This window comes from Tenacibaculum sp. SSH1-16, from assembly GCF_040104435.1.
GTDB lineage: Bacteria > Bacteroidota > Bacteroidia > Flavobacteriales > Flavobacteriaceae > Polaribacter > Polaribacter mesophilus.
Genome location: NZ_JBECOV010000007.1, coordinates 57,672 through 115,342, shown reverse-complemented (window position 1 = coordinate 115,342; position 57,671 = coordinate 57,672). Strand labels below are relative to the sequence as shown.

Sequence of the window (57,671 nt, the reverse complement as noted above, 5' to 3'; positions counted from 1 at the left end):
ATTAGCTATTGGTTTTTGTGTAAGCTTTGTAATATCTCTAAAAGTAATTAATCCTACTAGCTTATCATCGTCATTAACAACAGGTAACTTCTCTATTTTGTTTTCTTGTAAGATAACTTCAGCATCTTTTAAAGAAGTTCCTTCTGCAACAGTTACTAAGTTTTCAGAGGTCATAACTTCAACAATAGGACGCTCGTTATTTTTTTCGAAACGCAAATCACGATTCGTTACAATTCCTACTAATTTTCCTGCTTCATCAACAATTGGAATACCTCCAATTTTATGCTCACGCATTGCTTGTTTAGCATCTAAAACGATTGCACTTAACGACAAAGTAATCGGATCGATTATCATTCCGCTTTCTGCGCGTTTTACTTTACGAACTTCTTGAGCTTGTTGCTCAATTGTCATATTTTTATGTAACACTCCTATTCCTCCTTCTCTTGCAATAGCAATTGCCATAGCAGATTCGGTTACCGTATCCATAGCTGCTGATACTATTGGAACATTGATTGTTATGTTTCTTGTAAATTTTGTTTGGATTGAAACTTCTCTTGGAAGTACTTCTGAGTAGGCAGGAACTAATAAAACGTCGTCGTACGTTAATCCTTCTCCTAATATTTTAGCTTGATGAGCTTGCATATGCAATCAATTTAGTGTGTTGTTAATTAATTGCATGCAAATATACTACAAATAATGCAAAAACTACCTTTAATTTTAAGTTAAGTAAATCGCTTTATATTTTATCTTTTGTTTATTGCTTTACCCTTCTATCAATAACGCTAATAATCAACTTTTATACGCTCAAGGTTTCTCTGCTTATTCTTTTATATATCATTCTTAATTTTAGTATGTGTTTACCCTATTCCTATTCATAAACCTACAACTAATGGAGAACAGTACCCTCATAAAAGATACCAAGAAAATAGTTAACACTACCGATGTTTATCCTAAGGTATTTAAAGAATTAATTACTGAAATTAACAACATGCTATCGTATGCTATTTACAATGGTATTACTATTAATACAGAAGTCAATTCTCTCATTGAAAGTAAGGGTTTAAACGACTTGATAAATGCGCATAATATTCTTGTTAAAAACATTGCTCCTGCAACGCCAAAATCGATAGAATACACTAAAGCACTGCGTGAAGAAGGACAAAACAAATCAATTTTTAGCAAGCTTCCTGTGGTTAGGAACCTTATTTTTTTAGCTCTTTTCTTTTTGGTTTTGTTTATTGTTACTGCACTTTCTCCTGATGTAAATAATAACTCATTAGATAAAGGCTTAATGAATAACTCTGGATTACCACTTCTTTTAAACCTCTCCTACTTAGCCTCTGTTGCTGGTTTAGGTGTTATTTTTTATTTATTGAAAAGGGTTAGCGATTCTATTAGAGAATCAACCATGGTTTCAGAGGAGTCTATTTCTTATTTGGCTCAAATAGTACTTGGTATTATTGCTGGACTTATCATGTCGGAAATTATTTCATTTTACACCAAAAGCCCTGAAGATATCAACCTTTTCAATAAAGGAGTTTTGGCTCTGATTGGAGGGTTTTCTTCAGAAGCTATTTTTAGCATATTACAAGGCATTATAGATAGGGTTAAATCTATTTTTATTGTACCTAAACCCAATAAATAACTATTACTAAAAATAAAAGAGGTTGCACTGTTAAGTGATTATAATAGAGCTTACAACATACTAACCAAACTTAGCTCAATACTGTAGTAACCTCTTTTTTATTATAAACTAACTATACTTATGAAATACTTTTATGCATCTGTTTTTTCTTTTTTTCTTTTTTCCTGCTCCAGTATTCCAAGCTCTACTGTAACACTTACTAAAGAAGTTATTAAAGAAGCTGATAATATGCATCAACTAAATGTAGCTTTAGTCAATAAACTTTTTGATGAGCGAAAAGAAAAAATCAATTTATTTATTGAAAATAAGTACACCCCTACGCTATTAAAAAAGTTTGAAAGTTTATTACCAGATTCTTTAGATTATAAAAAAGAATTACCTAATATTCTAAATAGTATTGTTCCTATTATTAATCATAAAAAAGATTCGCTTCAAAGTGTATTAGATTTACAAAGACAAGATATTTTAAACCAACTAAACTCTAATTATAGCGATTATAGTAAAGCTACTACTTCGCTTCAAAACTTAATTAACTCTGCTGTAAACATAAAAACTACAGAAAGTGACGCTTTGTCGGCAATAGATCAACTTACAGGTGATAAAATTAATATAAAAAAGGTTGAAAACACCATTAATCAGAGTATTGATAAAACTGGAAGTGCCCTAAATAAATTGATAACCATTGAAAAAGTAATTACAGAAAAATAACGATTATGAATTCTATAGACTGGAACAATATAGCTAAAGAAGCTGCTTCACAAACTGATGCTGAGTTTAACAAACAATTGGCTAGTTTAACAAACCTAAAGCTTAGCGAAGTGGATGCTTTTATTAAGGAAAGTAAAATTACCAATGCAAACGCCATAAAAACACTTAAACTTATTGATGATGCTACTATTAGTAATAATGAAAAAGCCAAAGCTATTTCTAATATTGAAAATGGCTTTGGCTTTGTTATAAGTTTAGTTTCTAAAGTGGTATAACTACCTAAAAATTGTATTGTCTTTTATAAATGCTGTTTTGTAACGCTCACTAAAGAGTATTTTTTCATCATTATCTAAGACAATAAGATTATCTTCAAAGTAAATTTCTTTGATTTTCTTTACGTTAACTAAGTAATTTCTATGTACTTGTCTAAAATCTGGATTAGATAGCATGTCTTTTAGCTTGGTTAGCGATAACTTTATTAGATAATTTCCTGAGTCACAAATTAAGCTACAGTATTTTTCCTTTACTTCTACATAATTAATAGCAGCTACATCTACTTTAACCACGCTTCTTTTCTTCTTTATAAATAAAAAAGACGGACTTATTACACCATTGTCTGATGCTAAACTAATACTGTTGTTTTGTTGATAACACGACTCAATTGCCAATTCTAAAGAAAATAACAATTCTAATTTGTTATATGGCTTTAAAAGATATACTAACGGATTGGTTAGTTTTGCTTCATCAAAAATTTCTCTTCCTTGCATACTTGTTAGGAATAAAAAAGGCACATTAATTCCTTCTTTATTCAAACGGTGTGCTAACGAAATTCCGTCTGGTCTTCCGTTTATCATGATGTCTAAAATAATAACATCAAAAAAGCGGCTTCTAATTAACTTTTCTGCTTCTACCGCATTTTTTGCTAATGATACTTCGTAGTCATTATCTTCTAAAAAAGAAGAAAGTTCTAAAGCTTCTTCTTCTAAGTCTTCTAGCAATAGTAATTGTAGTTTTTTCATAATTTATGCGCTTGCGTTGGGTAACAAAATTCGTATAGTTGTCCCCACTTCCAACTCACTATCTATGAGTAATTTTCCATTATTCTTTTTAATAAGTGTTTGACATAGTAACATACCTAGCCCTACGCCCTCAGATCTGTTAATTTTGTCAATACTTAAGTCTTCTAATCTTTTTATTTTCGCTAATTTTTCTTCTGAAATTCCAAAACCTGTATCTTTAACCTCAATTGTACTAAATTCTTTAGAGTCGTTATAGGTTTTTACTTCAATCTTGCCGTTTTCTCCTGTGTATTTTAGTGCATTATCTAACAAATTTCTCAATACTATTTTCAAGGATTCCTTATCTGCCTTTACCAAAATAGTAGCCTCTAACATGGTAGTTAGTGCAATGTTTTTAGCTTCTGCAATTTCTTCAAAGTTATAAACAGCCTGTTCTACCAATGGTTTCAAAGGATATTCTTCTGCCTTAAACGATAACTGATTGTTTTGCTCTAACGACCAATGCAATACGTTGTTTAATAAGTGACTTGTACTTTCTGTTAATGCAATAGCATTGTTGGTCGTTTCACTTACCACATCGTATTCTTTGTTTTTTAATTGTCGTTTTAGCTTTTCGTGTTGTCGCTTAATTGTATTAATTGGCGAACGTAAATCATGAGACACTACAGAAAACAAATAGTCTTTGGTTTTATTAGCTACGTTTAACTCTTCCTTTTGTTGGGTAATAAACCTATTTTTACTTTTTAACTCTCTATAAAAATAACCTAAAAACCCGAGAAAAACTAATAAACCCGAAGCTCCAATTACTAAACTCTTTTGCACTACTGCTTGACGCTTTAATTCTTCTTCTTGTAATGCTATTTCCTGTTGCTTTTGGGCTACGGCTAATTGTTTGTCTTTTTCTGTAAGCTCCCAAATTTTATCACGGTTCCAAATAGAATCTTTCCAACGACCATATTCTATATAATACTCTACACTTTTTTGGTAGTTTTTTCTATTCTTCTCTATAACCGCCATGTTTTTAGCTGTGTGTTGTTTTAGTTCAACATCAGAAAATACCTTTGCCAAATCATATGCTTCTTTAAACAAAGGAATAGCATCGTCATCTAAATATTGATGATAATATACATTTGCCAAATCCATTTTAGTTCTAATTATAGCTACAGTATCTTGGTCTTTAATTAAATCTAATTCTTCATCAAAATATTTTTTAGCTTTTGCATACTCTTTTTTAAAGACATAACAAAGTCCTAAATTATGAAAGACAGCTTTTCTTATATTTTTTTTTGAAGTTGAATCGTTTTCTATCCATTTTTCAAAACTCCTAACTGATTCATCATACTTTTCACTTTTTAGATAAGCATTACCTAATAAGTATAGCTTAATTTGACTATAATCTTCATCATCTGATATTTCAGTTAAATTAAAAAGAGCTTTTGTATATAATTTATTTGTAAATGCACTATAGCCTTGAATACAATTAAAAAAATCTTTTTCTTCAGTTGTTTTTGCCATCATTAAAGCTCTATTACTAAAGACATAACAAGAATCATATTGCTTATTTTTATAAAACTTTATAGCCTTACAAAAGATTTCATTATTTGACTTTTTACAAATTGTACTTCCCTTTTCATATAAAAAATTAGACTTTTGAGAGTAAACATTTACTCCCAAAAGAAACATAAATATAAAAAATAAAAGATAGTTTTTTTTCAAAATTATTTTGTTGGCATTGTTGGAGGTGGAGGCGTTGCTGGTGCTGTAACAGTTCCTCTTTCTAACTCTGGATCGTTATTTACATCACCTAAAATTGGGGTTGTATTATTATCTCTAACATAAATCATATCTGCTAATTCAGTCCCAGCTTCTAACTGGTAAGTAAATTGTAAATAATATAAATCAAAGTGGCTAGCTTCTTTTTTACAATTAAAATCTACTCTAAAATCTCTACCACTTACTGTAGTATACCCACCATCTTTATTTAGTATTTTTATTGGTGAAATCCCGTAATAGTTTAAATAGATTTCGTTTCCTTGAAGTTGTAAACCAGTGGTATTTTCAATTGGCTTCAAAGGGTTATCTGGTAAGTATGCTAAAACCGTTACAGTAAAAAGGTTACTTGTACTACCTTCAAGACCTGACATATTAACTAAAGGACCTTTAGGTACATTTTCTGAATTAATATTGGTGTCAAATTTTCTAAAATCTTTTAATGTTAATGTAACTCCGTTAACGTTTACTGGGTTTCCCATGTTTTTATAATTTTAATTTGGTTATTGGCTAAATTTACAATTATAAAAAGAAAAGAAAAAATAGTTTGTTAATAATTTATAGAGGAGTATCTAGATAAATACTCCTCTATAAAACTCCTAGTTTTTCCGCAAGCAAAACAAATATTATTAATAGTTTTCGAAAGCCTTTATTAACACGATAAAGCCGTTATATTAATACCATGTAACTAAAAAAGGGAGAAACCGAAGCTTCTCCCTTTATTTTAAATCTTGAACTGTAATGTTACATACCAGTTTCTAGGAGATGATGGTATAATACCTGGTCCAGGATATCCTGTTGCCCTACGTGTAAAGTATTTTTCGTCTAACAGGTTGTTAACTCCTGTTTCTAGCTTCCATTTTTTATACGAATATGAAAAAGAAGCATCTACAATTGTATATGCTGGTATAGGACCTATTGTTCCGTAACTAGGATGTGTGCTATCTACTGTTGCATGTGTAGCATCTGTTTGTTGCTCAGACAAATGCGTTAACTGTAAGCTACTTAAAAAGTTTTTATATCCAAACTTCACTCCTGTTTTTAAGTTTAGGTTCGGTATAAACTCTACTTGATTTCCTATTACTGATTTTTCTAATGAATCTGTATATTCTGATTGTGTTAACGCTAGGTTTACATAGGTATTTAGCACGTAGTTTGGTGACAGTTTAAATGCATTTGCCAAACTAACATCTGTAAAACCTTCAAAACCATAAATAAAAGCGTCTCCTACATTAGTTCTTAACCTGTCTCCTGCATCGGGTCCGCTACTTACCCAGAAAATTCCGATTCTTTTATTGTAAAACAGTCCAAATCCGCTTAGATCGTAGGTTACTATGTTTTTAATTTTTCCTCTTATTCCAATATCTGCTGTGCCTCCTTCTTCATCATCTATGTTTTCATCTACTTTAAAAGTAGGACTTACCGTACGGATATCATTAAAGGTTACTGAACGGTAGTTTTGAGAAGCATTTGCATAAATTTCTAACTTTGTTGATGGTTTATAACTTGCTCCAATACCAAATAAAGCAAAGCTTCTTTCTTTTGTTCTATCGTCTCTAAACGTATTAATTCCGTTAGGTAACGGCACTCCGTTTTGTAGATCTTCATTATTCCACAATACTGTTTTATAATCACCATTACTTCCTGTTTTTATGTATTCTAATCTAAATCCAGGAGTTATTGAAAATTTATCTGATAGTTTAAAAATATGTTCTCCAAATAATGCTACGTTCGTATTTGGGAATTTAAAATTAGATGAGGCATAGGCATCTACATCTGCAAATGTAAAGTTTGCATCTACACCATTAGATCCTGCTCCTTGTTGTTCAGAATTATTTGCTTTGTAATATTTTACACCCAATAAGTAAGTATTCTTTTGCCCTCTAAAATCATAGTTTGATAAAAAGCGAATTTCTGTTCCCCAATTTTTATATTGTCCGTTAATTAAATCTCTCGTAGCGTAATTTCCATCTGCAAAAGGTTCATCTACATATGTTATAGGGCTTACATTACTTGATTTATAATTTCCTCTAAACCCTATGGCTTTTCTCGAAGCATTTAACCCAAATAAGTTAACACTTAGGCGCGTGTCTTCTGTAAAATTATGGTCTAGTTTTACCGTCCACAAATTCCAGTTTACACGAAACCAATTTCTTGATCTGTTACTTTGAAAAGGATCTTCATTAAACATTTTATCATTTAACCCTCCTGCTTGTTTAGCTAAATAATTTAAATATGTTGCCTCTACTGTTAAAGTTGTTTTTTCTGATAGTTTATGATCTACATGACCATAAATATTTATTGAATTAAATTCTGAATTTGGTCTAAAACCATCTCCTCGTTTATAATTTATGTAACCGTAATAACCTGTTCTATCAACTGTACCTCCAACACTATTAAAAGAATTGAAAAGACCGAAAGATCCTGTAGATTGTCTTGTTATGAACTCAAACTCTTTACTCTTATTAGGTTCATTAAATTTAAAATTTAATAAGCCTCCAAATTGTGTTCCGTATTGTAATGAAGCAGCTCCTCTAACAATTTGTATTTCTTGCAAGGCTTCTGCTGGAGGTGTATAATAGCTTTCTGGATATCCTAATACATCTGCACTAATGTCGTAACCGTTTTGTCGTGTATTAAAGTTTGATGTTCTGTTAGGATCCAAACCTCTACCTCCAATATTTAACTGTAATCCTGCATCGTCATTTTCGTAAATATTGAGTCCTACTACTTGACTATATATTTGGCGTGCGTTATTCGCTGCTTTGTTTCCTACTGTTTGGTCTAATAAAACTACCTCTGTTTTTTTTCCTTCGTAAATGGCAGTTCCTTCTACTGCTTTTAATCTTTTTAAACTAAACACTTTTCTTAGTCTTTGATTGATAATTACTTCTGATAATTCTTCATCTAACTTTAAAAGTGTTATGTTTTCTACAATATTTTTATTTGTAATAGTTAGTGCATGTTCTTTTATTTCGAAATTGTAAGAAAAGAATACCAATGAATAGTTTCCTGATTGCAATGGTTTGGTTTTATAATTTCCTTGAGCATCTGATATTGCTAACTTTCCGCCTGAAGCATCAAAAACTTCAACATTATTAATAGGGTTTCCTTTTTCATCAATTATTTTTCCTGAAATGGTATATTGTGCTACTACTGTTTGCACAGCTAAAAATAAGGTAAAAATAATGCTACAGGCCTTTAATTTTGATTTCATGATTAAATGGTATAATCCAATTTTTATGTTTAAAACTTTCTTTTTGTTGGTATAAATCTACTTTTGGATCTATAAATTGTGTGCTAAGTCGACCGTTTAATGTTACATAACTATCTACATATACTTTAGGGTTTTTCATTCCTTTTTTCTTGTAGGTGTCTCCTAAAAAATGAGCAAATTCAAGTATAAAATCTGATTGAAAACTCATTTGTTTTTCTTGTAATGTTGTTAAATAATCGCTATTATCAATATATACTTGCTTTTTTGTTTCTTCATCAATTATTTTAAACTCTGCATAGCCTGCTTTTTCTGTTAACATGACACGCCAAGAAAAACGGTATCCTTCTTCAGTCCAAAATAATTCTCCAGGGTACAACAAATACCTAAAAGGAATAATTATTTGCAGTACAAAAAATAGTATTAAAAATTTTCTTGTTAATGTTAGTTTTTGAGTAGTTACTAAGGTTTTTCCTTGATCGAAATAATCCTTAGAAATTCTAAATATGGCTGCTATGTTATTTAGTATTTTATGATGTAGCTTTGGATTGAAAAATATAATGGTTGAGACAATCATTATATAAGGAAACATTCCTATTGAAAATAATATTCTTGTAAATACATGAAATATAATTACTGCAATAAACGCTATTGTGCGTGTTCGTTTATTTAATAATAAGAAAGGTATTGTTAAATCGTATATGGCTCCTGCCCAACTCATAGCAAAGTGAAACCATGTTTTAACCATTAAAAAACCTACTAACGGTAAATTGTTTTGTACAGGTAACCATATATTTAATGGTGATGCTCTAAACAACCAATCAGAATTTAGTTTTGCTAATCCTGCATAAAAATATACAATACCTAATAGTAACTTTATAGCATCTATAGTCCAATTAGGTATTTTTTGATAGGCTATTTTCTCGTTTTGTTTTGCATCTACAGAAAAATAAGCATTTGCTGGTAAAAAAATTAGAATAAATGCTACTAAACTTACAAAGTAATAATGGTTTAAATAATAGCTTTTATCCATTAATTCTATGTAGGTAAAGCTTAAAAAAAAAGTAATTGCTGCTGCTCTATACTTATAACCTAACATTATAAATAGTGCAGCTATTGCACAAATTAAAAATAATAAATAAGTGTAGTTACCAAATGGTTTTATATACTCGAATCCGTAGTATGAAAAGAAAAATTTTGGTTTTATATACTGTTCTTCTATCCATCCGTTTAACCAAAAACGTAGTATGCTACAAAACATCATAAAACCAAAAAAAATACGAAATACTGCAAGTGGAGCAGCTTCCGTATTTTTTTTGAAATATTTTTGTAATGTATTAATCATTATCAGCGTCGCTCGAAGTATTTTTAATACTCATAGCACTCATCATATCTGGTTTAAAGTTTTTTAATACTGTTTGCATAGCCTCATAAGTATTTAAAAACACGTTTTTGTCATTTTGAATTTGATCTGTAAAATCATCTTTTAATAAACTTGCCTTATCTTCTAAATTTGTAAAGTTTGTGTTTATTAAATCTGCTAAATCTTTTCTTTTTAGAAATTCAAGATATTGCTGTAAACTTTTACCATTATTTCCATTATAACCTATTCCTTTATAAAAGTTTTTTGTTGCTGTTAATGCGGTTATAAATAATTCTTTAGAAATGTCTTTTTTATAAAATCCTTCAACCAAGGTTACATCTGGTATACCTGTTCTTGCTCCTGATGGATTGGCTATTTTAGGGTCTCTTAATTGTTTTTCAAAAAAAGCTACAACATAAAAGTTTACTAATTTATCTACACTACTTGATATTGAATATCCATCATTTTCAATAAAAGTTTGCTTGTAACCTCCGTTCCAATCATCCTTAACTTGTTTAGATAGATTATAAACTCTGTTGCTTACATCTTTTAAGTATTGTTTATACTTAGCTGCATTTTCTGCTGTTGTGTAAAAAGTTACAGTTTCCTCATCAGTCCCTTTCCCGTTAAGTAAATAGTCTAAAGCTGGAAAACCTTGTACACTTATTAAATTAGGTGACTCTAGGTTATAAGTCCCTGACTTAGCATAATCATCTAATTGAGTAGCGTTAGTTGGTATTGTGTTCATATAACCAACCATGTTTATCTCTTGAGCCTTACCTACTTGATATAAAGAAACTTTTTGCCAAGTTACGTAAGCATTTTTCCAAGCAGTTCTTGCTTCAACTAAATTAGCTGTGCTTGCTGTTGTTGTAAATTTATTTATTGCTTCGTTTAATAATTGTGTTTTCTCTACAAAATCATTGTATCCTGGAATAATCATTTGATCAGCCCAAAAAGTCAACATCTCTTTTCTATTAAAATCATCTGGGTTTGATGTACTAGGATTATCGCTACTACTTGAGCTACATGCAACGATTAAAGAAAGTACACATATGTATACGATTTTTTTCATTTTGTCTTAATTAATTTTTTATTAATCTAAATAAACACGCAAAAATAAAAAAAAATAGCCATGTAACTATACATGGCTATTTTAATTTATCTTAATTTAATGGTTTTAATCGTTTAAACTAACTACATCTTCTGTTGTGAATCCAAAATAGGTTCCTAATCTAGATGCAATTTGGTCCAATTGATCGTCTGTAATAGACCATAAACCATTATCAGCTTCTAACATTGCGATAGTTCCTGCTATTTGGTTTTTTTCAACTTGTTGTCCATTAATTTCAACAAATCTTAAAGATTGTAAAAAACCGTATGCTTCTGATAATGCATGTAAACTATTTGCATCTTTAGCTCCTTTTCCTTTTAATAGGTAATGTGCAGCCATAACCCCTATTACTTTAGATACTGATGCTCTAATAGTTTCAGCTTGCTTACTTGCTAATTCATAATCATTAGCATCTACTGCTGCTCTTCCTAATTTGAATGCATTATAAACATCATCAAAAATTCCTTTAAACTTACTATCATTATCAACACTTTTAATATATGAGTTTAGGAAGCCTTTTCTGTCATCTAAAGAATTAACTGGTTTTGCAGGATCTTCTTCTAAACCAAATAAATACCCATAAGCTTCATCCCAACCATGTTGTAAAGCTGTATAATTTTTGGTATCATCTCCTTTGTATGGTTTTCCTGCTTCATGATCTGCTTTATTATCATCAATAAATTTTTGAGAAATATACTTGTTTATCATTTGATCTGCAATCACAGAACCTATTAATGTTTTAGCTACTGCTTGATTATACTCAACTCCTTTAGCACTCACATAAACTGTTCTACTACCTGTAGTTAATTTTCCTGCTGTACCAGCAGCAGCATCTGTATTCCAATTAGCATATACCTCTGTTGCATGATCTTTAATCCATCCATCCATTTTTAGCCTTAACTCATCTGTTTCAACAGCATCCACATTAGAGTTTGTAGCTGAAGCCACTGTACCTCTAAGTTTTTTTCCTGAAGTGTTTAATGATGCATCTTCAAACCCTGTACCATCTTTAAACATTTCTTCTAACTGAGCCTGAGTTTTAACGTTATCTCCAAGTGCATCCTTTAACTCTTTAGCCATTTTTAAACGTGCTACTTGTCCTGAAAAACTAACGTTAGATTTATTATCTTTTCCATTAAAAGCGTAGGTAGCTGGAGCTTCCACTGGTGGTTTTACATCATTATCATTATCGTCTGAACAAGATGTAAATACTAGAGCTGATATAGCTAACATTGAAAGAAATACTCTTTTCATTTTATTTAGATTAAGTTTTAATTAAATTTACTGGCAAATTTATGTAAGAAATTTATTTTACCAAATCTTATTAAGACTTATTTTAAATAATTTTTAACATATTTTACTTAGTTACACATGAAGTAAAATTAATCTATTTATTTTTTTCAAAAAGGTTTACAACGGCTTTACGGATATCATAAGCCATTTCATCTTTTTTTGGTTTATAAATATGTATTATATCTTTACTTTTATTTGAAAGTATAGGTATATCAAGACCTCTTAATAAATAATCTGAAAAAGCAACTGTATAGGTTTTATCTTCTTGAAGTTTACCGTTTTTAAGCACCCATTCTCCTTTTTCTTTTTTAGCATTGAATCGTTGTAAATAGGCTCCTGTTCCTGAAGCAGCTTCTCCAAAGTCCAACACTTCTTTTAATAGACTTCCTTTGATTTCCACTTTTAAAACTTCACCTCCATAAGGCAAAACTCTGAAAATATCAACGGCATTTATATCTCCTGATAGTACATCATCTATCCTAACAGAACCTCCATTTACTAATGCACAGTCAACTTCGTTATTGTATGCTAAACTCATAGACTTAGCTATAATCTTACCCATATTTGTTTGAACACTTCTAATAGTACTTTCTCTTGCATCAAGAGGTTCTTTAGCTGTATATATAACTTCATAAGGATTAGAAACTACTTCTTGAATTTTACTTTGTAAAACAACCTGCCATTTATCAACTACAGCTTTTACTTTTTTATTTGAAGTTATCGAATCGTTAATCTCTTTTAACTCTGACTTAAATTGAGTTTTCTTAGTTGCTGGATCATATTCAAATCTATGAATATAGACCGTTTTAGCATTTGCATCTGCTTTGGTAATTACTACCTCTCCTACTTTATCGTAACTATTGGTATGCTCATGTCCACCCATTATTAAAGGCACATTAGGTAATATTTTTGCTATTTCTTTGTCTTGAGTTAGCGAAGCATGGGTTAACCCAATAACTATATCAACATTATCTTTAATCTTATTATATGCCCGCTTTATTTCTTCGTACATATCTCCATAATATACATAACTCTTAGGGTTGGAAGGTATACAAACACTTATAAAACCTACCTTTAATTTTGTACCATCTGGATTTACAAACTCTTTTATATAAGAATCTTTTAAACTATGTTTTTCTCCATCAATTATTTTATGAAAATACGAGTGTTTACCATCTATGTTATGCAAAACATTAGCAGAAATCCATTCAAATTTACTCTCGTTTAATCTCGCTTGTAAGTGTGTGTAACTTAAATCGAATTCATGATTACCAAAAGCAACTAAATCAAAATTCATAGCATTCATAACTTCTACCATTTGTTTTCCTCTTACTCGTTCTCCATTATACTTCATTGTTCCAAGCAAAGAAGGTGATAAAAAATCTCCTGCCAACACTAACATTGTTTGTTCATTTTCTTTAAGTAAGTCTTGGTGTACGGTTTCCACCCGTGCCATTCCGCCATATTTATCTCCTTGTATTGGCGCTATTTCATAAACATCATTTAACTGAAGTATTGTAAAGTACGTTTTATCGGCATCTTTTGTAAACTGATATTTGTTTGTAGAAGCATTAGCTGTTTTTTTATTTAAATTACAACTAACTATAAACAATAAGATTATGGGAAATACTAAAAGAATTCTAACTTGTTTCATTTGATTTTACTTTGATAAAGAAATCAAATTTACAAATTTAGTGAAGATATTGACGTGTGTTTTGCCTAATCATTTTTCTGTATTCTACCAATTCAGGGAATTGATAAAAGAAATTTATTTTTTTATGCGCTATAGTTCTAGGCTTCTTTATTTTAGGCCTTAACACAAAAGCTGTCCAGCTTTCTACGATGTCTTCTTCTGGACTTTCTGCTGCATAGTCTGTAAGAAACTCTGTTCTGTTATTTAAATATAAATCATATAGTTTTTCTACACAATTTGCCTCTGTATAACAGTATTTTCGTTGAATAACATCCCAACGGTTTAAAAGGGCTCCTTTCCAAAAAATATTAACAAACCTGTTAATATAACTATCTTTATAAGCCTCTCCCTCATGAGTTAAATATAACTCTCCTTCTTCTTGCTTTCTTTTATTCGTTGGCCTTATTTGAGTTCTATTAAGTGTTAACAAATGTCCAAACTCATGAACTAAGGTATAAACAGACTCGTGTAATCTTCTTTTATCTTTAGTTTCAAAGTTTACATCTCTAATATCAATTTCTAATTGCCATTTATCATTTTTTGAACTCAAAGCTACTAAAGCACCTGTTTTTTCATCAACCCCATCTGTCATTAAAACAATACGCTTTATATATTTTTGAGTGAGCTCTTTTGGAAAAATTCTATTAAACTCACTCCAATAATAAGAAGCTAATTCATCACTTACAGAATGATTTTTAATTATTTTATTGCCTTTCACGTCCCATACTCCTATTCTTTCACTATCAACAGATTGAGAAAAAGCTGAAATAAAGAAAAAAAGAAAAACAATATTTAATTTCATCATTTTTTTAAAAAACTTCTAGGGCTTTATTATATGCACTTTCAAAACTCATTGGTTTTATATTAGTTATTACTTTATTTGATGTAAAGTAAGATAACAATTTCTCCGTAGGCATATTACCTGTTAAATCATCTTTAGCCATTGGACACCCCCCATACCCTTTAATAGCTCCATCAAAACGTCGACAACCTGCCTTAAATGCACTATCAACTTTTTCGTGCCACTTAACTGGTGTAGTATGTAAATGAGCTCCAAATTCTATTTGAGGGTAACTTGGTATTAGATTTGAGAATAAATAATCTATATCTTCAGGTGTTGAGCTTCCAATTGTATCTGACAAAGATAATATTTTAACACCAAACGACGAAAGTTTTTCGGTCCATTCTCCAACTATCTCGACACTCCAAGGATCTCCATACGGATTTCCAAATCCCATTGACAAATAAGCTACGACCTCTTTATTTGTTCGATTAGCAATAGCTAATACCTCTTTTAGGGTATCTATAGATTGGTCAATTGTTTTGTGCGTGTTCCGCATTTGAAAGTTTTCTGATATTGAAAAAGGGTATCCTAAATAATCTATTTCTTCAAATTGTGAAGCATCATTTGCTCCTCGAACATTTGCTACAATTGCTAAAAGTTTACTTGTAGTAGTAGATAAATCTAACATCGATAAAACTTCAGCTGTATCTCTCATTTGCGGAATTGCCTTTGGTGATACAAAACTTCCAAAATCAATAGTGTCAAACCCTACTTTTAACAGTGAATTAATATACTTAGCCTTTGCCTCTGTAGGAATAAAATGACTTTTAATTCCTTGCATTGCGTCCCTTGGACATTCAATAATTTTAACACTATTCACCATTGTGTCAAATATACATATTTTGATTCATTTTTTCACTTGTCTTAATCTTCCGATCCCTAACAAAAAACAAAACACACAACACTTTAATTATCAACAAAATATCAATATAAAATTTAAAACTATAAAAAATATTTTACTTTTATTGATGTAAACTGTCACAATTTTAAAGTTAAATTGTCTCTAGTGTAGAATGATTTTATTGGAGTCTCAACATACACATATTAACCAACTAATCGAACGCTGTAAAAAGAACGATAATGCTGCTCAGATGCAGGTTTATCAAAACTATTACAAAGCTATGTATAATACGTCATATCGTATCTTAAAAGACGAGTTTGAGGCTGAAGATTTAATCCAAGAAGCATTTTTAACTGCTTTCATGAAGTTAGATAGCTTTAAAGGTGAGGTTACTTTTGGTGCATGGTTAAAAAGAATTGTGATTAATAAAAGTTTAACCCAATTAAAGAAAGTTACTCGATATGATGAAGTACGAATGGATGTGATTCCTAGCTACGAAGTAGAAGATATTGAGATAGACTATAGTTCTTTAGAAGTTAAAAGAGTTATAAGCTGTTTGCAAAGTTTAAAGGATAATTACAGAATTGTATTGACCTTGAACCTTGTTGAAGGTTATGATTATGATGAAATCGCTCAGATATTAAATTACACCAATGAAAATGTGCGAACAACAGTATCTAGAGCAAAAAAGAAATTAAAACAAGTATTAGCAGCTAATACTAATAAAACACAAGTATATGGAGGATAAACTACATCAGTTTTTTAAAGAAAATGATTTTGATGTTTTCGAGCCTCATCAAGGACATTTAAATCGATTTCAACGAAAACTAGAGTCGCCAAAACGAGCTAAAAGACCATCTTATTTTTGGATGAGCATAGCAGCTTCAATCGTATTATTTTTAGGATTTTATCTTGGTAGTTATCAACAAAAAAACACCTATGACTTAGCTGATATTTCGCCCAAAATGGCAGAGGCTCAAAACTTTTTTGTTACAACTATAAATCAAGAATTAAAGGAAGTTGAACAATATAGGAATTTAGAAACCGAAATAGTTATTGAAGATTCTTTAAATGAAATTGAAGAGCTAGAAGACCAATACAAAACGCTCGTAAAAGAACTATCTAAAAGAGATAACAAACATCAAATCATCAGAGAAATGATACAAAATTATCAACAACGATTAGATGTATTAGAAAAACTTCTTTTACGATTAGAATTACAACAAAACCCCGCAAAATTAGAAATATTAGAAGATGAAATTATATAAAATACTTTTCCTACTGTTATTCATTCCTACTCTTTTAGTAGCTAATGATAAAAATCACGAAAAAAGCAAAAACATACGTAAAACATTTTCGGTTAACAAAAACGCAACCTTATACATTAACAATAAATATGGTAATATAAATGTAGCTACTTGGAACGAAAACAGAATAGAAATTAATGTCAAAATAACCGTTAAGGGCAATGACTTATCTAACGTTGAACGTAAGTTAAAAGCAATTGATGTTCAATTTGAAGCTACACCTAGTTTAATAGAAGCCAGAACCATTATTGAAAAAACAAAATCAAGCTGGTCTTGGTGGGGTAATAATAACACCAACTACAAAATTAACTACTTTGTTAAAATGCCAATCACCAACAATGCTGATTTAAATAATAAATACGGAAACATTGAGCTAGATAAATTAGAAGGTAAGTCTAATATTAATTGTGATTATGGTAAAATACAAATTGATCAATTATTAAATGGAACTAATAACATTAATTTAGATTATTGTGGTACTTCTGAAATTAACTTTATGAAATCAGGAAACTTAAGTGTTGACTACTCTAAGTTAGCTATTATAAAATCAGAGAACTTAAAAGTAAGTGCCGATTATTCTACCATGAAAATAGGTACTGTAACCGATATTGATTTTAATAGTGATTATGGAAGTATTTCTATAGATGATGCCTCAAACGTTAATGGTAATTCTGATTATGCTAGCATAAAAATAGGTGCTATTAGAAAAAACTTAAAAATTAATACTGATTACGGTAGTGTTAGAGTTAGAAATATTAAAAAAGGCTTTGAAAGTATTGTTATTGATGGAAGTTATGCTGGAATTAAACTTGGCACGAATAGTAATAACAACTTTACTTTTACTGTTGATTTAGGTTATGCTGGATTTGGATATCCTGAAAACTATGTAAACATGTTTAAAAGCATTAATAAATCATCTAAAAAATACTACGAGGGAACTTTTGGTAAAGGAAATTCTAATTCTACCATTACCATAAAATCTAAATACGGAGGTGTTTCTTTAAAATTAAATGATTAACCAACTTACAAATTATATTACAATGAAGAAATTAGCAATCTTATTATTATCTCTTTTTTTTAGCTTTCAAACACAAGCACAAAGCTGGTGGAATTCAAAAAAAATTAAAGGAAACGGAAACGTTACTACAGAAATTAGAAAAATCGGTTCTTTTGACAAAGTAAACATTGGAGGCTCATTTGATGTTTATTTAATTAACGGAACCGAAGGTAAAGTAACCTTAGAAGGAGAAGAAAATATTTTAAAGTATATTGAAACTGAAGTTAAAAACGGAAAATTAAATGTACACTTTAAAGAAAACACCAATATTAAAGCTACAAAAAAGCTAACAGTAACTATTCCTTTTGAAAAAATTGAAGCCGTAGCTTTAGGAGGATCAGGAAATATAATTGCAAAAAAACGTATTAAGGCTGATGTAATTTCTTTTGGTTTAGGAGGTTCCGGAAATATTATAGCCAGTGTAGACGCTAATACTGTTAAAACTTCTATTGGCGGTTCCGGAAACATTAAACTAAAAGGAAAAAGTGACTACTTAAAATGTTCTATTGGTGGGTCAGGAAATATAAAAGCATACGATTTAAAAACAAGTTCTTTAAAAGCTAGTATTGCTGGCTCTGGTGATGTATCAGTAACCGTTAACAATAAGATTAAAGCTACAATAGTAGGGTCTGGAAGTATATATTATAAAGGAAACCCTTCAGACATAGATAAGACTTCTTTAGGCTCTGGAAATGTTATTGATAAAAATTAAAGTATCTTACTATATAAAAAGTCCGCTGTAAGTTTACAGCGGACTTTTTTATTTATTTAAAACAATTAACTTACTGTAGAGAAGCTAAACTAGCTTTAATTGTTTCAATTTTAGCTAAGGTGTCTGACTCTTTTTTACGTTCTAACGTAATCACTTGCTCTGGTGCATTACTTACAAAACGTTCATTAGACAACTTCTTTTGAATTCCTTTTAAGAAACCTTCAGCTCTTTTTAACTCTGCATTTAGCTTAGTTATTTCTGCTTCTACATCAATGGTATCTAACGAAATCGGAACAAAATATTCATTTGATTTTACACGGAAAGATGCTGCACCTTCTACCTTTTCGGTAACATAGTTAATTTCTGAAGCATTCGTTAACTTTTGAATTACTACATCAAACTCTTTTGTAAACTTTTCGTTATTTACAACAGACAATTCAACCGCGTCTTTAAACGAAATATTTTTATTTTTTCTAATTGTTCTAATTCCTGAAACGACCCCTGTAGCAAATTCAAAATTCGTTATCAATTCTTCATTTGTTTCTCCTACTGTTGGATATTTAGCTATAATCAATGCATCTTCAGGAGTTCTTTCTGTAATGTGTTGCCAAATTTCCTCCGTTAAGAAAGGCATAAATGGATGCAATACTTTTAAGTTATTCTCTAATACTTCTATTACAGCTTTATATGTTTTTGCATCGATTGGTTGTTGGTATCCTGGCTTTACAATTTCTAATAACCATGATGAAAAATCATCAGTAATTAACTTATAAATTGCCATTAAAGCATCTGATAAACGATACTTACTAAAGTGATCTTCTATTTCTAACAACACTTTATTAAACTTAGCCTCATACCAAGCTAATCCTATTTTAGCCGTTTCTGGTTGCGCTAAACTTTCATCTACTTCCCACCCTTTAATTAAACGGAAAGTGTTCCAAATTTTATTAGCAAATCCTTTTCCTTGCTGGCACAAATCTTCATCAAATAATAAATCGTTTCCAGCCGCTGCACTTAATAATAACCCTACACGAACTCCGTCAGCTCCAAAATCTTCAATCAACTTTAAAGCATCTGGTGAGTTCCCTAAGGATTTACTCATTTTTCTACGTTGCTTATCACGTACTAACCCTGTTAGGTATACGTTTTCAAACGGACGTTCATCTTTGTATTCATATCCAGCAATAATCATACGTGCCACCCAGAAAAATAAAATATCTGGTCCAGTTACTAAATCATTGGTTGGATAGTAGTACTTTATTTCTTCATTTTCTGGATTACGAATTCCATCGAAAACCGACATTGGCCATAACCAAGAAGAGAACCAAGTATCTAGCGCATCTGGATCTTGTTTTAAATCTGACGCAGACAACGAAGAATTACCTGTTTTTTCTTGAGCTAATTTTACTGCATCTTCAATATTTTCAGCTACTACAAAATCTTCCTTTCCATCTCCAAAATAGAAAGCAGGAATTTGTTGTCCCCACCATAATTGACGAGAAATATTCCAATCACGGATGTTTTCCATCCAGTGACGGTAAGTATTTTCAAACTTTTTAGGGAATAACTTTACTTCTCTATCTTCTCCTAATACAGCTTCAATAGCTGGCTTTACCAACTCTTCCATTTTTAAGAACCATTGATCCGATAATCTTGGTTCAATTACCGCTTTCGTTCTTTCTGAAGTCCCAACTTTATTAGTATGAACTTCTGTTTTAACTAAGTAACCTTTCTCCTCTAATTCTTTAGATATTTCCTTTCTAACAACAAAACGGTCTTTTCCTTCATAATGTAATCCAAAAGAATTTAAGGTAGCGTCTCCATTAAAAATATCGATTACTTCTAACTTATGCTTATCTCCTAAGGTTTTATCATTTTCATCGTGTGCAGGAGTTACTTTTAAACACCCTGTACCAAACTCAACATCTACATATTCGTCTTCAATAATTGGAATTTCTCTATTACATAAAGGAACAATTGCTTTTTTACCTTTTAAATGCGTAAAACGCTCATCGTTTGGGTTGATACAAATAGCTGTATCTCCTAGAATAGTTTCTGGACGTGTAGTTGCAATAGTTACTTTTTCTTCAGAACCTACTATATCGTACTGTAAGTAATATAAATTACCTTGACGTTCTTCGTAGATAACTTCTTCGTCAGAAAGTGTAGTTTTTGCTTCTGGATCCCAATTTACCATACGATATCCACGGTAAATTAACCCTTTATTATATAGGTCCACAAATACCTTAATTACTGATTCTGACAATGCAGGATCCATGGTAAATGCAGTACGTTCCCAATCACAAGAAGCTCCTAACTTTTTTAATTGATCTAAAATAATCCCTCCATACTCATTTTTCCATTCCCAAGCATGTGCTAAAAATTCTTCACGAGTTAAATCATTTTTATCAATACCTTGTTCTTTTAATTTCGCTACTACTTTTGCTTCAGTAGCAATTGAGGCGTGGTCAGTACCTGGAACCCAACACGCATTTTTTCCTTGTAAACGAGCACGACGAATTAACACATCTTGAATCGTGTTGTTTAACATATGTCCCATATGCAACACTCCTGTTACGTTTGGTGGAGGTATTACAATTGTGTATGGTTCTCGTTCATCTACTTCTGAATGAAAGTAATTGTGTTTCATCCAGTAATCGTACCATTTTCCTTCTACTTCTTTGGAATTATATTTTGATGGAATATTCATATGTTATGTGTATCTTTATGGTTAATAATTTAACATTTTTTAACCTTTGGCATTGTTTTTGAAATTCGATTAGCAAAAATACAACTATCTATGAGGTACAGAAAATTAGAGGTTGTTTTTTTAGAACTTAAAGAAATAATACTAAATTTGTAGCGGTTAATACCCTAAAAAATTAATTTTTAACATTATGAGAACAATTTTATCATTTATCGCTGTTTGCTTTATTACCTTAACAGTAAGCGCTCAAGAATTTAAATTTGAAACTGAAACTATTGACTATGGAAAAATAGCTTATGGGTCTGAAGGAAAACGCGTATTTGAATTTACAAACGTAGGTGAAGCTCCTATTATAATTAAGGATATCGTATCTCCTTGTGGATGTACAGTACCTACTAAGCCTGAAGAACCAATTATGCCAGGTAAAAAAGGACAAATTGAAGTTTCTTACGATACAAAAAGATTAGGTGGTTTCTCTAAGACTTTAACTGTTATTTCAAATGCTAAAAACAAAAGAAAAAGAGTTAAAATTAAAGGATTTATCGTTAAAGATGCTACTCCAGCTAAAGGGAAAAGTACAGTAAGTGACAGCTAAAAACTTATTCTATACATATAAAAAAAGCTCAACAAATGTTGAGCTTTTTTTATATCCTTTGTTCTAGCTTAAACATAAATTTAAGTTTAACCCCTCCCCTTTCTACTTCGATCCTTATTTTCTTACCTGGTTTTGTATGAAACATATCTATAATCTCATTTAAATGATATTCATGTGCTGCCTTTCCATTAATTCTCTTTATTACATCTCCAATTTGAAGACCTGCTTTAAAAGCTGGTGAATTTTCTACTACTTTATCTATTTTATACTTAGGCTTAAAACGATAAAAATATGTACTTACTAAAGAAATTACATTACTTTTTTGTGTTTGATTATTTGAACCATAAGCATCTTCAAACTTAGTCGCTCCTTTTTCTTTTATTAACTCTTGCCCATCATATATTATATGTAGACCACTCATATTATAATAAAAGCCTCTATTTAATGAAGCATTCTTTTTCAGTATTACTCTTTTATTCGGGTAATCAAGCCATACCTTAAAACGTTTTAAAATTCCTCCGCCAATACTACCATTCCTTTCTTTAAATTGTCTGGCATTAAAGGTTGATGAAGAATCTAAAAAAGATACTGTTGGTTCACTTATTTTAAACTTTCCTATAGAAATTTTCTGAAGCCTACTTCTATTTCCATAGATAGTACCACTAAACCCCTCTCCTATTATATCTTTAAAAAACTTCTTAGGTGTTTTCAACTCTTTTTTTGTTCCCTCAAACAACCAAACTGCATCACTACCTCCTGTATCAATTAATAATTTTACTGGTAACATTGTTGTTTTCAAAGTATCAACTTGCACATTTACATCTATGTAAGGTTTATTTCTATAAAATTGTAAAGGAAAACTTTCACATCTATTACATACATTCAGTTTATAAGTTTTAGGGTTGTAAAAATCAATCCTCTTGCTAGCATAATTAATTTTGACTATAACATCTTTTAATAAATCATACCCTATAATACCATGAATGGTTGTTCCCATTTTAGCAGAAATATCAAAAGCATCTTTCAAAATAACATATAACCCTTGATTAGAACTAGCTATGTTTTTAATTCTAAAATTATTACCTCTAGAAAATAATGCTTCTACTGGAGCTCCACTCCCTAACCCCCTTATAAACACTTTTTTTACATTATTTAAACCAATACTATCTTTAGAAGTTAGATTAAATAAAATTGTCTTATTTACCCCTGTATCCAAAATAAATGATAGTTTGTGTCCATTAATTTCCAATGGAATAACGACTAAATTGTTAATTAACTGAAACTTTATCGATTGTTTATCAATCTCTTTATCTAAAAACTGAAAGTTTTGTTGAGTAAAAGCTGAAGTACTTAAAAAAAGTATAAAAAAGTATAGTAATAATCTATTCAAAAGAACTTATTTTATAGTTATATACTTAAATATACAACCTTCATTTTAGAAATTCTGGTTTTTATGATTTTTTTAACCGATTTTTTCATCGTAAACATTCTAGTACTCTCAAATATATTTTGCAAATTTGCCTTTCAAACAACTAATTTAATTTAAAAATGCCATCAATTTCTAGTAAAGGAAACGCAATGCCTCAATCACCAATTCGTAAATTGGTTCCTTTTGCTGAGGCTGCTAAAAAAAATGGAACAAAAGTTTATCATTTAAATATTGGTCAACCTGATATTAAAACACCACAAGTTGCTTTAGACGCAGTAAAAAACAATAGTATTGAAGTATTATCATATGCTAGATCTGAAGGTTCAGAAGAATACAGGACTAAGCTTGCTAATTACTATGCTAAAAATGACATTCATGTAACGGCTAATAATATCATAGCTACTACAGGAGGTTCAGAGGCTTTATTATTTACTATTGGTAGTATTACCGATCCAGGAGATGAAATTATTATACCTGAACCTTTTTATGCTAACTATAATGGTTTCTCTACAGCTTCAGGTGTAAAAGTAGTTCCTGTTATTTCTAAAATTGAAAATAACTTTGCTTTACCTGCTATTGAAGATTTTGAGAAGTTAATTACTCCAAAAACTAAAGCAATTTTAATTTGTAACCCTGGGAATCCAACTGGATATTTATACAGCAAAGAAGAAATTGAAAAGCTAAAACAAATTGTGTTAAAACATGATTTATTTTTAATTGCTGATGAAGTATATCGTGAATTTACATACGATGGTGAAAAGCATAATTCTGTAATGGCTTTAGAAGGATTAGAACAAAATGCTATTATGATTGATTCTGTATCGAAACGTTACAGTATGTGTGGTGCAAGAATTGGTTGTATTGTTTCTAAAAACGAAGATTTTATTGGAACAGCTATTAAATTTGCTCAAGCACGTCTAAGCCCACCAACCTATGCCTTAATTGCCAGTGAAGCTGCTTTAGATACTCCTCAAAGTTATTTTGATGAAGTTATTGAAGAGTATGAGGATCGTAGAAATACCTTGATTTCTGAGTTGCAAAAAATTGAAGGAGTAAAAGTTGCCAATCCTAAAGGTGCTTTTTACTGTGTTGCTGAATTACCAGTTAAAGATACTGATGACTTTGCTCAATGGATTTTAGAAAAATTCAGCGATAATAATGAAACGGTAATGGTAGCTCCTGCAAGTGGATTCTATTCTACCGAAGGTGAAGGAAAAAATCAGGTGCGTATTGCCTATGTTTTAAACAAAGCCGATTTAAAACGTTCAGTTGAGATATTAAAAATCGCCTTAGAAAAATATAATAGTTAATTGAATATTCAAGAAAACATATCTTTAAAAGAGTACAACACGTTTGGTATTGATGTAAATGCCAAACGTTTTGTTTCTATTACTTCTGTATACCAACTACAACAGCTTTTAAAAGAGGAAAAAAATCTTTTTTTAATTTCTGGTGGTAGTAACATGTTACTTACCAAAGATATTGAAAACCTAGTTGTACATATTGATATTAAAGGAATTTCTATTGATAGAGAAAATAATAATGACATCTACATAACTGTAAATGCTGGTGAAAACTGGCATGAATTTGTGTTGTGGTGCGTTTCTCAAAACTATGGTGGATTGGAAAACTTATCTCTAATCCCTGGAAATGTAGGTACTTGTCCTATCCAAAATATTGGTGCTTACGGTGTTGAAGTAAAAGATACTATCACAAAAGTAGAAGCTGTTGAAATAAAAACAGGAAAATTAGTTTCTTTTTCTGCGGAAGAATGTCAGTTTGGATACCGTAATTCCATATTTAAAAACGAAGCCAAAGGGAAATATGTGTTAACTTCAGTAAGTTTTCAACTCACTAAAAACAATCACAAACTTAATACTTCCTACGGAGCTATTGAGTCTGAGTTAGCTTCAAAAGATATTACAAATCCAACTATAAAAGATATTTCTGATGCTGTAATCGCCATACGTCAATCAAAATTACCCGATCCAAAAGAAATAGGAAACAGTGGTAGTTTCTTTAAAAATCCAGTAATTTCAAGAGAACATTTTGAAAAACTTCAGAAAAAGTATCCTAATACTCCTAGTTATGTTATTTCTGATACTGAAATTAAAGTACCAGCTGGTTGGTTAATTGAACAAAGTGGATTTAAAGGAAAGCGTTTTGGCGACTATGGAGTCCACGAAAAGCAAGCCTTAGTCTTAGTAAATTACGGAAATGCAAAGGGAAATGAAATTTATGAATTGGCACAAAATATTCAACACACTATCAAAGAAAAGTTTAATATTAACCTAGAAATAGAGGTAAACATTATTTTATAAAATTACAATTAATTCTAACATTTTAGCCATACTTCAATTTCATTAGTATAAATTTATTTAATTTCATACAAAAAAATATGAAGTTCGTATCTTTGCAGTACAAAACAATACATCATGAAATTAATTTTTGTTACCATAGGATTATTAGCGTTAGCATTTGCTGGAATTGCCATTAAAATTTGGGCAAAAAAAGACGGAGAGTTTGCTGGTACTTGTGCTAGCCAAAACCCGATGTTAAATGAGAGTGGTGAAGCTTGTGGATTTTGTGGTAAAACTCCAGACCAGTTTGATACTTGTAGTGAACCTCAACATAATAATTAAACAAGTACCAATTAACTAATCTTTTTTAGAATTTATCACTTTACCCTTCTCTCTTACAGCAGCTACTATTTTACAAAAGGAAGTAAAAAAATCTATGTTTAGATGTTATATCGTTCAAGATATTACTCTTCCATAACTAGAGTTACTTAGTTTTTTATAGCTGGTATACTTGGTATTTACCGAATATCGCTATAAATTAGTATATTTATATCAAATCAAATTTTGAAACCCAAGCATTGGACATAAATCAGGAAAAAGTATTTCACCACATTCAACAAGCTAAAAAAGGAAATCAAATATCTTTTAATTATTTATTAGATACTTTCTGGGGGAGCGTGTATGCTTTTCAGCTGAAAAAAACCAAAAATGATAATGATGCTGAAGATATTACTATTCAGACTTTTTCTAAGGCCTTTGATAGAATTGAAACTTTTGATGAAAACTATCAATTCAAAACTTGGTTAATTACAATTTCAAAAAACGTATACATCGATTCTCTTCGAAAGAAAAAATCTACCATATATACACAAACAACTGAAGAACAAGAAAAAGAAGTGTATGCTGTTGTTGATGACGCTCCTTCTCCTGAAGACAAAATTATTACTGAACAAAACTTAGCGAAACTTCTAAAAGACATTAAAAAATTAAAACCAAAATATCAAGATGTCATCAACCTTCGGTATTTTCAAGAATTAAGTTATAAAGAAATTTCTGAGCAAATTGGGGAACCGATAAATAATGTAAAAGTAAAATTATTACGTGCAAAAAAATTATTAGCTGAAATAATAAAGAAATCATAAATTGCAAAACCATAAAAATCAAAACTTTATGATTTTACAGTTTAATGCAATAAGAAAATATCTACATAAAAAAGAATTTCAACCAAAAAGAGAAGAAAAAAAGCATCTGAAAACTTTGTTTGAAAAGTTAAAAGATGGTGACTATTTAAACTTTTAAGCTCTCTTTTTCATGAAAAAATCTCTCTTAAACCTATTAGGCCCTGGACTATTATTTGCTGGTGCTGCCATAGGTGTTTCCCATTTAGTACAATCAACTAGAGCTGGTGCCGATTTTGGCTTTGGTTTACTATGGGCTTTACTCCTAGTACACATTATCAAATATCCTTTTTTTCAATTTGGCCCTCGATATGCTACAGCAACAGGCGAAACGCTTTTAGATGGTTATAAAAGACTCGGTAAAGGAGTTTTAATCAGCTACTTTATCTTAAATCTTGCAACTATGTTTACCATTCAAGCTGCAGTAACTATTGTTACAGCCAGTTTAGCTTCTAATATTTTTGGTATTTCACTTGATTTAGTAGCATGGTCTGTATTAATTATGTTCATCAGTATTGTTTTACTAGGCATAGGGAAATACAAATTTTTAGATAACTTAATGAAGTATATTATTGCTATTTTAACCATTAGCACTATAATAGCCGTAAACATTGCCCTATTTAAAACTGACAAGGGTTTTAGCTTTCAACAAATAATACCTAGCGGAACAGCTCAAGTAACCTTTTTAATTGCTTTCTTAGGATGGATGCCCGCTCCGTTGGATATTTCTATTTGGCATTCTTTATGGTCGGTAGAAAAAGACAAAACTACTTTTGTAAAAATAAAGCCTAAACAAGCCATTTTTGATTTTAATGTTGGCTATATTGGAGCCTTATTTTTAGGAGTTTGTTTTGTTATGTTAGGTGCTTTAGTTATGCATCAATCAGGAGAATCATTCTCTAGTAAAGGAACTATTTTTGCTTCTCAACTAATCAATTTATACACAAAAAACTTAGGAGAATTTTCTTCTGTATTTATTGGTATTGCAGCTTTTACAACTATGTTTAGTACTACCATTACAACATTAGATGCTTCACCAAGAGCTATGGAAAAATCTTCTTTTTTACTTTTTCCGAGAACAACAAGAACAATAAAATTAGGCTACTGGTTTTGGTTACTACTGTTAACGCTTGGAACCTCTGTTATTTTATATTGTTTTTTAAGTGATATGGTATTTCTTGTACGAATAGCCACAGTTTTATCTTTTTTAACAGCTCCGTTTTATGCTATTCTCAACTATATCTTAATTACTGGTAAGCATACGCCAAAAAAGTACAGACCAAATATTGGTTTACGCATTTTGAGTCTTATAGGTATTGTTTTTTTGTTCGGATTTAGTATTTGGTTTTTACTTAGTTTATAAATCTTTTCTTCGTAAATTTGCAGTTCAATTTTTATGGAATGGCAAACGAAACTGTAGCAACACCAGAAAGAACGAAAAAACCAAAATGGTTACGTGTAAAATTACCTGTAGGAAAAAAATACACGGAACTAAGAGGACTTGTTGATAAATATAAATTAAACACTATTTGTACCAGTGGAAGCTGTCCAAACATGGGTGAATGTTGGGGAGAAGGTACTGCTACCTTTATGATTTTAGGTAACATCTGTACACGTTCATGTGGGTTTTGTGGTGTTAGAACTGGACGTCCAGACACCGTTGAATGGGATGAACCTGAAAAAGTAGCTCGTTCTATTAAATTAATGAATATTAAACATGCGGTAATTACCTCTGTTGACCGTGATGATTTAAAAGATGGAGGTTCTATTATTTGGTCTGAAACAGTACAGGCTATTCGTAGAGCTAATCCGAATACTACTTTAGAAACTCTTATTCCTGATTTTCAAGGAAACGAAAAATTAATAGACCGTATTATTGAAGTAGCTCCTGAAGTTGTTTCTCACAATATGGAAACGGTACGTCGCTTAACTCGTGAAGTTCGTATTCAAGCAAAATATGATCGTAGCTTGGGGGTTTTAAAATACCTAAAAGAAAACGGAATGCGTACTAAATCTGGAATTATGCTTGGTTTAGGCGAAACAGAAGATGAAGTAATACAAACCATGAAAGACTTACGTAATGTTGGATTGGATGTTATTACTATCGGTCAATATTTACAACCTAGTAAAAAACACTTACCTGTTAAGGAATTCATAACACCAGAACAATTCAAAAAATACGAAACATTAGGGTTAGAAATGGGCTTTATGTATGTAGAAAGCGGTGCCTTAGTACGTTCATCGTATAAAGCACACAAACACGCTAGCTAACCTTAAATTAAAATATCCTTAACTTTTTAACGGTTTAACGTTAAAAAAATGTCAAATAATTAAAAATTAAATAAAGTACCGCTTTTTATTTATAATTTTGGCACAGATATTGGAAACAACAATACCGTAAGCAAGTAACATTGTTTTCATTGTGTAAATTATTTGAATTAGTTGATTAACAAAGAAGCCCGCTCAAATTGAGCGGGCTTCCTGTTTTTATTCTCTTTAGAGATGCTAATTTTAAATAGCTCTAATTATATCATATTTTGTAATGATGTGGTGTTTTCCATTTTCTAAATCAACTAAAACTGCTTGATTTTCTTTGTTAATTAACTTAGATACCTCATCAATAGAAACTGATTTTTTAACTGTAGGATATGCTCTTCCCATTACATCTTTAATAGGCTTTTCTGCTATATTTTTATCTTCTAAATAACTATATAATAATGCTGATTCATCTACTGAACCTACAAACCCATTTACATCTCTTACAGGAATCTGTGATATTTTAAATGCACGCATTCTTTCGATAGCATGCGATACTAATTCTTCTGTTTGAACAGTTACTAATGGTTTATCTATATGATCTTTAATTAAATCTTCAGCTGTAGTAATTTCTTCATCTAAGAAACCTCTATCACGCATCCAATCGTCATTAAACATTTTTCCTACATAACGGCTTCCATGATCGTGAAACAACACTACCACTACATCATCAGGTTTAAACTCGTCTTTTAACTGTAATAATCCTTTAATAGCTGAACCTGCTGAATTCCCTACAAAAATTCCTTCTTCCTTAGCTATTTTGCGTGTGTAAATAGCAGCATCTTTGTCAGTTACTTTTGTAAATCCATCAATTAAAGAAAAATCAACATTTTTAGGTAAAATATCTTCCCCAATTCCTTCCGTAATATATGGATAGATTTCATTTTCATCAAAAATACCAGTTTCGTGATATTTTTTAAATACAGATCCGTACGTATCTACTCCCCAAATTTTAATATTTGGATTCTTTTCTTTTAAAAACTTAGCAGTCCCTGAAACCGTTCCTCCTGTTCCTACTCCAACAACAAAATGTGTGATTTTACCATCGGTCTGTTCCCAAATTTCTGGTCCTGTTTGTTCATAATGTGCTTGTGCATTTGAAGGATTGTCATATTGATTTACATACCAAGAGTTTGGAGTTTCCTCCCCTAAACGCTTAGATACTGAATAATATGAACGAGGATCATCTGGTTCTACATTCGTAGGGCAAACAACTACCTCTGCTCCTACAGCACGCAGAATATCCATTTTTTCTTTTGATTGCTTATCTGAAATTACAAAAATACATTTGTACCCTTTTACAATAGCTGCTAATGCTAATCCCATTCCTGTATTTCCTGAAGTACCTTCTATAATGGTACCTCCTGGCTTTAAACGACCATCTGCTTCAGCATCTTCTATCATTTTAAGTGCCATACGGTCTTTTACAGAGTTTCCTGGATTAAACGTTTCTACTTTAGCTAATACTAAAGCATCTACTTCTTTTGTTACTGAGTTTAATTGAACTAAAGGTGTGTTACCAATAGTTTCTAATATATTTTTTGCGTACTTCATATCTTATTAATGTTATGCAAAACTAAGCAAATCGAATGGATTTTGAAGGGCGAATTTTTGTAATGATATATGAAGGTACTATCAACATTAAAAAGCAAAGTATTAGCGTACCTATGTTTAACAATAAAATTGCCAAGAAATTAATATCTACAGGCATTGTTGATACATAATAAGTTTCAGGATCTAGACTTATTAACTTCGTATATTTTTGAATTAAAAGCATACTAAGTCCGATGAGATTTCCCCAGAACAATCCTTTTAAAATTAAGTAAGAAGCATTGTATAAAAATATTTTTCGGATACTCCAATTTACACTTCCCAATGCTTTTAAAATTCCAACCATTTGTACACGTTCTAGAATAAGAACCAACAATGCTGTTACCATGTTTATTCCAGCAACCAACACCATGATTCCAATAATAAACCATACGTTATTATCTAATAGTTTTAACCACTCAAAAATAGCAGGATAATTATTTACAATGGTAATACTATTTAAGGTTGCTCCAATACTTGTATACACTTCATCTCCTTTTTCTTTGAGCATATCATAATCATCAATCAACACTTCAAAGCCTCCTATTTCATTATCTTTCCAACGATTAATTTTTTGAACCTCTCTTAAGTCTCCCAACAACATAATCTTATCAAACTGTTCAAAACCTGTATTGTATATTCCCACAATAATTGGCTTTCTTGATTTAAATTTCAAACTACTGTTTTCTGCTCCAAACCATGTTTGAATGGTATCGTTTAGTTTAAAATGCAATCGGTTTGCAATAGATTGAGAAATTAGAATTTCTCGGTTTCTATCTTGGGTAAAATCTGGTAAACGACCCTCAACTAAACACTCATTAAAAAAAGTAAAATCGTAATCAGCCGAAACTCCTTTAAAAATAATTCCTTCAAAATCAGTAGGAGTTCTAATTATCCCTCCAACATTAGCAAAAGGTTGTACTTTTTTTATGCCGTCAATATTTTTAAACTCTGGATAAAACTCTTGGTTAATATCAATCGGAACTGTTGAAACATCTGAATTGTTATTATCGTAATTTACAATTTGAATATGCCCTTTAAAGCCTGTCATTTTATCGCGCACCTTATTCTGAAACCCAGAGGTAATCGACACTGCAATTAACATAATAGCTACACCAAGAGCAATGGCAATGGTTGCAATGGTAATAATTGGTGATGAAATACTGCTTTTATACTGTTTTCCAGCAATGATTCGTTTTGCTATAAATAATTCGAAGTTCAAATGTTTTCTTTTTTACAAACCAAAAGTAACTAATTCTTATGTAAAGAAAGAGAAGAATACCTAGGTTTTAATTCTTTAACTTTTATTATTCTTAAAAAACAGAAATCTGTACCTTTATGTTTTAATTTTTTATAGATGAAGCTTACTTTTAATTACGTTTTTTTACTTTTTTTAGTATTCAGTTTTCAATTTTCTTCTTGTGCACAACAACAAAAAAAATCAACTACTAAAGAAGTGCCAATACAAGAACAGCCAAAAACAATTAAAACGGGTGCTGATAGAACTACAGCTTACCTTCCTCTTTTAAAGAATAAAAATATTGCCATAGTTGCAAATCAAACTTCCGTATTGCAAGGGTTACAACGAGCTGAAGTTGCTCCAAATATCATGGGCTCTAAAATGGTACAACATCACTTAGTAGATTATTTACATAATTACGATAGAATTAACGTTCAAAAAGTATTTGCTCCTGAGCATGGTTTTAGAGGAAAAGCTGATGCTGGTGAAGCCATAGCTGATGGAAAAGATGTAAAAACAGGGATTCCAATTATTTCGTTGTACGGAAAAAACAAGAAACCTTCGCCTGAACAATTAAACGGAATTGATGTTGTTATTTTTGATATTCAAGATGTAGGCGCACGTTTTTACACCTATATCTCTACGTTACATTATGTGATGGAAGCTTGTGCCGAGGCAAATATTCCTGTAATTTTATTAGATAGACCAAACCCAAACGGACATTATATTGACGGACTTATTTTAGAACCTGAACACAAAAGTTTTGTAGGCATGCACCCTGTTCCTGTAGTTTACGGAATGACAATTGGTGAATACGGTAAAATGATTAATGGTGAAAAGTGGTTAGCAAATGGTATTCAGTGTAACTTAACCGTAATTCCGCTAGAAAATTACACACATCAATCAACATATAGTTTACCGATAAAACCATCGCCTAATTTACCGAACGATGTTTCAATAAACTTATACCCTAGTTTATGTTTTTTTGAAGGAACCAATGTATCTGCTGGAAGAGGAACAGATAAACAATTTCAAATTTATGGTTCACCACATTTAGAAAAAACTGATTTTAGTTTTACACCACAACCCAATGAAGGTGCAAAACATCCAAAACATAAAGAGAAAATGTGTTTTGGGGAAGATTTAAGCGCTTCTGAACGTTTGGTTAACCTAAACCTTAGTTGGTTGTTAAAAGCATACGAGCAGTCTCCTAAAAAAGAATTTTTCAACGCTTTTTTTACCAAACTAGCAGGAACTAAAAAACTACAAGGACAAATTGAACAAGGACTTTCTGAAGAAGAAATCAAAGCAAGTTGGCAAGAAGGTCTAAATGACTTTAAAAAGGTACGTGAACAGTATTTGTTGTATGAATAGTTCTTTTTTAATACTTTTGATTATTAAAAATTTTTGACTATGAAAAAGTATCTTATTTTACTTATACTGATTATCGTATTTCCATCTTTAGCTCAAACAAAAGAAGCTGTAACCTCTAGTGGTGAAATTTTTATACTACACTCAGACGGAACTTGGTCAAAAAAAATAACAGATGAAAAAAAATTAAATTTAAAAAACTTTAATGAACCCTATTATTTAAATCGAGATGATTTAGTAAGCTTAGAAAAAGTTAAAGCAAAATACGAAGCAAAAGTCAAGGCTCTAGGTTATGGAGGTGTTAAAACTCAATTAATAGCATTTAAAGCTAAATCTAATGTTAGATTTAATAATCAATCAATACCAAAAATTGTATTTAAATATGAAGGACTTTTAAATCCTGAAGATTTATTCACCGTTATAAAGGCTAATGAAAAAAGAAAAAAAAGACAATTTATTCAAAGTAGTATAGCATTGGGAGGAAATGCAAGAGATACTTCTGAAAATGAAGTAACTTTCAAGCTTAAAAAGATTGAAAAAAACACCTACGAAATAATTTTTGATGACATACTTAAAAAAGGAGAATATGCTATCATTCCTGCGCTAAACAGTGGACAAACTGCCATGGGGTATAGCTACACTATTAAAATTTATTGCTTTGGTATAGATTAACTAAAAAACATCACTCTTTCATCCAGTTATCAGAATAAATATTAAATCATTTCTCCTCACACATCGATTGTCTATAGTTAATTCCCCAGTTTGCTAAATTGTCAATTAAAGGAAACCCTTCCTAAGGACTACTAGAGTAAATAAGTGCCTTCTACAAAAACCCTTGTTCTTTCATCCACTTATTCGAATAAATTTTATTCATATAACGAGAACCGTGGTCAGGTAAAATTACTACTACTACGCTATCATTATTAAAATACTCTTTGTTTGCGTACTGTTGCGTAGCTTGCAATGCAGCTCCTGAAGTATATCCTGCAAAAATTCCTTCTGTTTTTACAAGCTCTCTTGCTTTTAAGGCTGCTTCTTTATCTGATACTTTTTCGTATACATCAACCACATCGAAATCGGTAGAAGTTGGAATTAAGTTTTTACCTAAACCTTCTATTTTATAGGGACTAATTTCATTTGAATCAAACTCACCTGTTTCATGATACTTTTTAATCACTGAGCCCATCGCATCGACTCCTAAAATTTGAATATCAGGATTTTGTTCTTTTAAATAACGTGCTGTTCCAGAAATCGTTCCTCCTGTCCCGCTTGCTGCAACTACGTGAGTTACTTTTCCGTCGGTTTGTTCCCAAATTTCTGGTCCCGTACTCTTATAATGTGCTTCAATATTTAGTTCATTAAAATACTGATTGATATAAATAGACCCTGGATTTTCTCTATGCAATCTTTTAGCTACTTCGTAATACGAACGAGGATCGTCAGGAGTAACATTTGCAGGACAAACATGTACTTCTGCTCCCATAGACTTTAACATGTCTATTTTGTCTTGAGAAGACTTATCACTCACTGCCAAAATACATCTATATCCTTTTACAATACTAATCATTGCCAATGAAAACCCTGTGTTACCAGATGTTGTTTCAACAATAATATCTCCTTCTTTTACGATTCCTTTTTGTTCTGCTGTTTCTATGATATGCAATGCAATTCTATCTTTAGCAGAGTGACCTGGATTAAAAGCTTCAACTTTTGCATAGTAAGTACCCGGTAAATCTTGGGTAATTCGATGCAGTTGAATCATGGGAGTTTGACCTACTAAATCTATTATTGAATTGGTAATACCTTGATGTCTCTTCATTATAGTTTGTAAATAAGAAAAAGTGTCATTACGAAAAACGGACACGAAAAATCTGTTGAGATTGTTCGTTGCTTTCGCAATGACACTTACACTCAATCGAGCGCAAAAATATAATTATTTTTTTAACTTACCTTCTAACATTAAAAAGAACGTATATTCTTCTGCTGTTTCTTTTAAAGCATCGAACCTTCCTGAGGCTCCTCCATGACCTGCTTCCATATTAGTATGTAAGAATAACATGTTGTTATCTGTTTTTAATTCACGTAGTTTCGCTACCCATTTTGCTGGCTCCCAATACTGTACTTGGCTATCATGTAAACCTGTGGTTACTAACATATTTGGATATGTTTTTGCTTCAACTTGATCGTATGGAGAATACGACTTAATATAATCGTAATATTCTTTATTATTCGGGTTCCCCCATTCGTCATATTCACCTGTAGTTAATGGAATACTATCATCTAGCATGGTAGAAATTACATCAACAAAAGGCACCGCAGCTATGATTCCGTTATATAGCTCAGGATTCATATTTACAATAGCCCCCATTAATAAACCTCCTGCAGAACCTCCCATAGCATATAAATGCTCTGGAGATGTATAACCGTTATCAATTAAATATTTAGAACAATCAATAAAATCGGTAAATGTATTTTTCTTGTTCAACATTTTACCATCTTCATACCACTCACGTCCTAAATACTGACTTCCTCTAATATGCGCTAAAGCATATACAAATCCACGATCTAATAAACTTAAACGTGTTGTTGAAAACCCATCATTAATTGTATATCCGTAAGAACCGTACGCATATTGTAAGATTGGTGTATTTTTATCAAGCTTGGTATCTTTATGATGTACAATTGATAACGCTACTTTTTTACCATCACGAGCAGGTACCCAAATACGCTTGCTTACATAATTATTTTTATCAAACTTTCCTCCTAAAACTTCTTGCTCTTTTTTAACTTCTTTTGATCTGTCTTTCATATTGAAATCAATCACAGAGCTTGGAGTTGTCATTGAATTATATGAGTAACGAATTACCTCTGTATCGAATTCAGGGTTACCATATACTCCTGCTGAATAGGTTTCTTCTTCAAAAGGTAAGTAGTAGTCTTCAGTTCCATCCCATCGTTTAATACGGATTTTATTCAATCCTTCGTTTCTTTCTTCTAAAACTAAATAGTCTTTAAAAATTGAAAAATCTTCAAATAAGGTATCTTCTCTATGTGGAATTACATCTACCCAGTTTTCTTTCCCAGGCTTATCTACAGGAGTTTTCATCAACTTAAAATTGGTTGCTCCGTCCTTATTGGTTTTAATATAAAAATGATCTCCGTAGTGTGCTACTTCATATTCTAAATCACGCTCACGTGGTTGAATTATTTGTAATTCTCCATCAGGATTATTAGCATCTAATACATGATATTCTGTTGAAACAGTACTATACGAACCTATTATGATATAATCTTTAGATTTTGATTTGGTAACAAAAGCTCCGAACGTATCGTCTTTTTCTTCATACACTAATTCATCTAAAGATGCATCAGAACCCAATGTGTGTTTGTAAATCTTTGAAGAACGTAACGTTACAGGATCTTTTTTAGCATAAAACAACGTTTTATTATCATTAGCCCATACAGAACCTCCAGTGGTATTTTCAATAATATCTTTATAGATTTTACCAGTTTCTAAGTTTTTAATTCTAATAAAATATTGACGACGACTAACTGTGTCTGTAGCAAAAGCTGTCATTTTATTATCTGGCGACACATTTAACCCTCCTAGCTGGAAATAATCATATCCTTTTGCTTCATTATTCACATTGAACATGATTTCCTCTTCTGCTTCTAAAGTTTCTTTTTTACGGCTATAAATAGGATATTGCTGTCCTTTTTCATAACGAGTTATGTAAAAGTATCCATCTTTTTTGTATGGTACTGACTCATCATCTTCTTTTATGCGCCCTTTCATTTCTTGAAATAACTCTTCTTGAAACTCTTTAGTTTCTTTTGTCATTTCTTCATAATAAGCGTTCTCTGCATTTAAGTAATCGTATACTTTTTGAGTTTGTTCGTCTTTAACTTCTGCATTTTTTTGAGCATCAGTTAAACGCATCCAAAAATAATCATCAGTACGTATATCTCCGTGTTTCTCTAACTTAGTTGGTTGCTTTTCAGCAACTGGGGCTTTGATATCTTTATTCATTTCTTGTTTTTTGCAAGAACCAAAAATAAGACTAAAAAACAAAGCCGGTAGCATTATTTTTTTCATTTTTTAAGTTGGTTTATATTTCTTGTGAAAATACTATTTTTGTTGGAAAATAAATCATAAAAACTGTACAATATGTTCGGAGATATTTCTGGAATGATGGGTAAACTAAAAGAAGCCCAACAAAAAGTAGAAGAAACAAAAAAACGATTAGATACCGTTTTAATTGATGAAGCAATTGCTGGAGGAAATGTAAAAGTTACCGTAACCGCTAATCGTGAAGTTAAAGCTATTACAGTAGATGAGTCTTTGTTAGATGACAAAGAAGAATTGGAAGACTATTTAATCTTAGCGCTAAACAAAGCATTAAAACGTGCTGGTGAAATTAACGAACAGGAATTAGCTGTTGCTGCTAAAAGCGGAATGCCTAATATTCCTGGAATGGATATGTTCAAATAATAAGTTATGCCTGTACAATTAGAAGATTATATGTTGCCTTGCTTAAACAAAAAATTCTTTGGAGTTGACTGTTTAGGTTGTGGTATACAGCGTGCTTTGAGCTTAATTTCACAAGGAGAGTTCGTTGCTGCTTTTAAAATGTACCCTGCTATATATACCTTACTACTTTTAGCTTTTGTTGTAGGCATTAACTTCTTCTATAAAGTAAAATATGCTCAAAAAATAATCAGTATATTGGCTATTATTAACATAATTATTATAGTGAGTAGTTATGTTATAAAAATGAATCAATTAATTTAAACTTTAGAAAACTATGGAAAAACAAAAACTACCAAATTCTACAGGTGTTTTAGTATTAGGAATCATTTCAATTTTAGGGTGCTGCTGTTATGGATTTATTGGGTTAATTCTTGGTGTTGTTGCTTTAGTTTTAGCTAAAAAGACTACAACTTTATATAATGAAAACCCAGATGAATATGATGGAATCAATAATGTTAAAATTGGTAAGATTTTGGCTATTATTGGTGTTATTTTAAGTTCATTATATATAATTACTATGGTAGGAATGATTTTATTCTTTGGTTGGGATGCTCTACAAGACCCTGAATTATTAAGAGAACGATTAGAAAGTATACAATAACTGTATAACTCGTATATTACATAAGAAAAGCGACCACTTGGTCGCTTTTTTATTAATCTCCTATACTTTTAATTTTATCCCACCAACTTAACACAGTTTCAACTCCTTGTCTAATATGGACCCCAACAGAATACCCCCAATCGTAATCCTCTTGTAAACCTCCATTAATTTCTAATTTCTCTTTGAAACTTAGTTCTTTTAATTCTTTCATTTTTAAATTTTTATATTGATTAATTTATCTGGTTCCTGCATTAAGCCCTGAGAAAAAAGACTTTGCACTCTCTATTACAATCACAAAAGGCAACATTTGTAATGCTTTTACACTATCTATAATACCTCCTCCTGTTGTTTCTTTTAACTCTTTTTCTGAAAGAGTTAATAATTTAGAGTTTTTCATTTTTGTTTTTTTAATGTTTATCTCCTCCTGTTATACCATCATAAATCCCATGTAAAGAATCTATATTTCTGCCTAAAAAATAACCTGCAAAAAATGCCGCTCCTTTTAACGAACTAATAAATCCACCACCGTTTATGTCCTTTAACCCTTCTTTTGATAGAGTTTTTACTCCAAAATCATTACTCATAATTTTATTATTTAATTAATTACTATATTTTTTGTTGCAACGATACAAACATAAGTTTGTTCACTGCAAAAACATTGCAGGATATAAAAAAAGCGACCAAATGGTCGCTTTTTTTATATCATTCCTTTTGCTTTAAACTCTAGGTATTTATTTATTACATTAACAGACAAATGTTGTGGTTTTGTTAAAATAGCATGCACAGCGTTTTTTTCTAGCTCTTTTATCATCAAACGTTTTTCGTATGCGTATTTCTCAGCAATTGTTTTATGATACACACTTTGTAAATCTTCTGCATTTTCAGTAATCAACGTATCTAACTCCGTATTTTCAAAAAAAACAGTCACTAGCAAGTGTTTTTTAGCTATTGCTTTTAAATATGGTAATTGCCTTTTTAACGCCGATATATGCTCAAAATTGGTATATAAAATTAACAAGCTACGTTGATTTATTTTTCTTTTAATATTCGCATACAATAACGCAAAATTAGCATCTGAAAAATCGGTTGTAATATTATACAACTCTTCGTTGATAACCGATAAGTTTGTTTTTTTGTTACTGGCAGCTACTATCTTTTCAACCTTTTTGGAAAAGGTAAGCATCCCTGCTTTATCGTTTTTTAATAAGGCTATGTTTGAAAAAGCTAAGGTTGAATTAATTGCATAGTCTAATAACTTCAACCCTTCAAAAGGCATTTTCATGACACGACCTAAATCGATAATAGAATATATGGGTTGCGATTTTTCATCTTGATATTGATTCACCATCAACTCTGCTCTTTTAGCAGTTGCTTTCCAGTTTATGGTACGTACATCATCACCAGGAATATAGTTTTTTATCTGCTCAAACTCCATGGTATGCCCTATTCGTCGGATTTTCTTCATACCAAACTCCGTTAAGTTATTGTGCATCGCCAGAAACTCGTACTTTTTCATTTGTATATATGACGGATATACTTTCACACTTTCTTCCGCAGCAAAGGAATAACGTTTGGAAAACATTTGTAAAAAAGAAGACACGAATATATTTACTTTCCCAAATTTGTATTCCCCCCTTTCAACTGGTCTAACACTATAGGTATAGGTTGATTTCTCACCAGGCTTCAAAGACATTGCATGTTCGAAATCTCTTTTTTGAAATTGTACTGGCAATTCATCAATCAATGAAATAAAAACTTGAAACGGATAATTATTTTCAAGCGTAATGGCTATTTCATTATCATCTGAATTTGATAGTTTTTCTGATGTAATTCTTTTCGCTAAAAATCCATTTTTAAATCGGTATAAGATAAACACATCAACACATATCGTTATTACAAATAACCACACAAGCATCCATGTTACTGAATAAAGCGCAGGAATCCAAAACGACACTAAAAATAATGCCGAAATAACGCTTATATAGATAAAAAAGCGATTGTGTACGTATAACGATTTAAAGAATTGAATCACTATCTTGGAACTTCTACAGATTGTACAATCATTTCAATCACCTTATCGGCTGTCATCCCTTCCATTTCACGTTCAGGAGTTAACATAATTCTATGGCGTAATACTGGATAAATACTCTTTTTTACATCTTCAGGAATCACAAAATCACGTCCATTGATTGCTGCAAATGCTTTAGAGGCCATTAATACTGCAATACTTGCTCTTGGTGAACCTCCTAAATACAAATGTGCATTGTTACGTGTATTGGAAATAAGTTGTGCTATGTATTTAATTATTTTTTCCTCTACCAATACTTCAAAAACCTTGCTTCTGTATTCTAATAACTCAGCTTCTGTTAACACAGCTTCCACTTTCGTTTGCGGTAACGCTCCTTTGCGATCGTTATGAGCAGTGATTATCTGTATTTCTTCCTCTAAATTCGGGTACCCAACATTTATTTTAAATAAGAAACGGTCTAATTGCGCTTCTGGTAAAGCATAGGTTCCCTCCTGTTCTATTGGGTTTTGAGTTGCTAATACCATAAAAGGTGGGGTCATTTCATAACGCTCACCATCCATTGTAATTTGCTTTTCCTCCATCACCTCAAACAATGCTGCTTGCGTTTTAGCTGGTGCTCTGTTAATTTCATCAATCAACACAATGTTAGAGAAAATCGGACCTTTTTTAAACTCGAAATCAGATGTTTTCATGTTTAAAACCGAAGTTCCTAATACATCCGAAGGCATTAAATCAGGCGTAAACTGAATTCGGCTAAAATCAGTAGCTATGGTTTTTGCTAACAATTTTGCTGTTACCGTTTTGGCTACTCCAGGAACACCTTCAATCAATACGTGTCCGTCAGCCAGTAAAGAAACCAACAGTAACTCCATAAACTCCTCTTGACCTACAATTACTTTCCCTAGTTGCTCTTTTATTTTTACAACCGCTTCTTTTAACTTTGACAAATCTATTCTGCTTGAAAATAACTCATTCGTATTTTCTATTGGATTGTTTTCTGTATCCATCCTATTCTTTTTTATATGCTTTAAAAGCTTCAATAGCTTTATTTAAGGCTATTAAATCTTCTTCGGTTATACTTGATTTTGACTGTATTTGCTCTATCTTTTTAAATAAAGCAACTACTTTTTCTTCTGAATTACCACTTCTATTAGCAAGGTTTTTATAAAAACGTTCGTCTATGTTTAAAGTTGATAATCGGTATTTTATTCTGATATATTCTAAAAAATAGTTGATTTTATGTTCAGCTATATTTTTATGATCTGATTTTTCGTAATACATATTGGCTATAGTACGTGTAAAAGCCAGTGTTTGATTTTTTAACGGTGTAATAACAGGAATTAATCGCTGATTACGCTTTCCTTTAAAAATAATAAAGAACAACACCCCTATCAATCCTATATAATATGCCCATTTTAACGATTGGGTTGATAAAATATAATGCATGGGAGAGGTTATTCTACTTTTTCCTGTCTTATAATAGGTATCCCATAAAATGGTATTGTTACTATTAGAACCCACCTCTGCTTCTTTATTACCCGGGTTATTTAGATATGATAACACATTCGCTACGTACTCATAATTATTATCTAATAGCATGTTATAATTCGTAAATGCCTGCGGGAACGTATGCAAATAAAAATTACCTTCTCCGTGTTTAACTTTGATAAAATTCGGCTTTTTACTGATGATGGAATCGTTTTCATTTCGTATTACCAACTCGCCTAAAATAGTTGTATTGAGCGTATCAACTTCAGAAAAATACAGCTTTGAAAAATCTCTATCAAAATAATACTCTTTTCCACCAAAAATAGGGTTACTCATTTTTTGATAGGCTTTTTCCTCAAACGCTGAAGTTGTTAAATAACTTGTCTTTGTTTGCAACGTATCTAAATATATTCCATTGGTTGCTATGAACACATCATTTCCTCTATCTGCAAACTCTAAAAGCTCATTCAACTCATCTTTGTCAAAATTCACTTTATTATCAAGAAAAAAATAGGTTCCGTTATTCTTATCGTCTTTTAAGTACACATACGGATTTTGGTAGATATCTTTTACTTCACTTTTTGGAAATAAACTTGGCATTTCTTTATGCAATACATATGTACCATATGGAATTTTATGTTTTGCAGCATAACTTGGATACCAATTGATTTCTTTAGGCTTTACAGATTCAACATAAAAAATACCGAGCACTATAAGCACCAACAGACCAATGTATATTTTAAGTTTTTTATCCAAATTAGTAAATTTTAGCTAGTGTGTTTTTAAAGTTGTTCTCCGCTTGTGTAAATTTTTCTTTATCTATAGAAAACTCACCATACCACACATAATCGTACAAATAAGTTAACTCTTTAAAGTCTGTATACAGTTGTTTTTTAGATGATAACTCTTTTATATAATCTTCGTTTGTTTTTTCTTGTTGCCAAGAAATAAACTCTTTATCTGACAGTTTTTTTAACAACAACAAATAATAATAACGTACTGCTAGTTGATAATTTCCTTCTGAAGTTGCTTTCTGAATTAACTTTGGTAAATCTTTATCTTTAATTAACTCTTCCTCTTCCGATAAGTGCACAATAGGTTTAGCCTTTTTACCATCAATAATATTGCGTGCATTTACTTTTAAAAAGAATTTAATAATGAAGAAAAGTACGAGTCCTGCTATTACGTATGGTAAAACCTTTAAAACAACACGTAAAAATCCTACTGCTGGTGTAATATCATCAAAAATATAAGAGAGAATTTTTATGACGGTTCGTTTTAACCAGTCCCATATTTTTTCTAAAATAGTAGGTTCTCTTTTTTCTACGATGTATATAAATTCATCTTTTTGTTTGTACTCCTCTATTTTTTGAGTGTCAAACTTTTTTTGTTCAATAATAGTATCATCATACTGCACCTCTCTTTTTTCTTCCTGTGAAAATAGAGTGATTGAACAAATAAAAAACGTTATGTAAAAAAGAAACTGCTTCAAAAGATTACTGTCCTATGCTATCAATTCTTTCAATAGTCCCCGTCAAATTTTTTCTTTCATTAATATCGAAGTACAAAAGTACATTTGTAATAAGTGTTATCGAATAGAATAAAAACTTTCCTACAGTTGCCAACACATTTAACAATAAGTAAATAGGATCTCTATATGTATTAAACATTGATGTAGGGTCTTCATTTCCCATACTTATTCCCATCTTAGCAAGTTGATAAATCACCGCTGGTATTTGGAACACATAACCTAAAACTCCTACTAAAAGACCTACAACAAACATTACTCCGAACGTCTCCCAAAAATAACCAGAAATAAAATTAAAACTTTTACTAATAGTTTCAGTTGCTCCTTCATTTTCAAACACTAAAATTGAAGCTCCTAAAGACAATACTGTCGCTGTATAAATAACAGGTAGAAAACAAAGTAAGATACTTGCAAAAATTATTAATCCAGCTAAAATCCCAAATCCTGTAAACGACCAAAACTTAGCTTTTGTACCAGCTATTACTTCTTCTTTTTTTACAACTCCTTTATTGTCTATATAGGACTTGATATAATACATCCCTGCTAAATTAACATAAACAACTGTTACCAAATAGGCTATACCCATTATTATACCCGACCCTCCAAAACTCAATGTATCAAAAGGGTTGTTATTTGGAATTTCAGATAATAAATAAGTCATATAAACAGAAGTAACAACAGTAATTACAATAGGAATTGCCGCTATTTTTAAAATTGTTAAAAAGAACTGCTTCCCCTCTAATCTTATAAACTTAAAAGCATCTGAAATAATACTTCCTAAATCTCTTTCTTTTTTAAACTCTACGTATTCTTTATGCATTGGTTTGTTGATTTTTATAAACTTTAATTGGGTATATGACGTAATAAAATATAATGATTGCTAATGAGGTAGTAATGATTAAAATTGCTAACCAATCGGGCATTTCTGTATGACGGGTTACAAAACCTTCTAAAAACCCTGCAACTATAAAAAACGGAATGGTACTTACCATTATTTTTAATCCATCTTTCATGCTTCTTTTAAATGATTCTAGTCGTGAATAGGTTTTTGGAAATAGTAATCCGTTACCTAATACCAATCCGGCACATCCTGCAATAACAATTACTGATATTTCTATGGTTCCGTGAATCCAAATGGTTCTTGACGATTCCCAAAACAACCCTTTATCGTAAAAAAAATATAAGAACGAACCTAACATTATTCCGTTTTGCATCATAATGTATAAGGTCCCTACCGAAAATAACATTCCTAACACAAAGGCATACATAGCTACTTTTATATTATTTACAGTAATTCCAATAAACATGTCTACTTCATTAGCTTTTTTATATACAGCCATTGGATCTCCGTTTTCAATATTCTCCAGAGTCATGTTTACATAACCATCTCCTAAAATCAAACGGACAAAATCAATATCGGTTGCGGCTGAAAAAGCACCACAAATAGAAAAAAAAGCAAATACTAAAAACGCAATCAGTAATTGTTTTTGATGACTATAAAACATTAAAGGAAATTCCGTTTTAAAAAAACTAACAAACCTGTTTTTGCTTTCTTTTTTAGTTTTATAAATTTTTTGATGTGCTGCAGATGCTATCGAGTTTAAGTATATTACCGTATTTCCGTTGGGATAAAACGTTTTGGCATAACTCAAATCGTCAGTTAACTCCACATATAAATCAGATAGTTTATCTGGTGAAATAACTGTTTTGTTGTACAACGCATCTTCAAAAAGTTGCCACTTTTCTTTATTTTTATTTACAAAGGCAGCTTCTCTCATGAGTTTAAAAAATTAAAGCATGTTTGTTGAGAAGTTTCTCTAATCATAGAATATTTTTATCTTCGCTAAACTAAAAAAAGTTGCATAAATATCAACAAAAAAAAGTGAAAAACTAATTAATGGATAATTTTCAAATAGAAACAGCTCAAAACATTGCTATCAGTCAAAATGTAGCTCATGTTACCACTCGTATAGGTTCATATTTAATTGATGCGTTATTTATTGTTGGATATTACATTATCATTGCTATTATAATAGGCATGTTAGATATTCCTATGAGTATGGAATATATGAGTCTCTTTGTTCTATTAGGACTTCCTGTATTCTTTTATAGTTTACTTTTTGAGGTTTTAATGAACGGGCAAACTCCTGGCAAATACTTTAACCAAATAAGAGTGGTTAAATTAGATGGTTCTAAGCCTACTTTTGGAAGTTATTTAATTAGATGGTTACTACGTTTTGTTGATTTCACTTTAGCTAGTGGTTCTGTTGCTGTACTTACCATTTTATTGAACGGAAAAGGACAACGTTTAGGAGATATTGCTGCAGGGACTACTGTAATATCTGAAAAGAAAAGAATTACGTTAAAAGATACTATTGCAAGCGATGTAGTTGATAACTATACACCAACCTATTCACAGGTAACGCTATTGAGTGATAATGATATTCACACTATCACAAGAGTATATAGAGATGCCATAAAGAAAAGAAATCATAAAGTAATTTTAAAACTACATACAAAAGTTATTGAGTTAACAGGAATTACCACAGAGCAAAAACCTGCTCAATTTATAAATACCGTAATTAAAGATTATCATTACTACGCGAGGCAGTAATATTTATTTTACACAAGTTTAAATAAACATTACTTACTTAAGTAAAAGCAATCTAATCAAAACAAAGAATACCGCCTTTTAGAACGTCATTCTTTGTTTTTTTATGGAATTCTATCTCGTAATTTAATTCTTGAAAAAAATCATAACCTTTTTTGTTCTTCTGTTTTTTTTCTATTTTCTTTCACTAAATTTCCTCCTAAGTGATAAAGTAAGGTCACCCCAAACCTTCTTGAATCTGGTTTATTATTATAGTAATAATCTATAATATCACTTTGAGAATAGGCTTCATAATGATTGGTGTTAAATATATCACTTATAGTCAATTGCGCCACTAATTTTTTATTTAGGAATGTTTTTTTTATTCCAAAATCTACATAACCTGTTGCTTTTGTACTGTACAAACCAAGCAACTCCGATGAAAACCAATGTGCTGAAAGATTCATTTTATAATCTTTTGGCAAGGAAATATCTTGTTGTAATGTAAATGTTGTAGCCCACTTTGATAGTTGTTTTTCTCCCGAAACTTGTGAAATAGGATACGTAGTATAACTTATATCTGAAAAGAAAAGCAAATTCCAAAACGAATATAATTTAAATGGGGTAGATACTGTAAAATCAAAACGTTCTCTATTACCAAAATTATCACTTTGACTTTTTATAGTAGTACCGTTGTCATCTACTAAAAGCCTTCGATTTATAAAGTTATCACTTTGGTTATACGTTGCAGAAAAAACATATTTATTTTTTAAGCTATATGTAAACGAATATACCCAAGCTAATTCAGGTGTTAAATTAGGGTTTCCTGAATAATAGAAATACTGATCTCTATACCATCGTACTGGATTTAAGTCGGTGTAAGATGGACGATTAATACGTCTGTTTAACGAAAAGTCAATTTTATTGTCTTTATCTAAAATTTGTCCAATTGAAAAAGAGGGAAACAGCTTAGTGTATTGCCATTGATTTGTTTCATTTTCTTTTACTGTATATCCTTCTGCTCTGGTATATTCTACACGAAGTCCAGCATCTATTGTTGTTTTATTTATTTCTTTTGATCCTGTTATATATGCTGCTGCAATCTGTTCATTATATTTATAATGATTACTTAATGCTGGTACTTTTACATAAGTATCTTCTTCTAACGATTCAAATTCGTATTGATTATCATTTTTTACCTTAGCATATTTAACCCCTGTTTTAATAGCATACTTCTTAAAAGGCAAATTAGCATCAATTTGTGCTGAAAAAATATCTACACTTCCTGGTTGGTGTGACTTGAGTACGTTAGTATCTAATTTATTTTGATTTGCATCATAATTGTCTGTTATCAGTATTCCATCTGAATAATTTCTATAGGATGTATAATTAGCATCTGCTGTTAATTTTTTTCCAAGAGAATCTATAACAAACACATAATGCACACTCCCTGCATCGTAATGATAAGGTTCAATTATTTTATTATCGGTTAATGTATAGGATTGTAGTTCTTTAAAATTATTGAATTTATTAACTTCTGAATAATTTTGTTTTTTAAAGTCATCAAAGTAGCCATGATAATTAATGCTTAAACTATGTTTAGGTAAAAATTGCCATTCTGCTCCAAATCGCCAAGTATAATATTTTATTTTATAATTACTTTCGTTTTTTCGACTAAGCCACAGAGATTCTCCGTTTTCATTGATGGTATTTCCACTCTTGTTTTTGGTAAATCTATGAGGTGTATTATAATCAAAAGAACCATATAAATTCACTTTTTTTGTACGTAAACTTGCTGAAATATTTTCATTTGTCATCCAGTATTTTCCTTTTGAAATGGTAGTTCGTAAATTGACTGCATACCCTTTTTTGAGTTTTTTTTCGAGAACAATATTAATTATCCCTGTATTACCTGCTGCATCAAACTCGGCTGTTGGTGATGTTATCAATTCTATCTTTTTAAGGTCTTCAGCACTCATTCCTTTTAATAAATTTGACAATTGTCCTCCAGACAAATAAGTCATTTTACCATCTATCATAATATTTACCCCAGACGCCCCTCTAAATAAGATGGCATCGTTTTGTCCTACATTTATCCCTGGTAATTTTTTTAACATATCAAGAGCTGATTGTCCTGTTGTAAGAGTAGATTTTTTTAGGTTAAATGTTAATTTTCCTTTACCAGCCTCAATAAGTGGTTTTTTAAAATTAACCACTACTTCCTCTAATGCATTAGCATCTTCTTTTAAGGTTATATTTATCTTTTCTTCATCAGTTACCTTTTTTTCTCTCGTAATCATTCCTACAAAAGAAAATACCAAAACAGCTCCTTTAGTTGTTTTTATTGAATATTTCCCATCTAAATTGGTTACTGTTCCTTTATTACTTCCTTTTATAAAAACGGTTGTACCTGGTAACACTTGATTTGTGGCATCACTAACAATTCCTTTTACTTCAACCTCCTGTGAAAAAACAAACCATGGAGAAAGAATTAAAAAGTAACGTACAAGTATTTTGATATAATTTTTCATTATTTAATTTATTTTTTGGTTAGATAGATTTACTATCTATAATCATTCAGCATATTTAATTTCTGTTTTTACACAAATCCCTAAATATTAAGTATTACTTAAGAATGACTTATTTTTTGTTTTTTTAAGTTCTAGAAGTTTTCATTACAATTAGTTGCATAAAATGTTCTTCAACTCCTTTTAAAAAAGTTGCAATTATTTTCAAAAAATTGAATGTGGAAATGTTTTTTCTTTACACAGAGCTTTATGCTCTAAATATTTAGATACATTTTATTAATCCAAAGTTTTTAACTTTTGATTACGCTATCATTAAAAGAAACTAGAATAACTTATAAAAAACCACGATGATATTTTGCTTTGTTTTTCTCTAAAAAATTATAATAAGAAAGGAGGAGGAGGTCTGGAGATAAACTGATACAAAGCAAAGTTACTTGTAGCAATAAACTTGTAATTTTTAATAATTGATTTTTGAACTATAATTTCAAACCTATCAATAATTAAATTTTGAAAATTAGGAGTAAGTGCAGGAGTTAAATCATGTGTTATACTATGGTCACACATAGTACAATGTACTGCATGATCCATATCATCCGTATGCATCAATACATGAATTCCTGTCATTTTCACTGATAGAAAAAGCACAAGGAATAAATAGGTTACGCTATTCTTTAACCATCCTTTTTTCATTACTTGTAAACTTACTAAAATTAACTTGAAAAAATGTTAATTTCACACTTGCTTTCGCTAAAAAAAACATATAACTTCTTCTAGTTAAAAACATATGAATAAGCCTTTTACTTGTATAAAAGTTAAAATATAATAGAATGTTTTATTTTTTAATTTAAACAGTGTAATACTTCGTTATATTTGTTTATTTCAGAAAAAATATAATGAATGTGGAAAGAGCATTATAATAAAATTAAAAAAGAAAAACATCCCCCAGCTTATACACTTCGTAAAGCTTTAGATTTTATAGCCACCCAAGATAATATAACAGAAAAAACAGCTGTAGACTTGGGTTGTGGTAATGGGGTAGATACATTTGCTTTACTAGAAAATGGTTTTTCTGTAGTTGCCATAGACAGTAACCCTAACTCATTACTTTACCTGCAACAAAACTTAGCTCCTGAACATTCAAAATTATTAAAATTTAATAACGTTTCTTTTGAGAATATAAAAGAGTTTCCTTTAGCTTATTTGGTTAATGCTTCTTTTTCACTTCCTTTTTGTCATCCTAATCAATTTGACAATCTATGGTCGAATATCATTAAATGTATATCTCCTGGAGGAATTTTTTGCGGACATTTTTTTGGACCACAAGATTCCTGGAGCTCTAACTCTGATATGACTTTTCACAATATACAAGATGTAAAAAACTTATTTGATAAGTTTGAGATTCTTTATTTTAATGAAATCTCTAAAAAAGGAAAAACATTATCTGGAAAAGAAAAATTTTGGCATGTTTTTCATATTGTGGCAAAAAAGAAACACCCTCAAAAATAATTAGCTACCACATTTATGCTTACTCCTGTATTATTCCCTTAGATATTTGCTTAAGTGTTTTTCTAGATACAATATATAAAACCAAAGCGTATAATATATTCTCTAAAGCTAAACTGTAATATATCCCCTCTATTCCAAAGTATTTAGTTAAAAGTAATACTACCGGAACAAACAATAATAATTGTCTTCCAATAGGTAACATCGTTGCTAATTTTGCTTCTCCTATAGCTTGAAAAAGAACTATGCTACTAGAAGATATTGGAATAACTAATAAAATACTTAGCAACATTCGTACATTAAAAATTTCTGTATCATTAAGTTTTACATTAGGTAATATAACATTAACCATTGCCTCAGGAAAAATCAGTATTGGAATTAATAGTCCTGCACCAAGAACAACCCCTGTTAGCCTGTATATTTTTACCCCTTTTAAACATCTAGACGGCTTGTTAGCTCCGTAATTAATTCCTATAATCGGCTGCATAGACTGGTAAAGTCCTAAAAGCGGGATAGCTAAAAAAGTAAATAACCTAAAAACAGCATTAAAAAATGCCATAGCTTCTACTGTTCCATAGAAAACCACTAACCTGAAAAGTAAAAATTGTCTAAACAAATTAGATAGTTGCATTGTAAATGCTGAAAAACCAATGCTTAAAACATTTTTAAGTATTTTATACTCCAATCTTATTCCAAAAGCCCCTGTTTTAAATGTTGCTTTTCCACGGATAAAGTATAAAGATGTTAACAAACTATAAATAAACATTGCTATAATACTACTCCATGCAGCACCTGCTACTCCCATCTGTAAAACGCCAATAAAGATGGGAGTTAGTAAAATATTTAAAATTACTGAAGCTATTGTGAATTGCATTGCTACTTTTATGCTTCCTTCTGCCCGTATTAAGCTATTAGCTGACAGACCATAAATACTGAATAATGCTCCCAAAACGTATACTTTAAAATATTCTAAAGCATACGTAAATAATTCTCCTGTAATTCCTATTACTGAAACTATTTCATGAGAAAAAATAATTCCAAAAACAGTTACTAAAGCTGCCCCTATGAGAGATAAGGCTATCATGTTTGGAATTATTTTCTTTTGAACTTCAATTTGTTTGGCGCCTATAGCTCTACTAAGAACAGATGCAGAGCCTGCAGCTATAAAAACAGTAATACTTGTAACAACTAGCATTAAAGGAAACAACATTGAAATTCCTGTAAAAGCTTTTATTCCTATAAAATAGCTTGTATAAAATATATCTACAAGCCCGTTTATAGATATAACCATCATACCCAAAATACTGGGAACAGATAGTTTTAACATAAGCCCCCAAAGGCTATCATTAATAAAATCAAGCTTTTGTTTTGTGTTATTTTTTATTTTGGAACTCATATTTGCACCACTCTTTTAAGAAGTTATTTTTTTTAAAAAAACTAGTGATACTCCAAAAATTATAAAGGTTATAAGCATTACTTCTAGTAAACTTTTTCCTATTCTTTGACCTTTAGTATAATCAGCATTCAACTTAAACTTAGGCAACCTTTCATAATCTCTTATTGTTATTTGCTTGCCCAAAAACAATTTGTTGAAGTAAAAATTGGTAATATTTTTATGAAAAACTTCAATTGATTGATAAAAGGATTGAAAAATTTCAGAATCCGTTTCAACTATTTCATTAAACATTCCTTGAGCATTTACTGCTGGATTTGCCCATCGAAATTTAGAAACCCATTCTTGTCTTAACTCAATTTGTTTAAAATACTCCTGTACTTCTTCTCTGTGATGATTATCATTAAGCGCAGTAAAAGATGCATAAGCCTTGGCCATTGTATTTACATCTATTAAAGATTTTGCTCCTTTTAAATCATCTCGGTAATCTAAATACTCAACAACTACAGCTTTAGCTTCTTCTATGTTCTCTTCATTTTCAAGACTTCTTCTTCTAGTTATATCTGCTAATGAAGTATTGTCTATCGGATGTACAATATTTGCATATACATTTAATACTGCTGGGAAAACTATTAAAAAAAGTAACCATAAACCAGCAGCAGTAATGGCTGTTAATGAAGAATTCTTTTTCAAGCTTATTAAAAGAAACATTAAGGCAAACCAAAAGCTGAAATAACACAAGACTGCTAATAACCATAAACAAGCGCTTAAAACACTTACTTTTTCAGCAATCGTAAAAGCTATTATAGACAAAAGGACTCCTAACCCTAAAACTAAAACATAATAAAAAGCAATTCTAATTAAGAGAATTTTTCTTAGTCCTATAGATTGTAACCTTAATAAGGGTAACATTCCATTTTCCTTCTCCTCTGCATATAATCCATAAGTAAAAGTTATGATAAGCAATGGAAACAAATAAACAAAAACAAACGATAGGTCTAAATTTCCAACATAGAGTTTAAGCGGGTTTGCTAGTTCATTTTCAAACAATTGATAATATAAGCTCATTCCCGTTAACTTATAATAATAAGGCTCTATATCTCTTTGCCCTAAAGACATGTGCGCTAAACCATGAGGAGGTAAAATTGCATGATATCCATGTCGATACCATGCATAGGCAGGCTTAGAAGCTATGTCAAATAACTGTTTATCTTTTAACGAAGTATGATTGGCATAAAAACTCTCTTTATACTGTTCAAATTCTTTCTTTTCAATATGTTTAACATTCTCAATTATTTTACGCTGCTCCGTTATTTTTGAGTGCCCATAATAAACAGCATAAATTCCCAATAAAAATACGATGGTAAGCAAAATTATTTGAAACGTATTTCTAACGATTGAAATACCTTCACGTCTCCATAATAATATAGTTAATTTCATATCAATTTATTTTTGTGAGAAGAAGGTATTAGTAAGAACATTATTAAAACCCAAAAAATTAATGTCATTAATTCTATTCTGTAATTTTTAAAGGTTTTCATTACACTTGGTGTACGATATTCCAGTCCAGAAACCGTTTCCCATAAATTTCTTCCTGCTTTGTACTCATAAAACTCGCCATAACGTGAATTTACAGCCATATCATTATTCATTTTTCTCATTAGTTTAAGGCGGTATACTTTTGTTTTTTCTTGAAAATCATTAAAACTGTACCCGTCTGTTGCTGCAAAAGCCATTGAAAAATTTCTTACTGAAATGTAAGGCGCAACAAACCCTATTATACTTCCTATTCTATTTTGATATTCAAACCTTCTGTTAAGAAGAGAATCATGAACTTTTTGTACTTTATAAGCATATTCTTCTCCCTCTTGCATTCGTATTGCTTCAAAATTTAGTGGTAATTGATGTAAAGAGTCTACTCCATATTTTTTTAAGTACTGTTCCTTTAATTTAACAAGTCTCTCTTCTTTAGAGCCATCCATAGGCAAACCCTTATCTATATCCCTTTTAATTTTTTCTTTATATGCTTTAAGTGATGGTAAAGGATATAAACTCTCTCCTATATTAGCCGAAGTTTTTGGAATAATAATACCAGTTGTAATCCAAAACATTAATAAAGTTAGAAGAGAGTTTCGTGCATTTGAAGACTTAAAAGAAACCCAAACAGAAAAGTTTGTAAAAACAAATAAGTACCCAACGTAAAGAAAAAAGAGAAATAAAACTCGTAAACCTACATCTTGCACTACTAAACTATTACCTTCAATTATTCCCACAATATAAAGTCCTGTAAAAAACAATATTAATATGAGTAGAACTATTAAAGAATAAGCCAAAACTTTACCTAAATAAATGGATCTCATTGAAACTCCTTGCCCTATTAATAGCTTCAAGGTTCCTGTCTCTTTTTCTTTACTAAAAGTTTGAAAAGTGATAAATATAATAAGAAGTGGTAATAATAACTGAAGAACCAAAGCTGCACTTAACTCTCCAAAACGAGCCATATTACCATATCCTTGTACAGGTCTAAACATAAACTCATGTGCATAATGTGCTTCTAAATAAACGGAAGTCCCTGTATAAGTATCCAATCCAAAATCAAAAAGACTTAAAAGCGTTTTAGGCTTAAAAACATATGTTCCATAATGAGCCGCAATATGCGGATGCTTATTTCCTTGTTCTAACCACTCAGCTCTTCTTTCTTCTTGAGCCTTTTTCACCATACCCATTTCCTGCTTATAAGCTATATGTCCAGCATAAAGTGAAAACCCTAAGAGAAACAAAATAATAGGAAACAAAATTTTTAAAGCATTTTGCCTTGCAATATTGGTAAGTTCTTTTTTAGCTATTAAAAATACTTGATGTATCATCTGTTTACATTTTTATTTTTTAGACGTAATGACTTATTACACACTATTCGTGCATATGTTTTAAGTACTTTTGTTCTAAATCATGAAAAGAAACTTGATTTGATTCCATTTTTTCAACCAAAACCCCTTCTTTCATAATACCAATATGAGTTCCTGTATCTTTAGCTCTAAAAAGATCGTGTGTCGCCATTAAAGTGGCAACTTTTTGTTGCTTCATGTTAAGTAGAAGCTCAGAAAACTCATTACTTGCTTTAGGGTCTAATCCAGAGGTAGGCTCATCTAAAAGTAATACCTTGGCTCCTTTAGCTCTCGCTAAAGCAATCCCTACTTTTTGTCTCATTCCTTTAGAGTAACTACGAACTCTTTTCTTAATAAAATCTTTTTGTAAACCTGATTGTATTAATAAGTTTTCTAATGCTTCTTTTTCTATATCCACACCTTGTAGACCACAGAAAAAGTGAAGATTCTCCAGTCCTGTCATATATTGATACAACTGGAGATTCTCAGGAATATAAGACAACCATTTTTTTGTTTCTTGTGGGTTCTTTGTTACATCTAAATCATTAACAAAAGCACTACCAGATGTAGGCTCAATAAAATTTAAAAACAAATTAATAGTTGTTGATTTTCCCGCACCGTTAGCACCGAGCAAGCAAAAAATATCTCCTGCTTTAATATTTAAATTTAAACTATTCAAGGCGGTAAAATCACCATATTTTTTTGTGAGGTCTTGTGCTTTTAACATGGTGTATTCTATTCGTTATTAAAATCTTCAAGACCAGATATGTAACCACCTGTAGACGTAAACATTTTGCTAGATGTGTTTGAACTGGTGTCAAAACTAAACACAGCATTTTCATCATTCGTTGCTGTTGTAAATAATAATTTTTGATCCTTATAAGGAAGAATAATCATACTACGAGATCCATAAGTAGTAGGTAGCCCTGGTACAGCCCCTAAACTCGATTTTTTTTGAACATCAATCTCAAAATATTTGAATTGAGGTTGCCCAGTTTGATACTCATAAAAATCACTTACCTCCTCTACTCTTGCTGTAAAGCTTCTTCCATTAGGTGCATGATAAATTCCATAACATACATTTCCTGTTGCTTCTTGCATATTCATAAAATAATCTGGGTCAAAAGAAGTTTCTCCATTAGGTATTTTTAATAAACCACTAGGGCTACTTCCACTACTCATTGTAGTTCCTAAACCTTGTACATAAATATCTCCATTAGTAGTTTTAACCATTCCTGCATTTGCTGCATGTCCGCCAAACACCATTCCTGTTCTTTTATCCGAAATTATTTTTTCTACCTTTTTCTCTTTTAAATCAATTACCGCTACATACGCCCAATCGTTTACTGGAGCAAAATTTTTCTCATAATGTACTCCCATAAACAACTTTCCGTCACGCTCAATCATATCTGTATAATACGTACGTGTAGCTTCAGGAAATTCTTCTTTAATTAATGTTAAAGCTACTTCGTCTGTAATACGCATCGTAGTTGGATTGAAAATAATAAGCTTTGAAATCCCCCCTGCTACTGAAGCATACGCTACCTCCTTACTTTCAAAATAAAGGGCAGAAAAAGTATTTGCCCCAGGAACAACAATACGTTGATCTTCGACTGCATTTCCTTCTTCATTAAATGAATATTTTGCAAGGGTTGCAGGTGCGCCAAAAGGCAATGCATACAACTCTTTATTATAAGAAACGGTTCTTGTATTTCCTGTTAATTCTAAAGCCTTGTCATTTCCTATCGTTGAAAATTCTAAACTTGATTTTCCTTGAATATAAGAGGTCTCATTAGGAAATGCTCCACTTACTGTTGTAATCCCAAAATTAATAATTACTGGATCGGTTCCAACTGGTGAATTATCATCACTACTACACCCTATGAATGTAAAAACTAATACAAATGTGTAAAGTGATACTAAACTTATTTTTTTTAAGAATTGTGTTTTCATTTTTATTTATTGATGTTTATTTTTAATTTATAAATGTTCTAAGTGTTATATAAAATGCTCTTCCAGGACGTTGCACACTAAAGTTATCGAATACTTTTTCGTTAAATATATTGGTCGCTTCAGCAGTAACCGTCCATCTATTTTCTGGGTGAGAAAGAGTAATACCTAAATTTTGAGTAAATTGAGATGGAATGGTGTTTTTTAAATCTTTATTACCATCTACAGCCCAAAACAGATAAAATTCATTTACGTAGTTTGCAGACCACCATGCTGAAATATTATTTTTTGTGTGCAAGAAATTTTCTTTGTGGTAGCGTACTTCTGCATTTCCAAAAAAATAAGGAATGTTGGGTAGTCTTGCATTAAAATAACGATTGTCCACAGCCCCCGTAATATTTTTCGGTGAACGGTTTCGTAAATCTTGATAGGTAGCATTTGCTTTTATATCAAGAAAATCTACGGGACGATAACGCAGCTCCATATCAACCCCAAGCGTACGTGATTTTAGTAAATTTTGATATTGGGAATAAAACTGTGAGGTTCGCAACCAAATAACATTGTTTGTTCCTCGATAAAAAAGATTCGTATCCCAATTAACTTTCTTTGTTTTTAACTGGAAACCTAAATTAAAATTATGGCTTTGTTCTGGTTCTAAAAATGGATTGGATTTTATTAAAGTAAAATCTCCAAAAAGCTCCACTTCATCAGGAAGTCTCGTAGCATACTCGTAAGAAGACTTTACTAAAAAAGATTTTGTAAGATGGTAACGAAGCGATTGTAAAAATCCAAAATTAGATGTTTCTTGCTGGTTAGGAACAAAGTCAAGGTTTTTTATTTCATACCCATCTGCATCTAACCAAAAATGTTTTGCCGCTGTATAACTCGTTAAACTTTTTGAAAAACGGTGTTCATAAGCAATTCCTAAAGCGTTTTTAAAAAGCTGGGTTGGATTCTTAAAAAAATCTTCTCCATAAAACTCAGCCGCAATTGGATCTTCTCCTACTCTTCTAAACCAAGATGAAAAAAGATTCAACGTAAACTTTCCTTTTTCCCAAGGATGGTAGTTTAAATTAACTCGATTTAAAACATTTTGAGAGGTTAATTTTAAAGAATTTCGTGAGGCAGAAATTTCCCCACCATCTGTCCGTTTACGATATATTTTACCATCCCAAGTATAGGCATTCAAAGTAGTATCAATAAAATGTCCTCTGGTACGGTTATAAGCACTATACCATTTCATATTCATTTTCTTTAAAATATTCTTTTTTTCATATTCTAAAGAAGTCCCTATAGTCGATTCATTATAAGTAGCTTCTCCATAAGGTTGAGCCATAAT

The 57,671-nt window shown here is 30.9% G+C and carries 55 protein-coding genes (2 of these 55 cut by a window edge); 21 read left to right on the top strand and 34 right to left on the bottom strand.

What is annotated here, in order from left to right; all coding sequences use genetic code 11:
• Positions 1-642 carry the 5' end (the start) of an IMP dehydrogenase gene (gene guaB, locus ABMY20_RS10585; protein WP_073182936.1) on the bottom strand. The gene continues 834 nt to the left of window position 1, outside the view, so the window shows 642 of its 1,476 coding nt (coding positions 1-642); it begins with the start codon at positions 640-642; its stop codon lies off the left edge, out of view.
• Positions 643-889: 247 nt separating this feature from the next.
• On the opposite strand from guaB, the gene ABMY20_RS10580 reads away from it, so the two are divergent.
• The 3 genes from ABMY20_RS10580 to ABMY20_RS10570 all read left to right on the top strand — a co-directional run bounded on the left by ABMY20_RS10580 (position 890) and on the right by ABMY20_RS10570 (position 2,628).
• The gene (locus tag ABMY20_RS10580) at positions 890-1,645 is read left to right on the top strand and encodes a hypothetical protein (RefSeq protein ID WP_349265260.1); all 756 of its coding nucleotides are present in this window, start codon (positions 890-892) and stop codon (positions 1,643-1,645) included.
• Between the two features lie 120 nt (positions 1,646-1,765).
• On the top strand, positions 1,766-2,353 hold the full coding sequence (locus ABMY20_RS10575; RefSeq protein ID WP_349265259.1) for a hypothetical protein: 588 nt from the start codon (positions 1,766-1,768) through the stop codon (positions 2,351-2,353).
• Positions 2,354-2,358: 5 nt separating this feature from the next.
• Positions 2,359-2,628 (top strand): hypothetical protein, encoded by a 270-nt coding sequence (locus ABMY20_RS10570; protein WP_047789511.1) that lies wholly within the window; start codon positions 2,359-2,361, stop codon positions 2,626-2,628.
• On the opposite strand, the gene ABMY20_RS10565 is transcribed toward ABMY20_RS10570, so the two are convergent.
• The 10 genes from ABMY20_RS10565 to ABMY20_RS10520 all read right to left on the bottom strand — a co-directional run bounded on the left by ABMY20_RS10565 (position 2,629) and on the right by ABMY20_RS10520 (position 15,483).
• Positions 2,629-3,372, bottom strand: a complete 744-nt coding sequence (locus tag ABMY20_RS10565; protein WP_349265258.1) for a response regulator transcription factor — start codon at positions 3,370-3,372, stop codon at positions 2,629-2,631.
• Between the two features lie 3 nt (positions 3,373-3,375).
• A complete protein-coding gene (locus ABMY20_RS10560; protein WP_349265257.1) occupies positions 3,376-4,890 on the bottom strand; it encodes a HAMP domain-containing sensor histidine kinase in 1,515 nt (504 codons plus the stop codon).
• A gap of 200 nt (positions 4,891-5,090) precedes the next feature.
• A complete protein-coding gene (locus ABMY20_RS10555) occupies positions 5,091-5,624 on the bottom strand; it encodes a hypothetical protein (RefSeq protein WP_349265256.1) in 534 nt (177 codons plus the stop codon).
• Between the two features lie 242 nt (positions 5,625-5,866).
• Positions 5,867-8,359: a TonB-dependent receptor gene (locus ABMY20_RS10550; RefSeq protein WP_349265255.1), complete on the bottom strand. Its 2,493-nt coding sequence runs from the start codon at positions 8,357-8,359 to the stop codon at positions 5,867-5,869.
• Entirely contained in the window at positions 8,334-9,701 is a 1,368-nt protein-coding gene (locus ABMY20_RS10545) for an HTTM domain-containing protein (protein ID WP_349265254.1), read from the bottom strand. The genes ABMY20_RS10550 and ABMY20_RS10545 overlap by 26 nt, the downstream gene beginning before the upstream one ends.
• Positions 9,694-10,794, bottom strand: coding sequence for an imelysin family protein (locus tag ABMY20_RS10540; RefSeq protein WP_349265253.1), 1,101 nt, complete (start codon positions 10,792-10,794; stop codon positions 9,694-9,696). Before ABMY20_RS10540 ends, ABMY20_RS10545 begins: the two co-directional genes overlap by 8 nt.
• 105 nt (positions 10,795-10,899) lie before the next feature.
• Entirely contained in the window at positions 10,900-12,087 is a 1,188-nt protein-coding gene (locus tag ABMY20_RS10535) for a DUF4856 domain-containing protein (protein ID WP_349265252.1), read from the bottom strand.
• 133 nt (positions 12,088-12,220) lie between these two features.
• The gene (locus tag ABMY20_RS10530; RefSeq protein ID WP_349265251.1) at positions 12,221-13,780 is read right to left on the bottom strand and encodes a bifunctional metallophosphatase/5'-nucleotidase; all 1,560 of its coding nucleotides are present in this window, start codon (positions 13,778-13,780) and stop codon (positions 12,221-12,223) included.
• A gap of 37 nt (positions 13,781-13,817) precedes the next feature.
• A complete protein-coding gene (locus tag ABMY20_RS10525; protein ID WP_047789503.1) occupies positions 13,818-14,624 on the bottom strand; it encodes a hypothetical protein in 807 nt (268 codons plus the stop codon).
• Positions 14,625-14,628: 4 nt separating this feature from the next.
• Positions 14,629-15,483 carry a hydroxymethylglutaryl-CoA lyase gene (locus ABMY20_RS10520; protein WP_201284798.1) on the bottom strand — a complete coding sequence of 285 codons (855 nt, stop codon included), beginning with the start codon at positions 15,481-15,483 and terminating at the stop codon, positions 14,629-14,631.
• A 202-nt stretch (positions 15,484-15,685) separates the two neighbouring features.
• Here ABMY20_RS10520 and ABMY20_RS10515 point away from each other — a divergent pair, with 202 nt between their 5' ends.
• The 4 genes from ABMY20_RS10515 to ABMY20_RS10500 are packed head-to-tail and all read left to right on the top strand — an operon-like array spanning position 15,686 to position 18,580.
• Entirely contained in the window at positions 15,686-16,252 is a 567-nt protein-coding gene (locus tag ABMY20_RS10515) for an RNA polymerase sigma factor (RefSeq protein WP_231128417.1), read from the top strand.
• Positions 16,242-16,772, top strand: a complete 531-nt coding sequence (locus ABMY20_RS10510) for a hypothetical protein (RefSeq protein ID WP_047789500.1) — start codon at positions 16,242-16,244, stop codon at positions 16,770-16,772. The genes ABMY20_RS10515 and ABMY20_RS10510 overlap by 11 nt, the downstream gene beginning before the upstream one ends.
• Complete coding sequence (locus ABMY20_RS10505) at positions 16,759-17,829, top strand: hypothetical protein (protein ID WP_349265250.1); 1,071 nt, start codon at positions 16,759-16,761, stop codon at positions 17,827-17,829. The genes ABMY20_RS10510 and ABMY20_RS10505 overlap by 14 nt, the downstream gene beginning before the upstream one ends.
• Before the next feature lie 22 nt (positions 17,830-17,851).
• A complete protein-coding gene (locus tag ABMY20_RS10500; RefSeq protein ID WP_349265249.1) occupies positions 17,852-18,580 on the top strand; it encodes a head GIN domain-containing protein in 729 nt (242 codons plus the stop codon).
• Positions 18,581-18,650: 70 nt separating this feature from the next.
• Here the strand turns inward: ABMY20_RS10500 and ABMY20_RS10495 are convergent, their stop codons facing one another.
• Entirely contained in the window at positions 18,651-21,290 is a 2,640-nt protein-coding gene (locus ABMY20_RS10495) for a valine--tRNA ligase (protein ID WP_349265248.1), read from the bottom strand.
• Positions 21,291-21,477: 187 nt separating this feature from the next.
• On the opposite strand from ABMY20_RS10495, the gene ABMY20_RS10490 reads away from it, so the two are divergent.
• The gene (locus tag ABMY20_RS10490) at positions 21,478-21,882 is read left to right on the top strand and encodes a DUF1573 domain-containing protein (protein ID WP_349265247.1); all 405 of its coding nucleotides are present in this window, start codon (positions 21,478-21,480) and stop codon (positions 21,880-21,882) included.
• Between the two features lie 49 nt (positions 21,883-21,931).
• Here ABMY20_RS10490 and ABMY20_RS10485 read toward each other — a convergent pair whose 3' ends face one another.
• Positions 21,932-23,272: an aspartyl protease family protein gene (locus ABMY20_RS10485; RefSeq protein WP_349265246.1), complete on the bottom strand. Its 1,341-nt coding sequence runs from the start codon at positions 23,270-23,272 to the stop codon at positions 21,932-21,934.
• A gap of 158 nt (positions 23,273-23,430) precedes the next feature.
• Here ABMY20_RS10485 and ABMY20_RS10480 point away from each other — a divergent pair, with 158 nt between their 5' ends.
• The 6 genes from ABMY20_RS10480 (at position 23,431) to lipA (ending at position 29,060) form a co-directional block, all read left to right on the top strand.
• On the top strand, positions 23,431-24,621 hold the full coding sequence (locus ABMY20_RS10480) for a pyridoxal phosphate-dependent aminotransferase (RefSeq protein WP_239180505.1): 1,191 nt from the start codon (positions 23,431-23,433) through the stop codon (positions 24,619-24,621).
• Complete coding sequence (gene murB / locus ABMY20_RS10475) at positions 24,622-25,632, top strand: UDP-N-acetylmuramate dehydrogenase (protein WP_073182968.1); 1,011 nt, start codon at positions 24,622-24,624, stop codon at positions 25,630-25,632. It abuts the gene before it with no gap.
• A 114-nt stretch (positions 25,633-25,746) separates the two neighbouring features.
• Positions 25,747-25,953, top strand: a complete 207-nt coding sequence (locus ABMY20_RS10470; RefSeq protein WP_047789493.1) for a hypothetical protein — start codon at positions 25,747-25,749, stop codon at positions 25,951-25,953.
• A 236-nt stretch (positions 25,954-26,189) separates the two neighbouring features.
• On the top strand, positions 26,190-26,753 hold the full coding sequence (locus ABMY20_RS10465; RefSeq protein ID WP_082118657.1) for a sigma-70 family RNA polymerase sigma factor: 564 nt from the start codon (positions 26,190-26,192) through the stop codon (positions 26,751-26,753).
• 169 nt (positions 26,754-26,922) lie between these two features.
• Positions 26,923-28,152, top strand: coding sequence for an Nramp family divalent metal transporter (locus ABMY20_RS10460; RefSeq protein WP_349265245.1), 1,230 nt, complete (start codon positions 26,923-26,925; stop codon positions 28,150-28,152).
• Positions 28,153-28,190: 38 nt separating this feature from the next.
• Positions 28,191-29,060: a lipoyl synthase gene (gene lipA / locus ABMY20_RS10455; RefSeq protein ID WP_349265244.1), complete on the top strand. Its 870-nt coding sequence runs from the start codon at positions 28,191-28,193 to the stop codon at positions 29,058-29,060.
• A gap of 240 nt (positions 29,061-29,300) precedes the next feature.
• Here the strand turns inward: lipA and ABMY20_RS10450 are convergent, their stop codons facing one another.
• Together ABMY20_RS10450 and ABMY20_RS10445 are read right to left on the bottom strand one after the other, a co-directional pair.
• Positions 29,301-30,659: a pyridoxal-phosphate dependent enzyme gene (locus tag ABMY20_RS10450; protein WP_349265243.1), complete on the bottom strand. Its 1,359-nt coding sequence runs from the start codon at positions 30,657-30,659 to the stop codon at positions 29,301-29,303.
• A 22-nt stretch (positions 30,660-30,681) separates the two neighbouring features.
• The gene (locus tag ABMY20_RS10445; RefSeq protein ID WP_073182978.1) at positions 30,682-31,917 is read right to left on the bottom strand and encodes an FtsX-like permease family protein; all 1,236 of its coding nucleotides are present in this window, start codon (positions 31,915-31,917) and stop codon (positions 30,682-30,684) included.
• Between the two features lie 135 nt (positions 31,918-32,052).
• Between ABMY20_RS10445 and ABMY20_RS10440 the strand changes: the two genes are divergently transcribed.
• Together ABMY20_RS10440 and ABMY20_RS10435 are read left to right on the top strand one after the other, a co-directional pair.
• A complete protein-coding gene (locus tag ABMY20_RS10440; RefSeq protein WP_349265242.1) occupies positions 32,053-33,309 on the top strand; it encodes a DUF1343 domain-containing protein in 1,257 nt (418 codons plus the stop codon).
• Positions 33,310-33,348: 39 nt separating this feature from the next.
• The gene (locus tag ABMY20_RS10435; protein WP_349265241.1) at positions 33,349-33,978 is read left to right on the top strand and encodes a hypothetical protein; all 630 of its coding nucleotides are present in this window, start codon (positions 33,349-33,351) and stop codon (positions 33,976-33,978) included.
• Positions 33,979-34,129: 151 nt separating this feature from the next.
• Here the strand turns inward: ABMY20_RS10435 and ABMY20_RS10430 are convergent, their stop codons facing one another.
• Together ABMY20_RS10430 and ABMY20_RS10425 are read right to left on the bottom strand one after the other, a co-directional pair.
• On the bottom strand, positions 34,130-35,125 hold the full coding sequence (locus ABMY20_RS10430; protein WP_349265240.1) for a cysteine synthase family protein: 996 nt from the start codon (positions 35,123-35,125) through the stop codon (positions 34,130-34,132).
• Positions 35,126-35,239: 114 nt separating this feature from the next.
• Positions 35,240-37,336: a S9 family peptidase gene (locus ABMY20_RS10425; RefSeq protein WP_349265239.1), complete on the bottom strand. Its 2,097-nt coding sequence runs from the start codon at positions 37,334-37,336 to the stop codon at positions 35,240-35,242.
• 138 nt (positions 37,337-37,474) lie between these two features.
• On the opposite strand from ABMY20_RS10425, the gene ABMY20_RS10420 reads away from it, so the two are divergent.
• Genes ABMY20_RS10420 through ABMY20_RS10410 form a run of 3 tightly spaced genes read left to right on the top strand, consistent with a single transcriptional unit; the run spans position 37,475 to position 38,438 of the window.
• Positions 37,475-37,798 carry a YbaB/EbfC family nucleoid-associated protein gene (locus ABMY20_RS10420; protein WP_047789483.1) on the top strand — a complete coding sequence of 108 codons (324 nt, stop codon included), beginning with the start codon at positions 37,475-37,477 and terminating at the stop codon, positions 37,796-37,798.
• A 6-nt stretch (positions 37,799-37,804) separates the two neighbouring features.
• Positions 37,805-38,098, top strand: coding sequence for a DUF2752 domain-containing protein (locus tag ABMY20_RS10415; RefSeq protein ID WP_231128418.1), 294 nt, complete (start codon positions 37,805-37,807; stop codon positions 38,096-38,098).
• A gap of 13 nt (positions 38,099-38,111) precedes the next feature.
• Positions 38,112-38,438, top strand: a complete 327-nt coding sequence (locus ABMY20_RS10410) for a CCC motif membrane protein (RefSeq protein WP_349265238.1) — start codon at positions 38,112-38,114, stop codon at positions 38,436-38,438.
• 52 nt (positions 38,439-38,490) lie between these two features.
• Here the strand turns inward: ABMY20_RS10410 and ABMY20_RS10405 are convergent, their stop codons facing one another.
• The 9 genes from ABMY20_RS10405 to ABMY20_RS10365 all read right to left on the bottom strand — a co-directional run bounded on the left by ABMY20_RS10405 (position 38,491) and on the right by ABMY20_RS10365 (position 45,261).
• Positions 38,491-38,649, bottom strand: coding sequence for a hypothetical protein (locus ABMY20_RS10405; RefSeq protein ID WP_156167055.1), 159 nt, complete (start codon positions 38,647-38,649; stop codon positions 38,491-38,493).
• Positions 38,650-38,673: 24 nt separating this feature from the next.
• Entirely contained in the window at positions 38,674-38,835 is a 162-nt protein-coding gene (locus tag ABMY20_RS10400) for a hypothetical protein (RefSeq protein ID WP_156167053.1), read from the bottom strand.
• A 10-nt stretch (positions 38,836-38,845) separates the two neighbouring features.
• The gene (locus ABMY20_RS10395; protein WP_156167051.1) at positions 38,846-39,022 is read right to left on the bottom strand and encodes a hypothetical protein; all 177 of its coding nucleotides are present in this window, start codon (positions 39,020-39,022) and stop codon (positions 38,846-38,848) included.
• 113 nt (positions 39,023-39,135) lie between these two features.
• On the bottom strand, positions 39,136-40,467 hold the full coding sequence (locus tag ABMY20_RS10390; RefSeq protein WP_125064449.1) for a DUF58 domain-containing protein: 1,332 nt from the start codon (positions 40,465-40,467) through the stop codon (positions 39,136-39,138).
• Between the two features lie 2 nt (positions 40,468-40,469).
• Positions 40,470-41,474: a MoxR family ATPase gene (locus tag ABMY20_RS10385; protein ID WP_253680378.1), complete on the bottom strand. Its 1,005-nt coding sequence runs from the start codon at positions 41,472-41,474 to the stop codon at positions 40,470-40,472.
• A 1-nt stretch (position 41,475) separates the two neighbouring features.
• Positions 41,476-42,711, bottom strand: a complete 1,236-nt coding sequence (locus ABMY20_RS10380) for a DUF4350 domain-containing protein (RefSeq protein ID WP_349265237.1) — start codon at positions 42,709-42,711, stop codon at positions 41,476-41,478.
• 1 nt (position 42,712) lies between these two features.
• A complete protein-coding gene (locus tag ABMY20_RS10375; RefSeq protein WP_349265236.1) occupies positions 42,713-43,372 on the bottom strand; it encodes a DUF4129 domain-containing protein in 660 nt (219 codons plus the stop codon).
• 79 nt (positions 43,373-43,451) lie between these two features.
• Entirely contained in the window at positions 43,452-44,303 is an 852-nt protein-coding gene (locus ABMY20_RS10370) for a hypothetical protein (protein ID WP_047789478.1), read from the bottom strand.
• Positions 44,296-45,261, bottom strand: a complete 966-nt coding sequence (locus ABMY20_RS10365) for a stage II sporulation protein M (RefSeq protein ID WP_047789477.1) — start codon at positions 45,259-45,261, stop codon at positions 44,296-44,298. Before ABMY20_RS10365 ends, ABMY20_RS10370 begins: the two co-directional genes overlap by 8 nt.
• 119 nt (positions 45,262-45,380) lie before the next feature.
• Here ABMY20_RS10365 and ABMY20_RS10360 point away from each other — a divergent pair, with 119 nt between their 5' ends.
• Positions 45,381-46,097, top strand: a complete 717-nt coding sequence (locus ABMY20_RS10360) for an RDD family protein (RefSeq protein ID WP_349265235.1) — start codon at positions 45,381-45,383, stop codon at positions 46,095-46,097.
• 140 nt (positions 46,098-46,237) lie between these two features.
• On the opposite strand, the gene ABMY20_RS10355 is transcribed toward ABMY20_RS10360, so the two are convergent.
• On the bottom strand, positions 46,238-48,604 hold the full coding sequence (locus ABMY20_RS10355; protein ID WP_349265234.1) for an outer membrane beta-barrel protein: 2,367 nt from the start codon (positions 48,602-48,604) through the stop codon (positions 46,238-46,240).
• 375 nt (positions 48,605-48,979) lie between these two features.
• On the bottom strand, positions 48,980-49,291 hold the full coding sequence (locus ABMY20_RS10350; protein ID WP_349265233.1) for a hypothetical protein: 312 nt from the start codon (positions 49,289-49,291) through the stop codon (positions 48,980-48,982).
• A 207-nt stretch (positions 49,292-49,498) separates the two neighbouring features.
• Here ABMY20_RS10350 and ABMY20_RS10345 point away from each other — a divergent pair, with 207 nt between their 5' ends.
• On the top strand, positions 49,499-50,107 hold the full coding sequence (locus ABMY20_RS10345) for a methyltransferase domain-containing protein (protein WP_349265232.1): 609 nt from the start codon (positions 49,499-49,501) through the stop codon (positions 50,105-50,107).
• Between the two features lie 19 nt (positions 50,108-50,126).
• Here ABMY20_RS10345 and ABMY20_RS10340 read toward each other — a convergent pair whose 3' ends face one another.
• The 6 genes in view from ABMY20_RS10340 to ABMY20_RS10315 are tightly spaced (at most 43 nt apart) and all read right to left on the bottom strand, a layout consistent with a single transcriptional unit that may run on beyond the window.
• Positions 50,127-51,500: an MATE family efflux transporter gene (locus tag ABMY20_RS10340; RefSeq protein WP_349265231.1), complete on the bottom strand. Its 1,374-nt coding sequence runs from the start codon at positions 51,498-51,500 to the stop codon at positions 50,127-50,129.
• 15 nt (positions 51,501-51,515) lie between these two features.
• Entirely contained in the window at positions 51,516-52,937 is a 1,422-nt protein-coding gene (locus ABMY20_RS10335; protein ID WP_349265230.1) for a DUF3526 domain-containing protein, read from the bottom strand.
• A complete protein-coding gene (locus ABMY20_RS10330) occupies positions 52,934-54,364 on the bottom strand; it encodes a DUF3526 domain-containing protein (protein WP_349265229.1) in 1,431 nt (476 codons plus the stop codon). Before ABMY20_RS10330 ends, ABMY20_RS10335 begins: the two co-directional genes overlap by 4 nt.
• Positions 54,365-54,407: 43 nt before the next feature.
• Positions 54,408-55,109, bottom strand: a complete 702-nt coding sequence (locus ABMY20_RS10325) for an ABC transporter ATP-binding protein (RefSeq protein ID WP_349265228.1) — start codon at positions 55,107-55,109, stop codon at positions 54,408-54,410.
• 8 nt (positions 55,110-55,117) lie between these two features.
• Positions 55,118-56,335, bottom strand: a complete 1,218-nt coding sequence (locus ABMY20_RS10320; RefSeq protein ID WP_349265227.1) for a DUF4374 domain-containing protein — start codon at positions 56,333-56,335, stop codon at positions 55,118-55,120.
• Positions 56,336-56,357: 22 nt separating this feature from the next.
• Positions 56,358-57,671: the 3' portion of a TonB-dependent receptor gene (locus tag ABMY20_RS10315; RefSeq protein WP_349265226.1), read on the bottom strand. It continues 1,077 nt past the right edge of the window; 1,314 of the gene's 2,391 nt are visible here — the last part of the coding sequence; the start codon falls outside the window, past its right edge; its stop codon occupies positions 56,358-56,360.

What these genes read in the sequence shown, in the direction of transcription:
- ABMY20_RS10440 (WP_349265242.1), top strand. Translation starts at nt 32,053, where the DNA reads ATGAAGCTTACTTTTAATTACGTTTTTTTACTTTTTTTAGTATTCAGT.
- ABMY20_RS10525 (WP_047789503.1), bottom strand. Translation starts at nt 14,624, where the DNA reads ATGATGAAATTAAATATTGTTTTTCTTTTTTTCTTTATTTCAGCTTTT.
- ABMY20_RS10345 (WP_349265232.1), top strand. Translation starts at nt 49,499, where the DNA reads ATGTGGAAAGAGCATTATAATAAAATTAAAAAAGAAAAACATCCCCCA.
- ABMY20_RS10405 (WP_156167055.1), bottom strand. Translation starts at nt 38,649, where the DNA reads ATGAAAGAATTAAAAGAACTAAGTTTCAAAGAGAAATTAGAAATTAAT.
- ABMY20_RS10480 (WP_239180505.1), top strand. Translation starts at nt 23,431, where the DNA reads ATGCCATCAATTTCTAGTAAAGGAAACGCAATGCCTCAATCACCAATT.
- ABMY20_RS10400 (WP_156167053.1), bottom strand. Translation starts at nt 38,835, where the DNA reads ATGAAAAACTCTAAATTATTAACTCTTTCAGAAAAAGAGTTAAAAGAA.
- ABMY20_RS10580 (WP_349265260.1), top strand. Translation starts at nt 890, where the DNA reads ATGGAGAACAGTACCCTCATAAAAGATACCAAGAAAATAGTTAACACT.
- ABMY20_RS10350 (WP_349265233.1), bottom strand. Translation starts at nt 49,291, where the DNA reads ATGAAAAAAGGATGGTTAAAGAATAGCGTAACCTATTTATTCCTTGTG.
- ABMY20_RS10355 (WP_349265234.1), bottom strand. Translation starts at nt 48,604, where the DNA reads ATGAAAAATTATATCAAAATACTTGTACGTTACTTTTTAATTCTTTCT.
- lipA (WP_349265244.1), top strand. Translation starts at nt 28,191, where the DNA reads ATGGCAAACGAAACTGTAGCAACACCAGAAAGAACGAAAAAACCAAAA.
- ABMY20_RS10535 (WP_349265252.1), bottom strand. Translation starts at nt 12,087, where the DNA reads ATGAAAAGAGTATTTCTTTCAATGTTAGCTATATCAGCTCTAGTATTT.
- ABMY20_RS10540 (WP_349265253.1), bottom strand. Translation starts at nt 10,794, where the DNA reads ATGAAAAAAATCGTATACATATGTGTACTTTCTTTAATCGTTGCATGT.
- ABMY20_RS10415 (WP_231128418.1), top strand. Translation starts at nt 37,805, where the DNA reads ATGCCTGTACAATTAGAAGATTATATGTTGCCTTGCTTAAACAAAAAA.
- ABMY20_RS10490 (WP_349265247.1), top strand. Translation starts at nt 21,478, where the DNA reads ATGAGAACAATTTTATCATTTATCGCTGTTTGCTTTATTACCTTAACA.
- ABMY20_RS10495 (WP_349265248.1), bottom strand. Translation starts at nt 21,290, where the DNA reads ATGAATATTCCATCAAAATATAATTCCAAAGAAGTAGAAGGAAAATGG.
- ABMY20_RS10365 (WP_047789477.1), bottom strand. Translation starts at nt 45,261, where the DNA reads ATGAGAGAAGCTGCCTTTGTAAATAAAAATAAAGAAAAGTGGCAACTT.
- ABMY20_RS10570 (WP_047789511.1), top strand. Translation starts at nt 2,359, where the DNA reads ATGAATTCTATAGACTGGAACAATATAGCTAAAGAAGCTGCTTCACAA.
- ABMY20_RS10340 (WP_349265231.1), bottom strand. Translation starts at nt 51,500, where the DNA reads ATGAGTTCCAAAATAAAAAATAACACAAAACAAAAGCTTGATTTTATT.
- ABMY20_RS10500 (WP_349265249.1), top strand. Translation starts at nt 17,852, where the DNA reads ATGAAGAAATTAGCAATCTTATTATTATCTCTTTTTTTTAGCTTTCAA.
- ABMY20_RS10555 (WP_349265256.1), bottom strand. Translation starts at nt 5,624, where the DNA reads ATGGGAAACCCAGTAAACGTTAACGGAGTTACATTAACATTAAAAGAT.
- ABMY20_RS10395 (WP_156167051.1), bottom strand. Translation starts at nt 39,022, where the DNA reads ATGAGTAATGATTTTGGAGTAAAAACTCTATCAAAAGAAGGGTTAAAG.
- ABMY20_RS10510 (WP_047789500.1), top strand. Translation starts at nt 16,242, where the DNA reads ATGGAGGATAAACTACATCAGTTTTTTAAAGAAAATGATTTTGATGTT.
- ABMY20_RS10425 (WP_349265239.1), bottom strand. Translation starts at nt 37,336, where the DNA reads ATGAATAAAGATATCAAAGCCCCAGTTGCTGAAAAGCAACCAACTAAG.
- ABMY20_RS10370 (WP_047789478.1), bottom strand. Translation starts at nt 44,303, where the DNA reads ATGCATAAAGAATACGTAGAGTTTAAAAAAGAAAGAGATTTAGGAAGT.
- ABMY20_RS10505 (WP_349265250.1), top strand. Translation starts at nt 16,759, where the DNA reads ATGAAATTATATAAAATACTTTTCCTACTGTTATTCATTCCTACTCTT.
- ABMY20_RS10360 (WP_349265235.1), top strand. Translation starts at nt 45,381, where the DNA reads ATGGATAATTTTCAAATAGAAACAGCTCAAAACATTGCTATCAGTCAA.
- ABMY20_RS10325 (WP_349265228.1), bottom strand. Translation starts at nt 55,109, where the DNA reads ATGTTAAAAGCACAAGACCTCACAAAAAAATATGGTGATTTTACCGCC.
- ABMY20_RS10435 (WP_349265241.1), top strand. Translation starts at nt 33,349, where the DNA reads ATGAAAAAGTATCTTATTTTACTTATACTGATTATCGTATTTCCATCT.
- ABMY20_RS10565 (WP_349265258.1), bottom strand. Translation starts at nt 3,372, where the DNA reads ATGAAAAAACTACAATTACTATTGCTAGAAGACTTAGAAGAAGAAGCT.
- ABMY20_RS10460 (WP_349265245.1), top strand. Translation starts at nt 26,923, where the DNA reads ATGAAAAAATCTCTCTTAAACCTATTAGGCCCTGGACTATTATTTGCT.
- ABMY20_RS10320 (WP_349265227.1), bottom strand. Translation starts at nt 56,335, where the DNA reads ATGAAAACACAATTCTTAAAAAAAATAAGTTTAGTATCACTTTACACA.
- ABMY20_RS10560 (WP_349265257.1), bottom strand. Translation starts at nt 4,890, where the DNA reads ATGATGGCAAAAACAACTGAAGAAAAAGATTTTTTTAATTGTATTCAA.
- ABMY20_RS10420 (WP_047789483.1), top strand. Translation starts at nt 37,475, where the DNA reads ATGTTCGGAGATATTTCTGGAATGATGGGTAAACTAAAAGAAGCCCAA.
- ABMY20_RS10470 (WP_047789493.1), top strand. Translation starts at nt 25,747, where the DNA reads ATGAAATTAATTTTTGTTACCATAGGATTATTAGCGTTAGCATTTGCT.
- ABMY20_RS10550 (WP_349265255.1), bottom strand. Translation starts at nt 8,359, where the DNA reads ATGAAATCAAAATTAAAGGCCTGTAGCATTATTTTTACCTTATTTTTA.
- ABMY20_RS10450 (WP_349265243.1), bottom strand. Translation starts at nt 30,659, where the DNA reads ATGAAGTACGCAAAAAATATATTAGAAACTATTGGTAACACACCTTTA.
- ABMY20_RS10575 (WP_349265259.1), top strand. Translation starts at nt 1,766, where the DNA reads ATGAAATACTTTTATGCATCTGTTTTTTCTTTTTTTCTTTTTTCCTGC.
- ABMY20_RS10410 (WP_349265238.1), top strand. Translation starts at nt 38,112, where the DNA reads ATGGAAAAACAAAAACTACCAAATTCTACAGGTGTTTTAGTATTAGGA.
- ABMY20_RS10385 (WP_253680378.1), bottom strand. Translation starts at nt 41,474, where the DNA reads ATGGATACAGAAAACAATCCAATAGAAAATACGAATGAGTTATTTTCA.
- ABMY20_RS10335 (WP_349265230.1), bottom strand. Translation starts at nt 52,937, where the DNA reads ATGAAATTAACTATATTATTATGGAGACGTGAAGGTATTTCAATCGTT.
- ABMY20_RS10430 (WP_349265240.1), bottom strand. Translation starts at nt 35,125, where the DNA reads ATGAAGAGACATCAAGGTATTACCAATTCAATAATAGATTTAGTAGGT.
- ABMY20_RS10545 (WP_349265254.1), bottom strand. Translation starts at nt 9,701, where the DNA reads ATGATTAATACATTACAAAAATATTTCAAAAAAAATACGGAAGCTGCT.
- ABMY20_RS10330 (WP_349265229.1), bottom strand. Translation starts at nt 54,364, where the DNA reads ATGATACATCAAGTATTTTTAATAGCTAAAAAAGAACTTACCAATATT.
- ABMY20_RS10530 (WP_349265251.1), bottom strand. Translation starts at nt 13,780, where the DNA reads ATGAAACAAGTTAGAATTCTTTTAGTATTTCCCATAATCTTATTGTTT.